Source organism: Rhodococcus sp. ACT016, from assembly GCF_050477185.1.
GTDB lineage: Bacteria > Actinomycetota > Actinomycetes > Mycobacteriales > Mycobacteriaceae > Prescottella.
Genome location: NZ_JBEAET010000001.1, coordinates 5,823,185 through 5,868,135 on the forward strand (window position 1 = coordinate 5,823,185; position 44,951 = coordinate 5,868,135).

A 44,951-nucleotide genomic window follows, 5' to 3' on the forward strand; every position below is an offset into this window, starting at 1 on the left:
GATTCGTCGCCGCGACTGGACCGGTGGATGGCGCAGTGGCTCACCGCGATGCCCGCCGAGACGCACCTGTCGATCCTCGCGCTGATCCTCGGCGGCGTCTTCGACCGCATCGACGAGCGCCTGAAGATCGGATTCGCCCACGGCGGTGGATCGTTCGCGTTCTGGCTCGGCAGGATGGAGAACGCGTGGCACCGGCGCAACGACATCATCGGCACGTCCGAGATGCCGCCGTCGCACTACCTCGGCCGGTTCTACGTGGACTCCGTGGTGTTCGACGATCGGGCTCTGCGCCTGCTGGTCGACACCGTCGGTGTCGAGCGTGTGATGGTGGGCAGCGACTACCCGTACCCGCTCGGGGAGCGCCCGGTGGGTGAGGTGGTGCGCAAGAGCGGGTTCCTGGAGGAGGCGGAGCGCCGGTTGATCCAGCGCGGCAACGCCGAGCGATTCCTCGGGATCTCCGATATTGCCTGAGGCATAGCCAAATTGAGATACCCAGCGGCCGATTCGGCATTTGTGAGTCATGTCTCACGACGGCAGAATCTTCCCCACGAGGCCGATGAGGCCGCTGGATTCTCTTGGTGAAGAACGGATCTCGACGATCCGACCGCCTCCCCCCGACACCCGATAGGTATCTGCGATGACCGACAGCACGACACGAGGTAGCGCCGCCGCCTCCGCCCCGGCCGCGCGCAGCCGTGTCGCCATGGCGACACTGGCCGGCACCACGCTCGAGTGGTACGACTTCTTCCTCTACGGAACCGCCGCTGCGCTGATCTTCAACAAGCAGTTCTTCCCCAGTCTGAGCCCCACCGCCGGAACGCTCGCCGCGTTCAGCACGTTCGCGGTCGGGTTCATCGCCCGCCCCCTCGGCGGTCTGGTGTTCGGCCACTTCGGCGACCGGATCGGCCGCAAGGCGACGCTGGTGGTCTCCCTGCTGATGATGGGTATCGGATCGACGCTGATCGGTCTCATCCCGAACTACGAGGCGATCGGCGTCTGGGCGCCGATCCTCTTGGTCGCGATGCGTGTGGTGCAGGGCATCGGGCTGGGCGGCGAGGGCGCCGGCGCGACGCTGATGTCGATGGAGCATGCCCCGGCCGGGAAGAAGAACCTCTACGCGGGCTTCCCGCAGATGGGCACCCCGGCCGGGCTCGTGCTCGCCAACGGCATCTTCCTCACGACCAGTTCGGTGATGTCCGACAGCGCGTTCACCTCGTGGGGCTGGCGTATCCCGTTCGTGCTCAGCATCGTGCTGGTGGCCATCGGACTGGTCATCCGACTGCGGGTCACCGAGTCGCCGTCCTTCACCGGGATCCTCGAGAAGAACGAGGTGTCGAAGTTCCCGCTTCGCGAGGCGCTCGACGTCGGCTTCACCCGGCTCGCGCTCACGCTCCTGGCGGTGCTCGCGAATTCTGCTGTCGCATACGCCTTCATGGTGTTCTCGCTGTCGTACGGCACGCAGCATCTCGGCTACGACAAGCAGTTCCTGATTCTCAGCGTGACGGCGGCCGCGGTGCTGTGGTTCCTGTCGATTCCGGTGTGGACCAAGGTTGCCGACAAGCACGGCCGCCGCACGATGTTCATCGCCGGCTCGGCCGCGATCCTGGCGTGGTGCGTGGTGTTCTTCCCGCTGCTCAACACCGAGAACTCGGTTGTCGCGGTGATCGCCTTCCTCGGAATGGGCCTCATCGTCCCGGTGACCCACTGCGTGCAGGGCAGCATCATCGCCGACACGTTCCCGGCGAAGGTGCGGTACTCGGGATCGTCGCTGATTCTGCAGAGCGGCGCCATCCTCGGCGGTGGACTCGCGCCGATGATCGCCACCGCGCTGCTCGACGCCACGGGATCGTCCACCGGTGTCACGTGGTACCTCGCGACCATCTGCACGATCAGCCTCTTCGGTGCCATCGCGCTGTTCCGGATGGTGCCGGACTCGTCGCGCGGACTGCAGCACGACGAGGAGGCCGCGGTCGTCCGCGCCTGAACCACGTCGGGTGAACCGGAGCCGTCCACCATTCCGGTGGGCGGCTCCGGTTCATTCCGGTTCAGGACCGGCCGGGTGCGATCTCGGCGGCGAACTCTGCCAGGAAGTCCACCAGCGCCGAGGCCGACGGGCTCAGGGTGCGCCCGGCCGACAGGGTGATCCCGACGCTGTGGCCGATCGGATCGAGCGTGATCGGCAGCGTGGTGAGCCGGGCGTCGTCGCGGGGGATCAGGCTGGGGAGGGCCGCAACCATGTCGGTCTCGAGCAGCAGCTGTCGCACCGTCAGGAACGAGGTGGCCTCCACCCGGTTCTCCGGGAGGGGCAGGCCGTTACGGGCGAAGAACTCCTCGAGCTCGCGGCGCAGTGCGGTCTCGACACCCGGCAGGATCCACGGGTACCCGGCGAGATCGCTCAGTTGCAGGTTCGGCCGGCCCGCGAGCGGGTGTCCCAGACGAGTCACGAGTTCCACCGATTCGGCGTAGAGCGTGCGTCGCACGGCCATCTCGTCGGTGGGTGAGGTGAGTCGGCCCACGATGAGATCGATTCGCCCGGATTGTAGTTCGGTCAGCAGCATTTCCGGCGTTCCCTCCCGGACCGACACGGTCAACAGGGGGCGCTCGGACTTCAACCGCGCGATGGCGCCGGGCAGCAGGACGTTCGAGCCGGCGAGATGAGTGCCCACGACCACGGTTCCGCGATCGGCGTCGGCGAGTTCGACGACGTGCCGCCCGGCCTGGGTGAGTTGCGCGATGACCGCGCGGGCGTGCGCGGTGAACGCCTCACCGAAGATCGTGGGGGTGATGCCGCGTGGACCCCGGTCGTACAGCGAGACACCGAGAATCGACTCGAGATCGTGCAGGCTGCGCGTCGCGACCGGTTGGGTGACGTGGAGTGCCGCGGCCGCCGCGACGACACTTCCCTGGCTGGTCAATGCGTCGACGAGGAGCAGATGGCGGAGCTTGAGGCGCCCGTCGAGCAGTTTGGGCATGTCCATGGAGGGGATCCTATCGACGTGCCGAATCGGCGAATACCGTAAGCGATTTGGTGGTTGCAAGGCGCAACCTTCCTGCGGTGAGGCAGGTTTCGCTCCGGGCCCTGCGGCGAAGATCAGAGCGTGGTCTCGAGGCCCGCGAACAGCCCGAGTAGCGCGGCACTCAGCGCCGAGTCGCGGTCGGCGAGGTCGAGGAAGACGTCGTAGTGGTTGCGGTTGGGAATCACGAGCAGTTCGCTCTCGGACCGGCGGCTCCACTCGTGGTGGAAGCTTCGGCTCTGCTCGAGGAAACCGACACCGTCGTGTTCGGCGACCGCGATCACCGCCCGAGGGCCCGCCTGGTCGGTCTGCAGCATCGGGCTCAGTGCACCGGCCCGCGAGACGTCGAGGCCGAGCCACTCGTTCGCGAACGAGTTCACGAGCGGCCGGATGTCGAACAGTCCGCTGATCGGCATCGCTGCCCGAACGACGTCCGGCGGTAGACCCAGCGGATCCTGCCAGCCCGGCACCATCGTCGTGGCCGTCAGGTGCCCGCCGGCCGAACTGCCTCCGACCACGATGCGATCGGGGTCCAATCCGTGGTCGGCCCCGTGGTGGTAGACCCACGCGACCGCGGCCCGCACCTGCCGGACGATCTCCTCGAGGGGCGTGTCCGGTGCGAGCCCGTAGTCGACCGAGACGGTGGCGATGCCTTCGGCGTCGAGCATGCGCGCCATGAAGGCCGTGTGGTGTCGGGACAGTGCGCGCCAGTAGCCGCCGTGGATCGCGACGTATGCCGGGCGTAGCCCGCTCCCCGTGCCCCACACGTCGAGGCGTTCGCCGCTGTGCGGGTCGTATCGCAGATCTGCGAAGCCGTCGAGGTCGCGCACGACCTTCCGCGAAAGCTGCCGGTACTCCTCGATCGTGGAGTCGAACAGTTCGGCGGAGACGGTGTTGCGGACGTTGTAGTCCGCATCGATCTGCGGGTCGGTCATCCCTCCATCCTCTGGGGCGAATCCGATGCCTGTCGAATGCGAAATCCGAGGCGAGATATGACCGTGCTGCTATGGCTCGGTGTATCGAACGACGAAGCGCCCGTCCCCGGCGTGGGGACGGGCGCTTCGGTCCGTTCGATGCTGTCGCTCGTGCGATCAGCGAGCGCGACGCGCCAGACGCTCCGAGTCGGAGATCAGGACGCTCTTGCCCTCGAGGCGCAGCCAGCCGCGGTGTGCGAAGTCGGCCAGTGCCTTGTTCACGGTCTCGCGGGACGCGCCGACGAGCTGGGCGATCTCTTCCTGCGTGAGGTCGTGCGTCACGCGGAGCGAACCGGCCTCCTGGGTGCCGAAGCGCTGTGCGAGCTGCAGCAGCGCCTTGGCGACGCGACCCGGGACGTCGGTGAAGATCAGGTCGGCAAGGTTGTTGTTGGTGCGACGCAGGCGGCGCGCGAGGACGCGCAGCAGCTGCTCGGCGATCTCCGGACGCTGGTCGATCCACGACTTGAGGGCGTCGCGATCCATGCTGACGGCGCGGACCTCGGTGACCGTGGTGGCCGTCGACGTGCGCGGACCCGGATCGAAGATCGACAGCTCGCCGAACATGTCGGACGGACCCATGATCGTCAGCAGGTTCTCGCGGCCGTCCGGCGAACGGCGGCCGAGCTTCACCTTGCCGGAGACGATGATGTACAGCCGGTCACCGGGCTCGCCCTCGTTGAAGATGACGTGCCCGCGGGGGAAATCGACGGGCTGAAGCTGCTTGACCAGCGCAGCCACCGCCGAGGGCTCGACTCCTTGGAAGATGCCGGCTCTGGCCAGAACCTCGTCCACGTGCGCTCCTTTGGAAAAAACGTTCATCAATGCAAGTTGCTGCACGTCGACTGGGTCTCATGCAACGAGTACGCGAACAAAGTCTACTTGGCATAGCTGTGTGACGAGTCACGGACACCGCGTAGAGTTCTACAACTTTGCGAAGAATCCTTCCCGGGTTTACTCACCAACGGGGCGGACGAAGTCTCGTGGGGCCGGAACGCAGGCCCGCTACCAGTGCAATCAGCTCGCGCGACGGGCACTCTCCGCGGTCGTGGTGTCGCGGTCGGCGTCGTCGGAATCAGTCGGGCCGCCCCGCTTGCGGCGACGATGGAACCGGGCGAGCGCGTGTGGGAAGCCCTCGGACGCGAGCGTTGCAACCTCGTCCTGGCTCGCCTGGTCGAGGAACTCCGCGACCTCCTGCTCGCGGACCGTCAACCGCCGAAGCCGGAACTCGACCCGCTCCATGGCCAGTGCGAACAGCATGAGCAGCACAGGAAACAGCACGACAGCCAGACCTTGCATAACGGGAAGTAAACACTGCGAAGGTCTCAGAAGCGACACAGTCCGGAATCCGATCGGCACGCCAGTACGTAGAGTTGTCGAGGTGCACGCGACCTCAGAAGACGACCCGAAATCGGGCGCGGTGCCCGCGGCCACGGGCGAGTCCCGACTCGCCCTCGTGCGTCGGGCCCGGCGGATGAACCGCCGTTTGAAAGAGGCGTTTCCGCACGTCTACTGCGAGCTCGACTTCACCACGCCGCTCGAGCTGACCGTGGCGACGATCCTGTCGGCCCAGTGCACGGATGTGCGGGTCAACCAGGTAACTCCCGCGTTGTTCGAGCGCTACCGCGACGCCCGCGCCTACGCCGAAGCCGACCGGACCGAGCTCGAGGAGTACATCCGGACGACCGGTTTCTATCGCAACAATGCGAATTCGATCATCGGTCTCGGACAGTCGCTCCTGGAGCGCTACGACGGCGAAGTTCCGAACAAATTGAAAGACCTCGTGACGCTTCCCGGCATCGGCCGCAAGACGGCGAACGTCGTCCTCGGTAACGCGTTCGGCGTGCCCGGAATCACAGTCGATACGCACTTCGGTCGCCTCGTCCGGCGCTGGAAGTGGACCGAGGAGACCGACCCGGTCAAGGTCGAGCACGCCGTCGGGGCGCTCATCGAGCGCAAGGAGTGGACCGACCTGTCGCACCGCGTGATCTTCCACGGTCGTCGGGTCTGCCACGCACGCAAGCCCGCGTGCGGGGTGTGCGTGCTGGCGAAGGACTGCCCGTCGTACGGCACCGGGCCCACCGACAAGGTCGCGGCGGCCGCGTTGGTCAAGGGACCCGAGACCGACCATCTTCTCGAGCTGGCAGGTATGTGAGCGGTATGCGTGTTTCCAGTGCAGCGCGGTGGAGTTTGGCCGCGCTCGTCGTGGTGGTGGCGCTGATCGTCGCGATCTGGCCGCGCGGCGGCAAGGACACCGCCGACGTCTCCGACTACCCGGGCGGGAACCGCTCGACGTCGCAGCAGGAGCGCCGCGGTGCCGACACCCCCGAGGCCCTCGCGCCGCTGCGCGCCGACGCCGCTCTCGCGCCGTGCCCCGCACCGACCGGCCCGGCGCCCGACGGCTCCGTATTGAAGGGCATCACGCTCGAGTGTCTCGGCGACGGCAGTCGCGTCGACGTCGGGGCGGCGGTCGCCGGCAAGCCGGTGCTGCTCAACATCTGGGCCTACTGGTGCGGGCCGTGCCGTGAGGAACTGCCGTACCTGCAGCAATACGCGGATCGTGTCGGGGACGCGGTTACCGTCATGACGGTGCACACCGATTCCAACGAGGCCAACGGGCTCGCCCGCCTCGCCGAGTACGACGTCCACCTGCCCGGAGTCCAGGACGGTTCCGCCCGGGTACAGGCCGCCGTCGGCTCGCCGGCCGTGCTGCCGGTCTCGGTGCTGATCCGCCCGGACGGCACGGTCGCGAAGATCCTTCCGCAGCAGTTCCGCAGCGTCGACGAGATCGCCGACGCGGTCCAGCAGTACCTCGGCGTCGCCGCATGAGCTTCCATCTGCAGCGCCCGCTGAACCCTGACGCCGCACCCGAATGGCTCAGCGCGGTGACGCGCACGCTCCCCGCCGACCCCAACCGCGTCAATCCGGTGCTGAACCGGCGGTCCCCGACGGGGGCCGCGGTGCGTCCGGCCGCGGTCCTCGTGCTCTTCGGCGGATCCGCCGAGTCCGATCCGCTCGCCATCGGGGGACTGCCCGCCGACGCCGACGTCCTGCTGACCCAGCGGGCGTCGACGATGCGTCAGCACAGCGGCCAGGTCGCCTTCCCCGGCGGGGCCGCGGATCCCGACGACGACGGACCCGTCGACACCGCTCTCCGCGAGGCGGAGGAGGAGACCAGTCTGGTACGGGCCGGCGTCCAGCCGCTCGCGATGCTGCCCGAGATCTTCATTCCGCCGTCGGGGTTCGACGTCACACCCGTGCTCGCGTACTGGCGCGATCCCAGCCCCGTCGGTGTCGTCGACGCCGCCGAGGCCGAGCGGGTCGCGCGGGTGCCGGTACGGGAACTGATCGACCCGGACAACCGCTTCCAGGTTCGACACCGGGCCGGCTATCAGGGACCCGCCTTCGAGGTCGACGGGATGCTGGTGTGGGGCTTCACCGCGGGTGTACTCGCGGGGCTACTGGCCGTGTCCGGGTGGGAACTCGAATGGGACCACCAGGACGTCCGCGACCTCGACGTAACCCTCACCCGCGTCGCGACCGGTGTGGAGAACGACGACATCACCACCGAATCGGGACATCACCGTCCGTTGCGAGGAATGGGGGAGCGTTGAGCGGATCCGGATGGATCGATCTGGCCGTGATTCTCGTGGCGCTGTTGGCGGCGTCGTCGGGGTGGCGGCACGGCGCGGTCGCGTCGGCGCTCGCGTTCCTCGGTGTCGTGCTCGGCGCCGTCGCGGGCATCCTCATCGCACCGCACGTGCTCGTCCACGTCGACGAGGGCCGGATGCGGGTGCTGGCCGGCATCGCGCTGATCGTGGTGCTGGTGGTCGTCGGCGAGGTCGCGGGCATGGTGCTGGGCCGTGCGGCCCGCAGTGTCATGCACAGCCCGGTGGCCCGCGGTGTCGACAGCTTCGTCGGCGCCGGTCTGCAGCTCGTCGCCGTCCTGGTCGCCGCATGGCTGCTGGCGATCCCGCTGACATCGTCGACGCAGGCCAACGTCGCGACCGCGGTGCGCGGATCCAAGGTGCTCAGCACCGTCGACGACGTCGCCCCCAATTGGCTGCGCGAGGTGCCCAGCGAATTCTCGGCGCTGCTCGACACGTCGGGCCTGCCCGACGTCATCGGACCGTTCGGGCGCACCCCGATCACGAACGTCGAGCCGCCCGATCCGAGTGTGCTCGCCAGCCCCGTCGCCCAGCAGCTGCAGTCCAGCGTGCTGCGGATCCGCGGGGCCGCACCGAGCTGCCAGAAGGCGCTCGAGGGCTCCGGCTTCGTCGTGGGACCCGAGCGCGTCATGACCAACGCGCACGTCGTCGCGGGCACGGCCTCCGTCAGCGTCGACACCGCCGCCGGGCCGCTCGACGCGCGCGTCGTCGTGTTCGATCCGGCCGTCGACGTCGCGATCCTCGACGTGCCCGGCCTGACCGCCGCGCCGCTGTCGTTCGCGCCCGACAAGGCTCGCACCGGTGACGACGCGATCGTCCTCGGCTACCCGGGTGGCGGACCGTACACCGCCAGCGCCGCCCGTGTCCGCGAGGTCCTCGACCTCCGCGGCCCCGACATCTACCGGTCCGGCACCGTCGAGCGCGAGGTGTACACGGTCCGCGGGTCGATCCGGCAGGGCAACTCGGGTGGTCCGCTCGTCGACACGCAGGGCCGCGTCCTCGGGGTGGTGTTCGGCGCCGCCGTCGACGACAGCGACACCGGTTTCGTGCTCACCGCCGACGAGGTGTCCAGGCAGCTCGAGCAGGCGAACGGGTCGACCGCCACCGTCGGCACCGGGGTGTGCATCGTCTGATGCCCGGCGCTGCCCGGGTCAGCGCGATGCGAGCGCGAACCGGGTCAGCGCCTCGGTGACCTCGGCGGGCGACTCCTGGTGCGCGAAGTGTCCGGCACCGGCGACCCGGTGCAGCTGCTGCCCGGGCGCGTGCACGGTCGAGCGTTCGACCGTGGCGGCCAGCACGTACGGGTCGAGGTCGCCGTGGATCTGCAGTACCGGGATGTCCACGCGCTGATCCATCGCGGTCATGAACCGGCGGCCATCCGGACGGAACTGGCTGCGGAACGCCCACCGCTGGTACTCCAGCGCCGAGTGCGCGACGCGCGGGATCTGCATCGCCGAGCGCAGTCGCCGGACCACCTCGGGGAACTCGTCGGACTGCGGCCACGCCGGCCCGGAACGGGCCCGCAGCAGGCGCTCGACCTCGGCGGCGTCGTCGCGGACGAGCCGCCGCTCCGGTCGCCACGGCACCTGGTAGTCCAGGAACGTCGGCAGCAGTGCGGCCCGCTGCCGGCGGTCACGCAGCACGGCCTGCTTGAGCGCGATCGGGTGCGGCGAGCTGACCAGCCCGATGGACTTCACCAGCCGGGGATGCAGCAGCGCCGTCGCCCAGCACACGAGGCCGCCGTCGGCGTGCCCGATCAGGGTGGCGTTGGAGTGGCCCATCGCGCGGATCAGGCCGGCGATGTCACCGGCGAGCGTCCAACCGTCGTAGCCGCGGGGCGGGGTGTCGGTGTCGCCGTACCCGCGCAGGTCGACGGCGACGGCACGGAAGCCTGCGTCGGCGAGGGCGGTCAACTGGTGTCGCCACGACCACCAGATGTCGGCGAAGCCGTGCAGGAGAACGACGAGCGGGGCGTCGGGGCGCGACGGGCCCGCCTCCGCGATGTGGATGCGGATGCCGTTCGCGTGGATGTCACGATGCGTCCACGGTCCGTCGAAACGGACCGTGGACGGGTCTGGCTGTGTCACTTGTGTGGTCAAGGCTCGTGGGGGTTACGGCTGGATCAGCCGGCGGTGCCCGTTCCGGTGCCCAGCGGCGAGGCGGCGTCCGGACGCTGACCCGGCAGCACGGTCGCGGCCTGCTTGAGCGAATCGATCGTCTTGTTCGGTGCGCGGAGCTTGCGGACCCGCAGGTAGCCGAGCAGCGCGAGCACTCCGGTGACGACGAGCATCAGCACGAAGACGATCAGGAACGACGCCCAACGATCGAGCCACACGCTCAGCAGTTCGGCGAGGAAGAAAAAGAAGAAGAAGGCACTGAACACCAGCACGGACAGCGCGAGGATGAAGAACATGCTGCCCTGCAGGCCCTTCTTCACCTCGCTGGTGACCTCGGCCTTCGCGAGTTCGACCTCGGCGCGGAACAGCGTCGAGACCTGGGCGGTCGCATCCCGGACCAGGGTGCCGATCGACGCGTGCTGCGGATCGTGGAGGTCGGTGAGGGGAATGGAGGAGACCGTCGTCGGAACCCCGTCGCCGGTGACTCGGCCGCCGTTTCCCGTGACTCCGTTGCCGTTGGTGAAGCTCACTTCTCGACCCCTCCAGGTTCTTCTGACGCGCTGGTAGCCGACTCGTGAGTGGTTCTCACGTGTCGGTGGCAGCGGCGCGGGCCTGATGGACCCGTCCGCGTCGCAACAGTAACGCCGATCCGATCAGTGACGCAGCCAACGATGTCAAGAGCACCGCGGCTTTAGCAATGTCCGCTTCGCTGCCGTCGCCGATACCCGCGAGCGCAAGATCGGCCACCAGAAGGCTAACGGTGAACCCGATCGCACCGAGCACCGACAGGGCGAACATGTCGCGGAAGCCGAGCAACCGCGGCTTGCTGGCGATGCCGAAGCGGACCGCGAGCCACGAGACTCCGAAGATGCCGACGGTCTTACCGACGAGCAACCCGAGGATGATCGCGAGCGAGATCCTGTTGGTGAACAACTCGCTCAGCACGTGCCCGTTGATCGGGACACCCGACGCGAAGAGCGCGAACACGGGCACACATACGGCCGCCGACCACGGCTGCAGACGGTGCTCGAGACGGGTGGCCGGCGAATACTCCTCGCCCGGGTCGGTGCGGGCACGGGTGAGCAGTCCCAACGCGACACCCGCGAGCGTCGCGTGGATGCCGGCCTGGTGGACGCTGTACCAGGTCAGCAGCGCCAGCGGGACGTACAGAAGAGGTGTCGTGATCCGGCGGCGCTGCGCGTACCAGTAGGCGACCAGGCAGGCGACCGCGGTCAGGATCCACAGCATCGCAATGGACCCGGTGAACAGCACGACGATGAGGATGATCGCGAGCAGGTCGTCGACGACGGCGAGGCTCAGCAGGAAGACGCGGGCGCTCGCGGGGATCCGTGACCCGGTGAGGGCCAGCACCCCCAGCGCGAACGCGATGTCGGTGGCGACGGGGATGGCCCAGCCGCGGTCCATGCCGGGTGTGCCGGCGCCGACGACGGCCGCGATGATCGCGGGCAGGAGGACACCGCCGCACGCCGCGATGATCGGCAGCAGGGCCTTCTTCCGGTCGGCGAGTTCGCCGACGACGAGTTCGCGCTTGAGTTCGAGACCGGCCACGAAGAAGAAGATGGCGAGCAGTCCGTCCTGCGCCCACATTCCGAGACTGAGGTTCAGGTGCAGCGCGCTCGGGCCGACCTGCCAGTCGCGGAGCGCGGTGTAGGAGTTCGCGAGGGGAGAGTTTGCCCACAGCACGGCGACCGCCGCGGCGATGAGGAGGATCGAACCGCCGACCGTCTCGGTGCGGAGATAGCGGGCCAATTCGGAGCGTGTGGCGGGAATCAAGTAGCGCCTTTCACCTGGTATTTCGTCGCGTACGGCAAGTTCACGCCGACCAGACTTCCCGGCACACCTCGAACGATCTTAACGCGTTCTTTGCGACCGTTCAGTCGGAAACTCTCGGTTGCTTCGCAATCTGGCGAAGTGTTGAATTCCTACGGTTTGGGATGAATTTCCACTGAGTGGAACACGTCGGGAACGCGGATCCGGTCGTCCGAATACCGGGATCCGCAGGGATCTGTGCAGGAGCATTGTGAGCAAGGGTGTCGAGTCCGTCGCGCGCGGGCAGGGCGAGTTATCGACGGTCGACTCGACCGACACGGTGGCGGGGGTGCCTCGCAGCCGCATCGTCGTCGCCAGCATGGTCGGTACCTCGATCGAGTTCTACGACTTCTACATCTATGCCACCGCTGCGGTATCGGTCTTCCCGCACCTGTTCTTCCCCAAGGGCAACGACACGACGGCCCTGCTGGCGTCGTTCGCGACGTTCGGTCTGGCGTTCGTCGCCCGCCCGGTCGGCTCGATCGTCTTCGGTCATTTCGGTGACCGCATCGGCCGTAAGGCCACCCTTGTCGGTTCGTTGCTCACGATGGGCATCGCGACGTTCCTCATCGGACTGTTGCCGACCTATCACGCGGTGGGGCTGTGGGCGCCGGCACTGCTGGCGCTGATGCGTTTCTGCCAGGGTCTCGGGCTCGGGGGCGAGTGGTCCGGCGCGGCGCTGCTGGCGACGGAGACCGCGAAGAGCGGCAAGCGGGCGTGGGCGGCGATGTGGCCGCAGTTGGGCGCACCGATCGGCTTCTTCTTCGCGAACGGCCTGTTCCTGCTGATCACGCTCACACTCGGCTACACGAGCAGTTCGTCCCCGGATCTCGACAGCGCGTTCCTCACGTGGGGATGGCGCATCCCGTTCCTGCTGAGTGCCGTCATGGTGATGATCGGCCTGTACGTGCGGCTCAAGCTCGAGGAGACGCCGGTGTTCGCCCGCGCCGTCGCGAACGGCGAGAAGGTCAAGACCCCGCTCAAGCAGGTGTTCAAGACCAGTTGGCGTCAGCTGATCATCGGCACCTTCGTGATGCTGGCGACGTACACGCTCTTCTACATCATGACGACGTGGATCCTCAGCTACGGAACGGGCAAGACCGCCGCGGACGGCGGCCACGGTGCCGGGTTCCAGTACCGCGACTTCCTCGTGCTGCAGCTGGTGGCGGTGCTCTTCTTCGCGGCCGCGATTCCGGTTGCGGGCTGGCTCGCCGATCGGTACGGCCGCCGAATCACCCTGCTCGTCGTCACGGGCGTCATGATGGTGTTCGGGCTGACGTTCGGTCTGATCCTCGACCCCGAGGGCATGGGCGACGCCCGGATGCTGACGTTCCTGATCATCGGCATGATCCTGATGGGTCTGACGTTCGGCCCGATGAGCGCGGTGCTGCCGGAACTGTTCCCCACCAACGTCCGCTACACCGGGTCGGGAATCGCTTACAACACGTCGAGCATCCTCGGCGCGGCGGTGGCGCCGTTCATCGCGACGTGGCTGGCCGAGAACTACGGCGTCGGGTGGGTCGGTGTGTACCTGCTGATCGCGTCGGCGCTGACGTTCGTCTCGCTGCTGATCATGCGGGAGACGAAGGACGAGTCGCTCGACGACGTCTGACGGTCGATCGATCCCGGGACCTCGCAGCGGTCATTGCGTTGCGGGTCACGGGTGGTGACAGACGAGTGGCCCGGGACATCATGTCCCGGGCCACTCGTCCGAGTCGAGGTTGGTCGGATCAACCGTCACCGCCTGCCGCATCGAGGCGGGTGTGCGCTCCTATCCGCAGACGAACAGCGGATAGGGTTCGCCGGGGATCATGCGGTCGTAGCTGACGCGGACCTTGCCGGGCTCGGGCACGACCCCCTCGATCCACGCGTAGGTCCAGGGTCCTTCGTCGAGTGCGACGATGGCGATCGTGTACGGGGCGAAGTCGGTGCACGTGCGGCTGGGGGAGATCTCCAGGACGGTGTACGACACGATCGTCCCGGTGCCCGACGACGGCGTCCGGCTGATCTCGATGCCGTGGCACGACGAGCACGTGGCCGCGTCGTGGGCGAGCAGTTCGCCGCAGTCGTCGCAGCGGCCGATTGTGAAGACGTCCACGTCCGTGATGGTTGAGCGATGATCGTGCATGGGAGACCTCGACTTCGTGAAGCTTGGGTTGTCCGGTTCCCACAGTTCCAACCGGGGCGCAATCCCACGACGGCAGAACTACCCGGGGACATACCTGTTTCCGGACGGGGTACGTACCTGGAGCCCGAAAGGCCAGGTCAGACGGCATCGGTATCGGATTGCCGGCCCTGCTCGACCACCCAGGCCGCGATCTGGGTCCGTGAGTTGAACCCGAGTTTCGCCAGGACATGCTCGACGTGGCCCTGCACGGTGCGCTGCGAGATGACCAGTTGGTCGGCGATCGCCTTGTTGGTCAGACCCTGCGCCACCAGGTCGGCGACCTCCTGCTCACGCGGGGTGAGGTCGGTCGCGGATCGATCGGGGGACGCCTCCTGGGGGAGTTCGTCGTCGATCGCGAATGTCACGGTCTCGTCGAGTGCCAGTCCCGCGCCCTGACGCTCGGTGGCGTCGAACGACCGGTCGCCGAGGGCGCGCCTGACGCGGTCCTCGGTGTCGTCGTGGTTCTCGCGGAATGCCGGGATCACGATGCCCCGGTTGCCGACCGACTCCCACAGTGCGCGGACCGCTCCCAGCAGCACCGCGCTGCGCTGGTACTCGGCCTTCGCGGCCGCGATCCACGCCAGTGCTTCGACGCAGATCGCGGCGCCGAGGAGATCGTCGACCGCGCCGCTCAGCCGGAGCGCCCGCTCGAACAACGGGCGTGCCTGATCCGGATCGTGGTTCCAGATGGCCAGGCCGCGCGAGCACAGGGCGTACGAACGATAGAGCGATTCCCCGTGGGCTTCCGTGATGGCAAGGACTTCGTCGGTGTACTCGCCTGCCTTGGCCGGCTCGCCCAGCGCCACGCACGTCATCGCGAGACCGAGCAGCGTGGTGATACGGCGGAGCAGGTCCTCGCCGTCTCGTACCTGGTCGAGAACGCCGTCCAGCACCATGAGTGCCTCCGGCAGGTCGCCGGCATAGATCGCGAGGTGGCCGGCCGCGTGCGCGACGACGATGTCGGTGTCCCGATCGCCGAGTTGGTCGGCGATGTCGTAGGCCTGCGTGATCAGCGCCCTACCGGTCTCGATGTCGCCCTGGTTCGCCGCCAGCAGGGTCGCCGCTGCCAGTGCCTTCGCGCGCAGCGGGGTGAGCTCGCCGTCCGGTGCGGCGAGTACTCGGTCGATCCAGAGCCGGCCTTCGGTGAGCAGTCCGCGGGAGATCCAGAACAGGAACAGCCCGTTGACGATGCGTAACCCGTTCGCGGCTTCGCCGGGCTCGGTGGTGCAGTACACGAGAGCGTCGCGCAGATTGGCCCGCTCACGTCCGATCCGTGCGATCCTCTCGGGCTGGTTCGGTCCGATCCATTCCGCCTCGGCGCGGGTGACCAGCGCCTGGTACCAGTCCCGGTGCAGCCTGCGGAGTTCGCGGTCCTCGTCCGCTTCACGGAGGCGCTCGAGCCCGTAGTCCCGCAGGATTTCGAGCAGCCGGTACCGGATGACCCCTTCGTTTTCCTCGCGGATCAGGATCGACTTGTCGACCAGCGAGGTGACCAGGTCGAGCAGGCCGAGCGGGGTCAGGTCGTCGCCGGCGATCGCCTCGGCCGCGTCGAGTTCGAATCCGTGCGCGAACACCGACAGGCGGCGCCACAGCTCCTGCTCGGTCGTGGTGCACAGATCGTTGCTCCAGTCGATGCTCATCTGCAGGGTCTGCTGGCGGCTCGGGGCGCCGCGCATACCGCCGGTGAGCAGGCGGAACCGATCGGTGAGCCGGGCCGCCACCTGGTCGACCGACAGCGCGCGCAGCCGCGCTGCGGCGAGCTCGATCGCGAGGGGGAGGCCGTCGAGTTCGGAGCAGATCTCGATGATCGCCGCCCGGTTGTCCTCGGTGAGCTCGAAGCCCGGGACGGCGGCGGCGGCGCGTTCGATGAACAGATTCACCGCCTCGTACTGCGTCAGTGACTTCACGGTCGTCGAACGATCGGGAACGGGGAAGGTGAGCGGGGGCACTCGCAGCACCGTCTCTCCGCCGATCGCGAGGGGCTCGCGGCTGGTGGCCAGGATCCGCAGATCCGGGCTCGTGCGCAGCAGGGTTTCCACGAGCTTGGAGACGTGATCGATGACGTGCTCGCAGTTGTCGAGGATGAGCAGCGCGTTTCGCGGACCCAGGTAGTCGGTGAGGATCTGCGTGGTCGGGACGGAGGCTTGTTCACGCAGGCCCAGCGTCGCGGCCACGGTCTCGGCGACCAGTTGCTGATCGCGTCGCTCACCGAACTCGACCAGCCAGACGCCGTCGTCGAACGCCCGTTGGGATTCGGCCGCCACCCGCAGTGCGAGGCGGGTCTTGCCGACGCCGCCGATCCCGGTCAGGGTCACCAGGCGCGAGCCGGCGAGCAGTCGTCTCGTCTCGGTCACCTCCCGGCGCCGACCGACGAAACTGGTCAGATCGAGAGGCAGGTTGCCGACCTTGCCTCGCCTCGCGGACGCCATCCGTGACCTTCTTTCGGTCCCCCCGGTCACGGTACGCCTGCGGGTCGGTTAGCGGGTTGACCTCGTGTTATGGCACCGAGGTGCGCAAGAAGGCAGCCGGTTCAGGAGGTCGACAGCGGATCCGCCGATGCGGGAGAGCGGTCGGCGACCGCCACCGACGGTGCCCGTCGTCGATCCTCGACGACGCGCAGCGCGGTCGCGCCGATGGTGATCCAGAACGAGGCGACGAGCGCGCCTCCGATCACATCGGTGAGCCAGTGAACGCCGAGGTACACGCGGGTGGCCGCGACGACGACAGTGGCGCAACCGGCGAGAAGCGCGAGCAGGGTCCGCACCCGAGGCGACAGCCCGACCGCCGCGATCACGACGATCATGCCGAGCAGGGTCGCGGTTCCGGTGACATGACCCGACGGGAACGAATGATCGGTTTCCACGATGCGCTGGAGCGACGCAGACGGCCGGTCTCTCCCGATCAGCGCCTTGAGTGCGGCGCTCGACACGGCCGCAGCGCCGACGGTGCCGATCAGCGCCACCGCCGGCACCAGCGAGCGGGACCTCCACGCGAACAGTGCCGCCACCGCGACCGCCAGCACCACCGTGGCCGCGGGGCTACCCAGGTCCGTGACCGCCATCGCGGCACCGTCCAGCGTGGCGGTGCGGTGGGCGACGAACCACGATGTGAGGGCCGCGTCCCGACCGGTCAGCCAACCGCCGTCGTGCACCTGAACCGCGAGCACGGCCATCGCGACGACGAGCCCACCCGCCCGCAGGGCCGCGGAGAGGTAAACGCGGCGACCGGCCAGCGCGACCCCGGCGACGAACACCACCGCGGCGATACCGAGGACGCCGAGCGCCACTTCCGCCGAGCCGGGTTCCGTGGCGATCTCGGCGGTGGTGTCGGCGGTCACGGTGTGCGCGAGGTCGAGAATTCGAGACATTCCCCGAGGGTTCCAAGACGGTGCTGTGCAAACACTGAGAGCGGGTGGTCCCTTCCGTCGCTCTCTGCTCTACTGAACCCTGCGGCCGACCAGATCGATGGAGGACCGGTGCGGATTCTGCTGGTGGAGGACGAGGTGCGCCTCGCCGAGACGGTTCGGCGCGGTCTGGCCGCGGAGGGGTTCGTCGTCGAGCTCGCGCACGACGGGTTGGACGGATTCGATGCGGCGGTCGGCGGCGACTTCGACGTCGTGGTCCTCGACATCATGCTGCCGGGCAAGAACGGCTACGACGTCGTCCGCGAACTCCGTCAGCAGGGCGTCTGGACCCCCGTGTTGATGCTCTCGGCGAAGGACGGCGAATACGATCTGGCCGACGCGTTCGATCTGGGGGCGGACGACTACCTCGTCAAACCGTTCTCGTTGGTCGTGCTCACCGCCAGGCTCCGCGCGTTGGTGCGGCGCGGTGCACCGGTCCGCCCGACCGTGCTGACTGCGGGCGGGCTCGAGCTGGACCCGGCGCGACGGCGGGTGAGTCGGGGCGGAGCGATGCTCTCCCTGACGCCGCGGGAGTACAGCGTCCTCGAGTACCTGATGCGCAACGCCGGGTCGGTGGTATCGAAGCTCGAGATCCTGCAATCGGTGTGGGACAGCCACTACGAGGGGGACGACAACATCGTCGAGGTCTACATCGGGTACCTCAGGCGAAAGGTGGACGCGCCGTTCGGCACTCGCTCGATCACCACTGTTCGTGGGGTCGGCTACTGTCTGGAGTCCGACGCCTGATCGCCGGTGTCGGCGGGCAACGTCACGACGAATCGCGCACCGCCGCCCTCGGGTTCGACGAGGTCTACTGTTCCGCCGTGTGCGGCGATGATCTCCGCGACGATGGCCAGGCCGAGTCCCGTCCCGCCTCCTTCACGGGTTCGGGGGGTGTCCAGGCGAACGAAGCGCTCGAAGATCCGGGCCCGTTGCGCAGCAGGCACACCGGGGCCGTCGTCCTGGACGGCGATCACCGCCGCGCCGTCGTGGAGTCCACATTCGAGGCGAATCTCGTTGTGGGCATGACGGACTGCGTTGTCCACCAGATTGCGGACCGCGCGCGCGAGTTGTCGCGGATCGCCGTGCACGCGGGCCGGCATGATCTCGGTTCGCACTCGCACGCCGGGTACTGCCCGGCATCGGGCGGACTCCGCGAGGAGGATGTCGTCCACGTCCACGTCGGTCGCGGTGCCTGCCAGTTCCTGCTCGTCGGCGCGCGCGAGCATCAGGAGGTCGTCGAGAAGGTCGCGCATCCGGCGTGCCTCCGGGAGGAGGGTTTCGTCGATCAGTGTCTCGTCGATCAACTCGGGCTTGGTGTGGGCCAGTTCGAGTGCGGCGGTGATCGTCGCGAGTGGACTGCGAAGCTCGTGTGATGCGTCGCTGACGAAGCGCCGCTGCGTAGTGCTGCCGTGCTCGAGCCGGGCCAGCATGTCGTTCATCGTCTCGGCCAGACGTGCGATCTCGTCGCCCGTTCGCGGCACGGGCACTCGCTCGTCGAGCCGCCCGGTCGAGATCGACGCCACCCGGGAGCGGATCCGTTCGACCGGCGCGAGCGCCCCGCCGACGAAGCGGTAGGTGGCGAACGCGACGAGCGCCACGACCAGCGGTCCACCGACGGCCAAGAGGAGGCCGACGGTGACGATCACACGCTCGACGGGTTCGCGGTCCGCGCCGACCAAGACGGTGAGCGGTTCGGACGGCGGACCCGCGCCCCGTGCAACGAGCCAGTAGTCGCCGCCGCGGTGGTCCTCCACCCGCCCGAGCGACACTTCCTCGCCCGGACCCAGGGTCGGTGTCGCCAACGGGGACGGTGGGGCGCCGGTCGATTCAGCGACGACCGAGTGGTCTGCACCGACCACCTGGATCACTCCGATCTGGTCGTCCGTCGCGAGCAGACCCGGATCGAGGGCCGCGGGCGATACGTTCTGCAACTGCATGGCGATCTGTTGTGCGCGGACGTCGGCCGCGTCCCGGGCCGACTGTTCCAGGGCCCGGTAGAGCACGAACACCATCGCCCCGCCGGCGATCACGAGGCAGACGATCACGACCAGTGCCGCGGCCGTGGCGGAACGGGCACGCACGTTCCAGCGACGCGGGTCCAGCGGAATGGCCTTCCGTCTCATCTTCTCTTCCCGAACTCCTCACGGTGCGCCGATCGCTCCGGGCAGTGACGACGGTACGGGTGTACGTGGCCGAGCGCGATCCCGACTCAGCCGGTTCACAGCATTGTGATGCCGATGTGGCAGCGTCGTGTCACTCGTCCAGCTGGGCAGTCAATGTCGCTGTGGCCATGGCGATCACGTTGGCCTTGAAGGTGTCGAGAGGGACCGGCATACGCCGGCGTCCGGCCATGTCCCGGGCGCGCACGGCGAGCATCGCGGAGACCAGGATCAGGGTCCCCTGGATGCGTTCGTCGACCAGGCGGGGCGGAAGGTGATCGATGCCGTCGCGCATGGTCCCGATGGTCCGGGCGAGGCTCGGGTACTTCTCGACGCCGTCGAGCTGGTCGGGCGTCAGTTCGTACATCGTCTGGCCGAGGATCCGCAGGTAGCGGCGCCCCGATTCCTCCGCGAGGAGTTCGGCGAGCGGGAGGACCGCGAGTTCGACCGCGTCGCGGGGGGTGGTCGGCCCGGGGTCCGGCCAGTCGGCGAGCAGTCGCGCCCGCCGCTCCTCGATCCGCTGGAGGTGCTTCTCGAGAATGGCCTGGAGTACGCCTTCGCGGGATCCGAAGTGGTAGCGCAACGCCGACGGATTGCGTTGTCCTGCACCTTGAACGATGTCTCCGACAAGTGTGGCCTCCACACCCTTGGTGGCGAACAGTTCCTCGGCGACCTCGAGGAGTTTCTGTTTCGTCGAAATCGTCTCCTGACTCATCCGCCTAGTGTAACTTCCCGGTCTACTACTAATAAGGAGTATTAAATGAACCTGGTCGAAGCGAGACGGTTCCGGGGGTTGCGGGCAGCTGTGGTGGTGGCCGCCGCGCTGTCGACGACGGTCGGCGGTGCCGGCACTGCCGGTGCCACAGGAAGTCTCGGGTCGGGCAGCCTCGGATTCGGAAGCCTGGACGGCGGGGGAGCGTTGCCGTACGCGGACACCGGGTGGGTCACGCTCCACGGTGATCCGGCCAATCGCAAGCAGCAACTGGGGGTGACGCCGGCCGCCGAGTACACGCGCTGGACCGCGCTCGAGGGCGCGGCCGTTCTGACCACCCCGGTGCTGCTTCCGAACGGCAACCTCGCGGTGACCACCGGAAAGGCCGAGGGGAACGCGAACCTGCACGTGCTCGACAGGCTCGGCAACACGGTCTGGGAATCGCCGGGATGGCGTGGACAGGACGGTGTCGACTCCGCGGCCATCATGTCCTCGCCGATCGTCGACACGGACGGAAACCTCTACATCAGTGACGCCGACCAGTTCTGGTCGTACACGAGCGGCGGTGATCTGCGATGGGTGATCGACCTGCCGGCCGCCCCGACACCCAATCCCTTCGCTGCCGGATCGCGCCCGATCAACCCGTTCGTCACCGCCGTGTTCACGAAGGACGGCGCGGTGCTGGGCACGACGGCCTTCGGTCAGGTCGTTGTCGTCGATCGCGCGACGGGCGAACTGCGAGCACCGATCCTGCAGTTGCCGGGCACGCTGGCGAAGCGGCACACCGCGACGGCGATGTCCCCGAGCATGTGGTCGGACGGGATCATGGATCCGGCCGTCAGGGATCCGATCTTCCAGATCATCATGGGCGGAATCGTGCAGAGCGCCAACACGCCTGCCGTCTACGCGACGTCGGGTCGTGTCTTCGTGGCTGCCACCGACACCGAGCCGGACAAGGGGGCGCTGTACGGGCTGGACGTGACACCGCCGCGGGGTGGGAAGCCGGGGTCCGTGTCGATCGCGTTCGCGGCGCAGATGGGCCCGGGCAGCGGCTCCAGCCCCGTTCTGTCCCCGGACGGTCGCACGGTCTACACATGTGACGACGAGGGCCTGCTCTACGCGTTCGACACCACGACGGGAGCACTGAAGTGGAGTGCGCCGTCCAACGCCGCCGCGGCTGCCGTCGCGGTGGATGCCGCCGGAGCCGTCTACGTCCTCACCAACCCCGGTGTCGCGTCGGCGTTCAGTGCGGACGGTGAAAAGCTCTGGGACGCAAACCTTGCGGCGGTCACCAGTGCGGCACTGCCCGTCAGTGACGCGTACGGTGCGCCGATCGTCCGGGGCAACGGCAATCCGACCGTCGTCGACGGCGCCGTGCTGATCGAGGTCTACTACGGGTACGACGTCCCGGTGCAGGGGTACCCGGTCTCGGTTCCGGTGAGGACGGCCATCGTCGAACTCGACCCGACGACGGGGGTGGGGCGCCGCAACGTCGCCTTCGCCAGTGACACCACGGAGGGACTGCTCGCCGTGGCACCCGACGGCCGGATGTTCTCGACGCTCGGGGCGATGACGTCGACCGCGATCGCGCCGCTCGCGCCGATGGTGAATCCGAATCTGCCCGAAGGCCTCTCGGTGATGAGCCTGCGTGGTGGGCTGGAAGGGTTCATCCCTGTCTCCTGACGTGCGGACCGGAAACGACGAACGGGTGCCGCCCGGACCGGAAGGTCCGGGCGGCACCCGTTCGGTCGGGTCCTACTTGCCGCGGATCGCGTCGAACACCTTGGGGTCGACGAGGGTCGAGGTGTCGCCCAGGTCGCGGCCCTCGGCGACGTCGCGCAGCAGGCGGCGCATGATCTTGCCGGAGCGGGTCTTCGGCAGTTCCGGCACGACGGTGATCTGCCGGGGCTTGGCGATGGGGGAGATCTCGGTGGAGACCTGCGCGCGCAGTTCCGCGATGAGCGCCTCGCCTGTGTTGTCGGCGCCTTCGCGCAGGATCACGAACGCGACGATGCCCTGCCCGGTGGTCTCGTCCGCGGCGCCGACGACGGCGGCCTCGGCGATCGACGGATGCCCGACGAGCGCGGACTCGACCTCGGAGGTGGAGATGCGGTGGCCGGAGACGTTCATGACGTCGTCGACGCGGCCGAGGACCCACAGCGCGCCGTCCTCGTCGTACTTGGCGCCGTCACCGGCGAAATAGCATGTGGGACCGTGGTAGTGCGCCCACCTCGACCAATAGGTCTCGCGGAAACGTTCCATGTCGCCCCAGATGCCGCGCAGCATCGCCGGCCACGGCTGGTCGAGGACCAGGTAGCCGCTGCCGCCGGCACCGAGTTCGTGGGCGTCGTCGTCGACGATCTTCGCGGAGATGCCGGGCAGCGGCGCCATCGCGGAGCCGGGCTTGGTGGCGGTGACGCCGGGCAGCGGCGAGATCATGATCGCGCCGGTCTCGGTCTGCCACCACGTGTCGACGATCGGGGCGGTGCCGGCGCCGATGACGTCGCGGAACCAGCGCCACGCCTCTGGGTTGATGGGCTCGCCCACCGAGCCGAGCAGCCGGATCGACGACAGGTCGTGCGCGTCGGGGATCTCGCGGCCCCACTTCATGAACGTGCGCACCAGCGTCGGCGCGGTGTAGTAGATCGTGACGCCGTACTTCTCGATGATCTGGAAGTGGCGGTGCTCGTCCGGCGAGTTGGGGGTGCCCTCGTAGACGACCTGCGTGACGCCGTTGCTCAGCGGGCCGTAGACGATGTAGCTGTGCCCGGTGACCCAGCCGATGTCGGCGGTGCACCAGTACACGTCGCGGCCGGCCTTGTGGTCGAACACGTTGTGGTGGGTGTACGACGCCTGGGTCAGGTAGCCGCCGGAGGTGTGGATGATGCCCTTGGGCTTACCGGTGGTGCCGGAGGTGTAAAGGATGAACAGCGGGTGCTCGGCGTCGAACGCCTGCGCCTCGTGCACGGGCGACGCCTTCTCGACGGTCTCGTGCCACCACAGGTCCCGCCCGGCGGCGATGTCGACGTCGATGCCGGTCCGCTTGACCACCAGCACGTTCCGAACAGAACGAGCACCGGCATCCGCACAATCGCCGGCATCGCCGGCCAACGCCTCGTCGACCGCGGGCTTGATCGGGGCGGCCTGGCCGCGGCGCCACTGCCCGTCGACGGTGACGACCAGCTTGGCCTCCGCGTCGTCGATGCGCGAGCGCAGCGCCGTCGCCGAGAACCCGGCGAACACGACCGAATGGGTCAGGCCCAGGCGGGCGCACGCGAGCATCGTCACGATCGCCTCGGGGATCATCGGCATGTAGATCGCGACACGGTCGCCGGCGACGAGGCCGAGTTCGGTGAAAGTGTTTGCCGCGCGGCTCACTTCGGCGAGCAGGTCGTTGTAGGTGATGTCGCGGCTGTCGCCGGGCTCACCCTCGAAGTGGATCGCGACGCGGTCGCCGTTGCCGGCGATCACGTGCCGGTCGACGCAGTTGTACGCGACGTTGAGGCTGCCACCGACGAACCACTTCGCGACGGGCGCGTCCGACCAGTCGAGGACCTGCGTCCACTCGGTCGCCCAGTCCAGGCGCCGCGCCTGGGTGTCCCAGAAGGCGAGCCGATCGCCGTCGGCCTCGGCCTGCAACTCGGGGCCGGCGTTCGCCGCGGCCGCGAACTCCGCGCTGGGCGGGTACACCTCGGGGGCGTCAGTAGCACTGCTCGTCATCTCGGCTTGCCTTCTTTCATCGAAATCGACGGTTGTCGCACGTGTGAGGGTAGTCACAGGTGATCGGCGTCGCAGGATTCCCTCCCGCGGAGCGGTCGCCGCCTGCGGTGATCGGTCGATTTCGCGCGACGGGCGGTCGGCGCGGTGCCGGGCGGGCCGCTTCGTTGCGATCGGGCCTCGAACGAGTGCCGATCCGGTCGGTGCTCGCTCGACCAGCCCGCGCGGACCCTCACCGCTGGCTATCGTCGCAGCACCAACCGTGCGTGCCTCGCCGGCGGGAGGAGTGCCTTGCGTATCGCGCGCGCCGCCGCGGCGGCGCTGGTGATGGGACTGGTCGCGTCGGTGCTCGCAGCGTGCACCGGCGGGACGACGTCGGGCACAGGCATCGTGTACGCGTGGAGCGGCGAACCGCAGAACCCGCTGATTCCGACCGATACGAGCGAGAACACCGGCGGCCGCGTGCTCGACGCCCTCTTCGCCGGCCTCGTCTCCTATACCGCCGACGGCGCCACCGAGAACGAGGTGGCGGAGTCGATCGAGACCGCCGACGGGCAGCACTACACGGTGACGCTCGAGAGCGGTTGGACGTTCACCGACGGCACCTCCGTCACGGCGCGGTCGTTCGTCGACGCCTGGAACTACGGTGCGCTGTCGACCAACGCGCAACTGCAGTCGTCGTTCTTCGATCCGATCGAGGGGTACGACGAGGTCGCGGCGGCGAACCCGACGGTGCAGACGATGTCGGGGTTACGGGTGCTCGACGACCGCACGTTCACGATCACACTGAAACAACCGGAGTCGGCCTTCCCGCGACGGCTCGGATTCGCCGCGTACTACCCAGTGCCGCAGTCGGCGTACGCGGACATGGCGGCTTTCGGGCAGCACCCGATCGGCAACGGTCCGTACCGGTTCGCGAACGATGATGCGTGGCAACACAATGTGCGGATCGATCTGGTCACGAATCCCGGCTACCGGGGCAATCGGGTGGCGCGGAACGAGGGCCTGGCGTTCGTGCTCTACAGCAACCTCGACACCGCCTACACCGACCTGCTGTCGAACAATCTCGACGTTCTCGACGGTGTTCCGGCCAGTGCGCTCGACACGTACGAGCAGGATCTGTCGGGGCGCACCGTCAATCAGCCGTCGGCCACGATCGAGACCTTCACCATCCCGGAGCGGTTGCCGCACTTCGGTGGTGCCGAGGGGGTGCTGCGCCGGCAGGCGATCTCTCAGGCGATCGACCGGGGGCGGATCACCGACCGCCTGTTCGCGAGCACCCGAACCCCGGCCCGGGATTTCACGAGCCCGGCGATCGAAGGCTGGACGCCGGATCTGCCCGGGGCCGAGCGCCTCGACTTCGTGCCCGATCGCGCCCGGGCCCTGTGGGCGCAGGCCGACGCCATCGCTCCCTGGTCCGGGTCGTTCCAGATCGCCTACAACTCCGATGGCGGACACCAGGACTGGGTGGACGCGGTGTGCAACAGCATCCGCAACACGCTCGGTATCGACGCGCACGGTGCGCCGTATCCGACGTTCGCGCAACTGCGGACCGAGGTGACCGAACGGACGATCGGGACGGCATTCCGGTCCGGTTGGCAGGCCGACTACCCGCAGCAGTACGGATTTCTGGCCCAGAACTATCAGACGGGAGGTAGCGCCAACGACGGCGAGTACTCGAACCCCGAATTCGACCGCCTGCTGCGGGCGTCGGCGGGCGCAACGGATCCGGTCGAGTCGCAGACGTTGATCGATCGCGCACAGGAGGTCCTGCTGCGCGACCTGCCGGCGGTACCGAACTGGAACCGGAACGCCACCGGGGGCTGGTCCGAGTACGTCACGAACGTCCGGATCGGCTGGGACGGCGTGCCGGTGTACTACCTGATCGAGAAGAAGTAGATCATGCTCCGATACACCGGCCGCCGCGTGCTGCAGATGATTCCGGTCTTCCTCGGGGCGACGTTCCTGATCTACGCGCTCGTGTTCCTGCTGCCCGGCGACCCGGTCGCGGCGCTCGCCGGCGACCGGGCCCTCACCCCGGCCGTCACCGAGCAGTTGCGGGCCCGCTACCACCTGGACCAGCCGTTCCTGGTGCAGTACCTCGAGTACCTGAAGGGGATCGTCACGCTGGACTTCGGGACGTCCTACTCGGGACGTCCGGTCGGAGAGGTTCTGGCGCAGGCCTTTCCGATCACGCTGAAGCTCGCGGTCATGGCCGTCGCGATCGAGACCGTGTTCGGGGTGGGTGCGGGACTGATCGCGGGCCTGCGGAAGGGCGGGATATTCGACTCCACCGTGCTGATTCTGAGCCTGGTGCTGATCGCGGTGCCGGTGTTCGTACTCGGGTTCCTGGCCCAATTCTTCATCGCCATCCGGTGGGGGCTGGCGCCGCCCACCGTCGGCGCCGACACCAGCTTCTCCCGGATGTTGTTGCCGGCGTGCGTGCTCGCCGCGGTGTCGTTCGCCTACGTGCTGCGGCTCACCCGCACCTCGGTCGCCGCGACCCTGACCGCCGATCACGTACGTACCGCGACCGCGAAGGGGCTGTCGCGGCCGCGGGTCGTCGGCGTCCACGTGCTGCGCAACTCGCTCATTCCGGTCGTCACGTTCCTCGGGGTCGACCTGGCGGCGCTGATGGGCGGCGCGGTCGTCACCGAGGGCATCTTCAACATCAACGGCGTGGGCGGCACGATCTATCAGGCCGTCATCCGGGGCGAGGCACCCACCGTCGTCTCCTTCGTCAGCGTGCTGGTGGTCGTCTACCTGATCGCGAACCTGCTCGTCGACCTGCTGTACGCGGTCCTCGATCCCCGGATCCGGTATGTCTGACGTGGCACGGGCGCAGGGCATGTGGGCGTCGACATGGCGGCGGCTGCGTCGCCGGCCGATGTTCCTGCTCGCGTGCCTGATCCTGCTGGTGGTGGCGGCGGTGACCTTGTTCCCGTCGCTGTTCACCGACCTGGATCCGCGCTACTGCGACATCGCCGACAGCCTCGCGCCGCCGCGGTCGGGGCACTGGTTCGGGTTCGACCGTCAGGGCTGCGACGTCTACGCGCGGACCGTGTACGGGGCGCGGCCGTCGGTCACGGTGGGGGTGTGCGTGACCACCGCGGCGTTGGTCATCGGGGTGATGTTCGGTGCGCTTGCCGGATACTACGGCCGCTGGGCCGATTCGCTGCTCTCCCGCGTCACCGATATCTTCTTCGGCATTCCCCTGATCCTCGCCGCCATCGTGCTGATGCAACTGTTCGCGCAGCGCACCATCTGGACGGTGGTGGCGGTGCTGGCCCTGTTCGGCTGGCCACAGATGGCGAGAATCGCACGCGGAGCAGTCATCTCGGCCAAATCCAACGACTACGTCCTCGCCGCCCGGGCCGTCGGGATGTCGCATCCTTCGATCCTGCTGCGGCACGTGCTGCCGAACTCGCTGGCGCCCATCATCGTCGTGGCCACGATGTCGCTCGGCACGTTCATCGTCGCGGAGGCGACGCTGTCGTTCCTCGGGATCGGGTTGCCGCCCACCACCGTCTCGTGGGGCGGCGACATCAGCACGGCGCAGGTCACGTTGCGGCGCGGTTCGACGATCCTGTTCTACCCGGCCGGCGCGCTCGCGATCACCGTCCTGGGCTTCGTGCTTCTCGGCGACGCCCTGCGCGACGCGCTCGACCCGACCACCGCGAGGCGGCTATGACGGACCCGGTGCTCGCCGTCGAGGGCCTCGACGTCTCGTTCGGGTCGGGGTCCTCGCAGGTGCACGCCGTGCGCGGGGTGGACCTGACGGTGTTCCCGGGCAGGACGGTCGCGGTCGTCGGCGAATCCGGTTCCGGCAAATCGACGCTCGCGCATGCGATCATCGGGTTGCTGCCGGGATCCGGCCGGATCACCGGAGGCCGGATCGTGTTCGCGGGCACGGATCTCGTGGGTGCGTCGGAGCGCGAGTACGTCCGGATTCGCGGCAGCGGCATCGGGTTCGTGCCACAGGACCCGGCGACCAACCTCAATCCGGTCTGGAAGGTCGGCTTCCAGGTCCGGGAGGCACTGGAGGCCAACGGGATCGCGAAGGGGCGCGCAGCGCGCACGCGCGCCGACGAACTGCTCACGGAGGCAGGCCTCGACGACGCGGCGGCGCGGTCCGGGCACTATCCGCACGAGTTCTCGGGCGGTATGCGGCAGCGGGTCCTCATCGCCATCGGCCTCGCGGCACGCCCCCGGTTGCTGATCGCGGACGAGCCGACGTCGGCGCTCGACGTGACGGTGCAGCAGCGGGTCCTCGACCATCTCGCCGGGCTCACCGGCGAACTGGGCACCGCGGTCCTGCTCGTCACGCACGACTTGGGCGTCGCGGCCGAACGTGCCGAGCACGTCGTCGTCATGCACCAGGGGAGGGTTGTCGAATCCGGCCCGGCCGAAAAGATTCTCACCGACCCCGAGGACGCCTACACGCGACGGCTGGTGGCCGCCGCGCCGTCGCTCTCCATGACGCGGCCGCGCGGGCGTGCCGAACCGGCGGCGCCGCCACTGCTGGTGGTCGACGGCCTGCGGAAGGTGTTCCGCCGGCGCGCGGCGAAACTCGGACGGCACACCGAGGTCACCGCCGTCGACGACGTTTCGTTCACCGTCGCGCGCGGCACGACGACCGCGATCGTCGGCGAGTCCGGCTCGGGCAAGTCGACCGTCGCCCGCATGGTGCTCGGTCTGCTGCCGCCGGACGCCGGATCGGTGGTGTTCGACGGGGCCGATGTCGCGTCACTGGGCCGGGGAGAGCGGCAGTTCCGTCGCCGCGTCCAGCCCGTCTTCCAGGACCCGTACGGCAGCCTGGATCCGACGTACTCGGTGCAGCGGATCGTCGACGAGCCGCTGCGGGTGCACCGAATCGGTGGCCGACGCGAGCGTGCCGCACGGGTGGGTGAACTGCTCGACCGTGTCGCCCTGGCGTCCGACATCGCGCACCGGTTCCCCGCGGAACTGTCCGGTGGGCAACGGCAGCGGGTCGCGATCGCGCGGGCGTTGGCGCTCGGACCGGACCTGGTCGTGTGCGACGAGGCGGTGTCGGCGCTCGACGTCGTCGTGCAGGACCAGATCCTGCGACTGCTCGACGACCTGCAGCGCGACCTGGGGCTGACATACGTGTTCATCAGCCACGACCTGGCTGTGGTCCGCCGGATCGCGGACCGGGTGGTGGTGATGCACGGTGGCCGGGTGGTCGAGGCGGCCTACGCGGAGGAGGTCTTCGAGCGCCCCCGTCACGAGTACACGAGACGCCTGCTCGACGCGATCCCGCGCGGCCGGCGGCGCTGACGGGTCACGGGGCCACCGGGCCGGCGTCGGGCAGCGGGTAGCGTCTGGGCCGTGAGTGTTCCCGTGACGGATCCCCTGCGGCCGCTGTTGGACCTGCCCGGTGTGGTCGAGTCGGCAGATCGCGCGCGCGACGCGCTCGGCGAGGTGCATCGGCACAAGACGAACCGTCGGGGCTGGCCGCAGACGGCCACGGAGGCATCCGTGCGCGCGGCCCGCGCGTCCGCCGCCATCGACGGCGGTTCGATGGAACTACCGACTCCGGGCACGGTGGGCGATCCGGTGCTGTCGGGTGCGCTGCGCGTCGCGCAGGCCCTGGACGGGGAGTCGCTGACCGTCATCCTCCCGACCTGGCAGCGTGCGCCGCTCCAGGCACTCGCGCGCCTGCATCTGCTCGCCGCGGCCGACCTCGTAACCGATCAGGAGACACTGGGGCGGCCGCGCACCGAGTCGGGTGTCGGGGAACGCCTCGACATGCTTGCGCAGCTGATCACGGGTGGGACGAAGGCGCCCGCCCCGGTGCTCGCCGCCGTCGTGCACGGCGAACTGCTCGCGCTGCGGCCCTTCGGCGTGGCCGACGGGATCGTGGCCCGCGCCGCGTCGAGACTGGTCGCCACTTCGACCGGCCTCGATCCGCACAACCTCGGGGTGCCCGAGGTCAGTTGGATGCGCCGGGTCCCGGCGTATCGGGCCGGGATCGAGGGATTCGCGTCGGGAACGCCCGAGGGCGTAGGTAGTTGGGTGATTCTGTGTTGCGGTGCGCTCGAGGCGGGCGCCCGCGAGGCGATGTCGATCGCCGATGCCGCCGCGGGCTGACCAGGATCTACCTGGCGCAGACATGCGTAGCGGGTGGAGTCACCGACCTCGGTCGGATTCGCCACCCGCTAGCACGGACTGCCGGGTTACCAAGCGTGCAAGGTGGGTTGTGTGTCAACGGCCTCGGCGTAGGCTCGGTCGGTGGCGGGTCGTCCCTGCAACCTGTGCGGGGTCCTTGCCGTCAGGCGTCCGAGTCGCGCAAGCCCACAACGCTTCTGCCCTTATAGTGGCTTGTGCTCCGCGTGGGTACCTGGTGCCCGTGCTCGGAAGTCCGTGCGGGGAATCGGGCCTTCTCTTCCGGTCCGATCCTGGCCTTCCGGCCTTCCGTAACTCCTTTGTACCCCGTGCTCCAAACCACTTCAAGTGGCAATTTTCCTTTGTGGCAGACGCGGGTTCAGCGCTTTCGGCGTCGGATGCCGTACGTGAACGCCCCGGCGACGGCCGCGCCTGACAGCACCGCCGCGGCCGTGGCGACCGTAGTTCGCGACGGCGTCTGCAGTCGCGCGCGCAGCGACACGGGGTTGGAGAAAGACAATACGGGCCAACCATTTTCGCCGGCGGCACGACGCAATGCGCGATCCGGGTTGACGGCAGTGGGGTGGCCGACCGCCTGCAGCATCGGTAGATCGGTGACCGAATCCGAATACGCGTAGCACTGCGACAGGTCGTACCCGTGGGTCTTCGCCAGCTCGTGCATGGCCTCGACCTTGCCGTCGCCGTAGCAGTAGAACTCGAGTTCGCCGGTGTACCGGCCGTCCTCGACCACCATGCGGGTCGCGGTGCTGTACGTGGCGCCGAGGGCGGCCGCGATGGGCGTCACCACCTCCTCGCCGGACGCCGAGACGATCACGACGTCGTGGCCGCGTGCCTTGTGATCGGCGATGAGATCGGCCGCCTCGGCGTACACCAGCGGATCGACGATGTCGTGCAGCGTCTCGGCGACGATGCTGCGGATCTGCTCGACGTCCCAGCCGGCTGTCATGTTCGTCAGATGGGCGCGCATCCGCTCCATCTGGTCGTGGTCGGCGCCGGAGAGGAGGAAGAGGAACTGCGCGTAGCTCCCCTGCAGGACGGACCGGCGGGTGATGAGTCCTTGCGCGAAGAACGGCTTGCTGAAGGCGAGCGCGCTCGACTTGGCGATGACGGTCTTGTCCAGATCGAAGAACGCGGCCACACGGCCGCGTTGGGTGAGTGCGCTCGGGAGGGCGGTCACGTGGCCAAGAATAGGGGAGGAATGGGGTGTTTCGGTCCGCGTCGCCGGTCACCGCGCGTCGTGCGCGCCGAATTCCGGACTTTCCAGGCAGGTCGCGGACGATAAGTGAACTTGCAAATAGTCCAGGATCTGGGTGTAGTATTGCTTCTACCTGGACGCGATCCAGGCGTGTTCAGCCCGACCCCCCGGGGCTGAACTCTGACGACCCCCGCCTCCTCCCCCCCTGGCGGGGGTCGTCCCCTTTTCTGCCCCATGTCTCGGGCCGATTCTTCGCAACGACCACTGTCGGCGACGACCCCCACTTACGCTCGTCTGCCAGGCGATTCGACGTCCGCCGCTCGCGATCCCCGCTCGTGCACGACTCTCGGTCGAATCAAAAAAATGCACGTCAGTACCAGAATTCATCCACAGGGTTCGATTCTGTGCACATTCCCTCGGTGACGGGTTTCGGGTGCGCCCCGCAGGACGCACGCTGTGCACATGGACATCGATCGCCTCGGGCCGGCCGCGCCCGGTCGTCCCCACGTGCTGGGGATGGTGACCGGACGGGCGCTCGCGCAGTGCCTGCGGTCGGTCGCCGCCGTCACTGATCAAACATTCGTTGAGGCCGCGGCGCCGGTCGGTCGGATCGACTGGAAGTCGGCGGATCTGGTCGTCGTGGATGCCGGGGCCGCGCTCGAGTGTGCGGCACGACTGCCGCGCAGAGACCGGGTGGTTCTGGTCAGCGACGGCGCGCCGACGCTCGCCGACTGGCAGGCGGCGACCGCGGTGGGAGCGGACCGGGTCCTCGGGATCCCGGACGACGAGGCGGTGCTCGTGTCCGTCTTCGCGGAGCGCGGCACCCGCACCGTGGCCGACGGCGCCGTCGTCGCGGTGATCGGCGGATCCGGCGGTGCGGGCGCGTCGAGCCTCGCGACCGCGGTGGCTCTCGAGTCGGGGCGGCCGGATGCGGGCGGTGGGCCTGCCCCGTGGACGCTGCTGGTGGACGCCGACCCGCTCGGCGGTGGGTTGGACCTGCTTCTCGGGATCGAGGGCGATCCGGGCCTGCGCTGGTCGGGTCTGGCGGTGGAGGACGGTCGGGTGTCGGCCGATGCTCTGCGTGCGGCGCTGCCGTCACGTGGGAACGCGGTCAGTGTGCTCGCGTGCGGACGTGGTCGCAGCTCCTCCGATGGGCCCACCCCGGCGGCGGCCGCCGCCGTCGTCGAGGCCGGTCGCGGGGCCGGCGGTCTGGTGGTCTGCGACGTACCGCGGCACCCGTCCGCGGTGGCCGACTGCATCCTCGACGCCGCGGACCTCGTCGCGGTGGTGGTACCCGCCACCGTCCGGGGAGGGCTGGCGGCGGAGCGGGTCCTGGCCCGAGTGGCCGAGCGAAATCCCCACCAGGGAATCGTGATTCGCGGTCCCGCGCCCGGGGGCCTGCGGGGAAGAGATTTGGCAGACAGACTGGGTGTGCCGCTGCTGGCGGCGATGCGACCGGAATCCCGGCTCGACGCGATGCTCGAGCGGGGCGGGCTCGATCTGGGCAGGCGGTCACCGCTGGTGGCCGGCGCCCGGGCCGTACTCGACGTTCTCGCGGCTCGGCCTCGGCGCGGACGGCGGGTCGCATGAGCGCGATCGCGTCTCCCGAACTCCTCGAGCGCGTGCGGGAGCGCCTGGCCCTCGCGGAGAGCGACCTCACGCCGGCGACGGTCGCGGCGGCAATCCGCGCCGAGTCGGGTGGTGTCCTGGGCGATACGGATCTGCTCGCCGCCCTACGGATCCTGCAGACCGAACTCACCGGCGCCGGTCCGCTCGAAGAACTGCTCGAGGTGCCCGGTGTCGCCGACGTTCTCGTCACCGCGCCGGACGAGGTGTGGATCGACCGCGGCGCGGGTCTCGAACGGACGTCGGTGTCATTCTCCGACGAGGCCGCGGTCCGGCGACTCGCGCAGCGGCTGGCGCTGTCGGCGGGGCGCCGACTGGACGACGCGCAACCGTGGGTGGACGGCCGACTCGAGCGAATCGACAACGGTGACTTCGGCGTTCGTCTGCACGCGGTTCTCGCCCCTGTGGCGCAGGGCGGGACGTGCGTGTCGCTGCGGGTGCTGCGGCCGGCGACGCAGGGACTCGACGAGCTCGCCGCCGGCGGGGCCGTGAGCCCGGATGCCCGCGGCTTGCTCGAAGAGATCGTGCGGGCGCGGCTGGCGTTCCTCGTCACCGGCGGCACCGGCGCCGGCAAGACCACCATGCTCGCGGCGATGCTCGGCCGGGTCGAACCGACCGAACGGATCGTGTGCGTCGAGGACGCCGCCGAGCTGGCGCCGTCTCATCCGCACGTCGTGCGTCTGGTGGCGCGCGCACCGAACGTCGAGGGGGTCGGCGAGGTGACCGTGCGTGACCTGGTTCGCCAGTCGTTGCGGATGCGCCCGGATCGCATCGTGGTCGGCGAGGTACGCGGGGCCGAGGTGGTGGACCTGCTCACCGCCCTCAACACCGGCCACGACGGCGGCGCGGGCACGGTCCACGCCAATTCGCCGGGTGAGGTCCCGGCCCGTCTCGAGGCGCTCGCCGCGCTGGGCGGGATGGATCGGCGGGCGCTGCACAGCCAGTTGGCGGCCGCGGTCCAGGCGGTCCTGCACGTGCGCCGGGACTCGTCGGGCGCCCGCGGACTCGTGGAAATCGGTGTGCTGGAGCGGGATCCGTCGGGTGATGTGCGCGTGACGGCCGCTTGGGCCAGAGAGTCCGGCGCCGGTCCCGCCGCCGGGGAGCTACGCCGGTTGCTCGACGCGAGGACCGTGCGATGACGGCGGTCCTGCTCTGCCTGTCCACCGCGATCCTGCTGGTACCCGCGCGCGGCGGGCGTAGCCGCCTGCGGGCGACGATGACCGCCCAGCCCGCGTCGAGCGGGCTGGGCGCGAGGCTGCAGGACCTGGTGCGACGGCGCGAGCTGTCCCCGTTCGATTTCGCGTTGCTCGCGTGCGTGCCACTCGTGGTGATCGGGATGGTCGGTCCGGCGGTCGCCGCGGCCATCGCGGCGCTCACGGCAGGCCGACGTCACCGCCGGCGGCGGACCTCGGCTTCTCGGGACCGAGAGCGGCGCGGAGTGTTGTCCGGACTCGACGTCGTGATCGGTGAACTCCGGGTGGGTGCACACCCGGCGGTCGCGTGTGAGACCGCCGCGTCCGAGTGCGACGGAGCCGCAGCCGAGGCGTTCCGATGCGCGGCCGCCCGGGCGCGCCTCGGTGGCTCGGCGGCGAGCGGTCTCGCGGCGAACGAGGGTGTCGTCGCCGACGACCTGCACCGAATCGCGCGTGCCTGGGCGGTGGCCGAGACACACGGCCTCGCCCTCGCCGAGCTACTGCAGGCCGCGCGTTCGGACCTGCTGGGCCGCAGCAGGTTCCGTACCCGAGCGGAAGCTGGTCTGGCCGGCGCGCGCGCAACCGCGGCCGTCTTGGCGGGCCTGCCGATCCTGGGCGTCGGCCTGGGGCAACTCATGGGTGCCGCGCCGATCCGGATCCTGTTCGGCGGTGGCCTCGGCTCGGTGCTGCTGGTCGTCGGCACCGTGCTGGTCGCGGCGGGACTGCTGTGGACCGACCGGATCGTCGACCGGGTGGTGGCGTGATGTGGGCATCGTTGGCGGCGGTGGCGGCTGCCGTTTTGGTGGCCCCGGACGGAACCGCGGTGCGGCGACGGCTGCGGGTTGCCGTACCCGTCGACGACGACCCGCCGGACGCCCCCGACGGATCCGCCGCCTCGGATCCGATGGCCGTCGCGGGAACCTTCGACCTGCTGGCCGCGTGCCTCGAAGCGGGGCTACCGGCCGCGGCCGCTGCCGCGGCGGTCGCGCCGTCCGCGCCGGAGCCGCTGTCGGAGTCGTTGCGCCGCACCGCAGATCTGCTGGTGCTCGGCGCCGACCCCGCGACGGCGTGGGATGTCGTGGCCGTCGAACCGGCGACCGAGGCGCTCGCGCGGATGGCCCGTCGATCGGCGCGCTCCGGGGCCGCGCTGTCCAGCGCGATCGGAGAACTGGCGGCGCAGCAGCGCGCCGACGCCGAGGACCGCGCGGTCGCGGCGGCCGAGCGGGCCGGCGTCCTCATCAGCGGCCCGCTGGGCCTGTGCTTCCTGCCCGCATTCGTCTGCCTGGGGATCGTCCCGGTGGTGATCGGGCTTGCCGGTCGGGTGCTCCAAGGAGGGCTCCTGTGACCGGGAGGGGGAACGTCGGCGCGGAACGGCCGCGCCGGAATTCAATGGAGGGGGAAAACGATGTGGTCGAAGAAGTTTCACGAGTTCCAGGCTCGGATCGTGCTCGCCGCGACCGACGACGACGGGATGTCGACCGCCGAGTACGCGATCGGGACCATCGCCGCCGCGGCGTTCGGGGCGTTGCTCTACACGGTCGTGACCGGGGATTCGATCGTCTCCGCGCTCACCGGGATCATCGACAAGGCGTTGAAGACGTCGGTGTGAGCGCGCGGGCCGGGCTCCACCGCGACGACGGTGCGGTCACGGTGGAGGCGGCGATTGCGATCGCGTCCATCGTGACCGTCGTGGTGCTGTGCGTCGGTGCGATCGCGGCGGTGTCCACGCAGGTGCGGTGCATCGACGCCGCACGCGAGGCGGCCCGGCTGGCGGCCCGCGGCGACCGCGATGCGGTCGTGGTCGCCGGCCGGGTCGCACCCGGCGGCGCGGACGTCACGCTGCGGGCGGACGGCGCGTTCGTCGTCGCGACGGTCCGCGCCGGTGTGCCGTTGCTGCCGATGGTCGAACTGTCCGCCGAGGCGGTCGCCGCCCGCGAACCCGAGTCGGGCGACGGATGACGCGGCTCGTTCGGGACGAGTCCGGTGGTGCGACGGTGCTCGCGTGTTTCGCGCTGATCGGGCTCGTCGCGGTGACGGCAGTCCTGGTTCAGGTGGGTGGGGCCGTCGCGGCCCGGCACCGGGCACAGGGCGCGGCCGATCTGGCCGCGTTGGCGGCCGCTCAGGCGCTCGTCGGAGGTGACGAATCGGCGTGCGCCGCAGCGGTGTCGGTTGCGCGGCGGATGCGGGCCGAGGTGAGCGAGTGCACCGTCGACGGGTGGGATGCCGTGGTGTCGACGGCGGTGGCCGGACCGGCGCTCGTTCCGGGGCCCGCGCGGGCGATCGCGCGGGCCGGGCCCGTCGAATGACCCCGTCAGGCGGACGGATCCGGGTCCACCGCGGCGAGCACCGCCGACAGGACCCGGATCGCTCCGTCCTTGTCCAAGGGGTGATTGCCGTTGCCGCACTTGGGGGAGTGCACACACGACGGGCATCCGGCGACACACTCGCACGAGTCGATCGCCGAGCGCGTCGCGCCGAGCCAGCGCGCCAATTCGGCGTGCCCGCGGTCGGCGAACCCGGCGCCGCCGGGGTGTCCGTCGTAGACGAACACCGTGGGGAGCCCGGTGTCCGGGTGCAGCGCGGTCGACACCCCGCCGATGTCGCCGCGGTCGCACGTCGCGACCAGCGGCAGCAGCCCGATCGCCGCGTGCTCGGCGGCGTGCAGCGCGCCGGGGACGCGGTCGGCCCCGATGCCGGCCTCCTCGAGCAGTTCCGGGGTGACCGTGTACATCACGGCCCGCGTGTGCAGGGTCTGGGCCGGCATGTCGAGTTCCACCGAGTCGAGGACCTCGCCCGACGCCAGCCGGCGCAGGTAGCCGACCACCTGGTGGGTCACCTCGACCTGCACCAGCGCGACGCCCACGTCGCCGTACGGCTTGTGCTCGGCGATCTCGCCGATCGCGATGTCGGTGATCTCCCGCGCGGAGGTGGTCCACTCCGGTTCCTCCGCGTGCACCAGCGCGATGCCGTCGTCGAGATCGAGATGGTCGACGACGAACGACTCGCCCTGGTGGATGTGAACGGCGCCCGGGTGCACCGTCGCGGGCGCGCGCCCCGCGTCGACGGTCCCCAGGAGCCGACCCGACTCGCCGTCGACGATCGCGACCTGGCCGCCGATGCCGCCACGGATGTCGAGGGCGGCGTGCGGATCGATGTCGGAGGTCACGAACCAGCCGTGCGCGCGCCGCCGGATCAGGCCTTGCTCCGCAAGGTCCGAGAGCACGTCCGTCGCCCCCAGATCGGCGACCTCGCGGTCGGACAGCGGCATCTCCAGCGCGGCGCACAACAATTGTGGACCCAGCACGTAGGGGTTGGTGGGGTCGGTGACGGTGGCCTCGATCGGGCGGTCGAGCAGCGCGGACGGGTGGTGCATGAGATACGTGTCGAGCGGGTCGTCCCGGGCGACCAGAACGACGAGCGAGCCCTCGCCCCGTCGTCCCGAGCGTCCCGCCTGCTGCCAGAACGATGCGACTGTTCCCGGGAAGCCGGCGACCACGACGGCGTCGAGTCCCGCGATGTCGACCCCGAGTTCGAGGGCGTTCGTCGTCGCGGCCCCGAGCAGCCGCCCGTCTGCGAGCGCCGCCTCGAGGTCGCGGCGGTCGCCGGCGAGATAGCCGGCGCGGTAGGCCGCGACCCGGTCGACCAGATCGGGATCGACCTCCGAGAGGATGCGGCGGGCGCCGATCGCGGTCAGTTCCGCGCCGCGGCGCGAGCGTACGAACGTCAGGGTCCGCGCACCCTCGACCAGCAGATCCGCCATGATCCGCGCGGCCTCCGATCCGGCGGCCCTGCGAACCGGTGCGCCGTTCTCCCCGGTCACCGACTCGAGCAGCGGCGGCTCCCAGAGCGCGATCGTGCGCGGGCCGTGCGGCGATCCGTCCTCGGTGACCTGTGCGCACGGCGCGCCGATCAGCCGGGACGCGGCGGCTCCGGGGTCGGCGGTCGTCGCGCTTGCCAGTACGAAAATCGGATCCGCTCCGTAGCGAGTGGCGAGCCGGCGCAGCCGGCGCAGCACCAGCGCCACATTCGATCCGAAAACCCCGCGATAGGAGTGGCACTCGTCGACCACGACGTATCGCAAGTGGCGCAGCAGGTGCGCCCACCGTTGGTGCGAGCGCAGGATCCCGATGTGCAGCATGTCGGGGTTGGTGAAGATCCACCGCGAGTTCGCGCGAGCCCATTGCCGGATCTCGGTCGGGGTGTCGCCGTCGAATCCGCACGGGTGGATCGACGCGAGTTCCGGCTGCGACTCGGTGAGGGCGATCGCGGACCGCAGCTGATCGGCGCCGAGCGCCTTGGTGGGGGACAGGTACAGCGCTGTGCCGCGGGACTCGCCCCCGAGGTCCGTCAAGATCGGGAGTTGGTACGCCAGTGACTTGCCCGACGCCGTCCCCGTCGCCACGACGACGTGTTCTCCCGCCGCGGCGATCGACGCCGCCTCGGCCTGGTGGCTCCATGGGCGGGGGATCCCGGCCTCCTCGAGAGCGCGCACCGCGGCCGGACCGGCCCACTCGGGCCACTCGGCGAACCGGGACATCCGGGGTGGAAGATCGGCGGCGAACATGAGGGGTCGTTCACCGGTCGGGGTGCCGGCCAGAACGCGCTCGAGAAGGGTACGTCCGAAGGAGTCGTCGCCGATTTCGCCCGGCTGTCGGGAGTGGGGCGAGGGATTCACGGGCGCCTCTTCCGGAATTGTCTCGATCAAGCATCCGAGGCGTGTCACATGCGTCGGACCTGCGGTTTTGATCCTATCCGTGGTGCCCGATGGTCAGTAGTCGGGGGTGTACTCGACCGTAACTGGAGTGGCACTGCGTGCAAGATCATCTATTTGCATTTTTTGTTCGTCTTTCGACTGTTGCAGTCGCGTCGGACGTGGTTGACTATGACCTGGTCGCAGCTTCTGTGTTCGTTTAAACGCCCGCAGGATCGATGTTGCGAGCGCGGTGCTTATGCGTTCCTGAGGGGGAATCGAGAAAGTACAGCGGTCGGAACCGGCCCGGTGGACCGGAAGTGCTGTCCATCGAATCCGGTGTAAGAAAGAGAAGGAAAAGCATGGCACAGGGCACTGTGAAGTGGTTCAACGCGGAAAAGGGCTTCGGCTTCATCGCTCCCGAGGACGGCTCCGCTGACGTCTTCGTCCACTACTCGGAGATCCAGGGCAGCGGCTTCCGCACCCTGGAGGAGAACCAGCGCGTTGAGTTCGAGGTCGGCCAGGGCACCAAGGGCCCGCAGGCCACCGGCGTTCGCGCTATCTGATCTGTTCACCAACTGAACAAACTCAAGGCCGGTCCATCGACCGTTGCCTGACTCGTCCCCTGCTTCCGGCAACGGTGGTGGGGGACGAGTTCGTTGTGGCCCCTGTCGGACGACCAGTATCGATCCGTCCGCGCCGCGGATACGCGATCGCACCGAATGACGCCCGGTAGTGGCCTACTGTCCAACTGTGGCTCAGCTTTCCTTCTTTTCTGCCGAATCGGTGCCGCCCGCGGTGACCGACCTCGGTGGGCTGTTGGCGGCGCAGGGACAGGTGGTCACCTCCAAAGAGGGGACACGCATCTCGGTCGTGGTCGACAGTCGGTGGCGGGCGGAGGCCATCGCCGAGTTGATGCGCGAGGCCGACCTGGAGGCGGAGGTCGGCAGGTCCGAGGAGGGGAACCCGCTCGTCCGGACCGCGGCCGTCCCACAGTTGACGGATCTCGCGGCGCGGTGGACGCGCGGCGCGGTCAAGGCGGTCCCCGAAGGCTGGATCCCGGGCGCGCGCGAACAGCGTGCATGGGTACTCGCGTCCGGTCGGGTCGAGGCGGATGGCCAGCGGTACGTTCTCGGGCTCGATCCGCACGCTCCGGACACCCATGTGGTGCTCGCACAGTCACTCATGCGGGCCGGCGTGGCTCCCACGATCGTCGGCATTCGAGGGTCGTCTCCGGGATTGCGGATTTCGGGTCGCCGACGCCTCATGCACCTTGCGGAGAACATCGGTCGACCACCGGACGATCCGGACGCGCGGCGCAACTGGCCGCACAATTGAGCGAATGAGGAGGGACGGTTATGCGCACCCGCCGTCCTGGTGTGACACCCTGTAACTGACCGGACCCGGTATAACGGGGGCGGAGACGAGATTCGCATCAGGTGCGCAGCAGCACTGATCGAGCAGGAAAGGTGCGGACAGACTGGTGGCATCACGGGATAAGAGCACGGCGGACGGAGCATCTGCCACGCGCCGCCTCGTCATTGTCGAGTCACCGACGAAGGCCAAGAAGATCGCGCCCTACCTCGGCAAGAACTATGTCGTGGAGGCATCGGTCGGCCACATCCGTGACCTGCCGCGCGGCGCCGCCGACGTCCCTGCCAAGTACAAGGGTGAGCCGTGGGCCCGCCTCGGTGTGAACGTCGACCACGACTTCGAGCCGCTGTACGTCGTCAGCCCCGAGAAGAAGTCCAAGGTCACCGAGCTCAAGAGCCTGCTCAAGGACGCCGACGAGCTCTACCTCGCCACCGACCCCGACCGCGAGGGCGAGGCCATCGCGTGGCACCTGCTCGAGACGCTCAAGCCGAAGATCCCGGTTCGCCGGATGGTCTTCCACGAGATCACCGAGCCCGCGATCCGCGCCGCCGCCGAGGACACCCGCGACCTCGACAACGACCTGGTCGACGCGCAGGAGACCCGCCGCATCCTCGACCGCCTCTACGGCTACGAGGTCAGTCCGGTGCTGTGGAAGAAGGTCATGCCGAAGCTGTCGGCGGGCCGCGTGCAGTCGGTCGCGACGCGCGTGATCGTCCAGCGCGAGCGCGAGCGGATGGCGTTCCGCTCGGCGGAGTACTGGGACATCTCGGCCACGCTCGACGCCGGCGCCGACGCCAGCCCTCGCGCCTTCGGTGCGCGCCTGGTCTCGGTCGACGGTTCCCGCGTCGCGGCCGGACGTGACTTCGGGCCCGACGGCAAGCTCAAGTCCACCGGCGTCACGGTGATCGACGAGGCGTACGCCCGTCGGCTCGCCGAGGCCCTCGAGGGTGTCGACCTGGTCGTCTCCTCGGCCGAGGACAAGCCGTACACGCGGAAGCCGTACGCGCCGTTCATGACGTCGACGCTGCAGCAGGAGGCCGCGCGCAAGCTGCGCTTCTCGTCGGAGCGGACCATGCGCGTCGCGCAGCGTCTGTACGAGAACGGCTACATCACCTACATGCGAACCGACTCGACGACGCTGTCGCAGTCGGCCATCGCCGCTGCCCGTGCGCAGGCGACGGAACTGTACGGCGCCGAGTACGTCCACGCCACCCCGCGCCAGTACACCCGCAAGGTCAAGAACGCGCAGGAGGCACATGAGGCGATCCGTCCCGCCGGCGACGTCTTCCAGACGCCGGGCCAGCTGCATTCGCGCCTCGAGAACGACGAGTACCGCCTGTACGAGCTGATCTGGCAGCGCACCGTCGCCTCCCAGATGGCCGACGCCCGCGGAACCACCCTGACGCTGCGGATCACCGGCACCGCCGGAACCGGCGAGGAGTGCACGTTCTCCGCATCCGGCCGCACCATCACGTTCCCCGGCTTCCTCAAGGCGTACGTCGAGAGCGTCGACGAGGAGGCCGGCGGTCAGTCCGACGACGCCGAGTCGCGCCTCCCGGTGCTGACGCAGGGCCAGGCGGTGACCGCGACCAAGCTCGATCCGGACGGCCACGCGACCAACCCGCCGGCCCGCTACACCGAGGCCAGCCTCATCAAGGCCCTCGAAGAGCTCGGCATCGGCCGACCGTCGACGTACTCGTCGATCATCAAGACCATCCTCGACCGCGGTTACGTCTACAAGCGCGGTAGCGCGCTGGTCCCGTCGTGGGTTGCGTTCGCCGTCATCGGCCTGCTCGAGTCACACTTCGGCCGGCTGGTCGACTTCGACTTCACCGCCGCGATGGAGGATGACCTCGACGAGATCGCCGGCGGTCGCGAGCAGCGCGGCAACTGGCTGTCGGGCTTCTACTTCGGCGACGCGCAGGCGACCGACGACTCGATCGCGGCGGCCGGTGGCCTGAAGAAGATGGTCGGCGAGAACCTCGAGGGCATCGATGCCCGCGAGATCAACTCGATCCGCCTGTTCGACGACTCCGAGGGCCGCGAGGTTCGCGTCCGGGTCGGCCGCTTCGGCCCCTACCTGGAGCGGATGGTTGCAGATCCCTCGGAAGGGGCCGCTCCGGACGCGCTCGTTTCCCAGCGCGCGAACCTGCCCGACGACCTGCCGCCGGACGAGCTCACGCCCGAATACGCGGAGAAGCTGTTCGCTACGCCGCAGGAGGGTCGCAAGCTGGGCGTCGACCCGCTGACCGGTCACGAGATCGTCGCGAAGGAAGGCCGCTTCGGCCCGTACGTCACCGAGATCCTGGCCGAGCCGGTACCCGCGCCCGAGCCGGACATCGTGCCGGTTGAGGCGGATGCCGACGGCACCGTCAAGACGAAGGCCGCCAAGAAGGCTCCCGCGAAGAAGGCCGCGAAGAAGGCTGCCGGCCCCAAGCCGCGCACCAGTTCACTGCTGAAGTCGATGGATCTGGCGACCGTCACCCTCGATGACGCGCTCAAGTTGTTGTCGCTGCCGCGCGTCGTCGGCATCGACCCGGAGTCGAAGGAAGAGATCACCGCGCAGAACGGCCGGTACGGGCCGTACCTGAAGAAGGGCACCGATTCTCGTTCGCTGGAGAACGAGGAGCAGATGTTCACGGTGACGCTCGAGGACGCCCTCAAGATCTACGCCGAGCCCAAGCGACGCGGACGTCAGGCGTCGGCGGCGGCCCCGCTTCGCGAGCTCGGCAACGACTCGGCGACCGGTAAGCCGATGGTGATCAAGGACGGACGCTTCGGTCCGTACGTCACCGACGGCGAGACCAACGCGAGTCTGCGCAAGGGCGACGAGGTCGAGACCATCACCGACGAGCGCGCCTCCGAGTTGTTGGCCGACCGTCGTGCCCGCGGACCGGTGAAGAAGAAGGCCGCGGCCAAGAAGGCACCGGCCAAGAAGGCGGCGGCGAAGAAGACGGCTGCCAAGAAGGCACCGGCCAAGAAGGCCGCCGCTAAGAAGACGACGGCCGAGAAGCCGTGACGTCGGTTGTCGGCGGGGCCGTCGGCGCGGCTCGGTAGGGTCGGCTCGTGGCGGGTGTATTCGATCGGCTGGTCGGTCAGGAGCATGTCGAGGCCGAGCTGACGGCTGCTGCCACTGCCGCCCGCGGCGGTGACGCCGGATCCCGGATGACGCACTCGTGGCTGTTCACCGGGCCGCCCGGATCCGGGCGTTCCGTTGCCGCGGTGTGCTTCGCCGCGGCACTGCAGTGCACGTCCGACGGCGATCCCGGCTGCGGCGAGTGTCAGGCCTGTACGACCACGATGGCCGGCACCCACGGCGACGTCCGCCGCATCGTGCCCGAAGGACTGAGCATCAGCGTCAGCGAGATGCGTGCCATCGTGCAGACGGCGTCCCGGCGTCCCAGCACGGGCCGCTGGCAGATCGTGGTCGTCGAGGACGCCGACCGTCTCACCGAGGGCGCGGCCAACGCGCTGCTCAAGGTTGTCGAGGAGCCGCCGGACCGCACGGTCTTCCTGCTGTGTGCACCGTCGGTCGATCCGCAGGACATCTCCGTGACGCTGCGCTCGCGGTGCCGGCACATCCCGTTGGTGACGCCGTCGGTCGACGCCATCGCCCAGGTACTGCGTGAACGCGACCATCTGGATGCCGATACCGCGCAGTGGGCGGCATCGGTCTGCGGTGGACACGTCGGACGGGCCCGCCGGTTGGCGAGTGACGAGGACGCCCGGGCCCGGCGCAAGCGCGCGCTGTCGCTCGCGAACGCGGCGATGCGCCCGGGCACCGCCTACGCAGCAGCGGAGGAACTGGTCCAGGCCGCCGATCTCGAGGCCAAGGAGCTCACGGCGGAGCGGGACGAGCGCGAGACAGAGGAATTGCGGACCGCGCTCGGAGCAGGCGGCACCGGAAAGGGAGCGGCGGGAGCACTGCGCGGCTCGGCCGGCGTCCTCAAGGATCTCGAACGTCGCCAGAAGTCCCGTGCCACCCGCACGGGTCGGGATGCACTGGACAGGGCGCTGATGGATCTTGCCGGTCTGTACCGGGATGCACTGGCCTATTCGTTCGGATCCACGGCGACGTCGAACCACCCGGACATGGCGGAGCGGGCCGCCGACCTCGCGACCGGCACGTCGCGCGAGGGCCTGTTGCGCTGTATCGAGGCGATCCTCGACTGCCGCGAGGCGCTGGATATGAACGTCAAGCCCAAGTTCGCGGTCGACGCCCTCGTCGCTCGTCTGGGTGCCGAGTACAGGTAGTCCGGGCTCGACCGGTGCCCGATTTGCATTAGGGGCGGGGGTTCGGGCTAGACTCGCGTGCGCCGAAAGGCACGCTGCCTTAGCTCAGTCGGTAGAGCATTTCACTCGTAATGAAAAGGTCGCGAGTTCGATTCTCGCAGGCAGCTCTGGGAGACCCCAGGTGGACACAGTCCACCTGGGGTCTTTCTCGTTTCGGGGCGAGCGACGTCCGTGGTGCTCCGGGACAATGGGTAGGGAGAGCGGTTCCGGCGGTAGGAGGTGGTCGCCGTGTGGATGCAGATCTTCTGGTTGATCCTCGCGGTCGGCGCATTGGTGACGCTGATCCCGGTGGCGAGGCAGGTGTTCAAGCGCTCCGGTGACGACTGAGTTCCCCGAACCCTCGACAAGGTCGGTTCGAAGCGGCCATGCTCTGAAGGTGAGCGATTCACTCAAGTCCCGCGTGAGGGAGAAGCTCCTGCGGCAGCTCGCCGAGAACGGCGGGCACCCGGTCGAGGAGTTCGAGGGGGACGATCCGCGCCTCGTCGCGATCGACAGTGATCTCGCGGCCCTCGATGAGGTCACCGATGACGACCCCTTGGTCGAGGAGTTGGCCGCCAAGTACTGGGTTCCTTAGACGTTGCGCGCCGGCTGGGCACCGGCTGACGTCCGTTTGTGTGGTGTTTTCGCGCCGTTCAGCGCCTTGACCTGGCGATTTGGTGTTCTGCGAATGCT

General features: G+C 69.0%; 41 protein-coding genes and 1 tRNA gene (1 of these 42 cut by a window edge). 27 read left to right on the top strand and 15 right to left on the bottom strand.

The window, feature by feature from the left end; translation table 11 throughout:
- A protein-coding gene (locus ACQ5DX_RS26665) for an amidohydrolase family protein (RefSeq protein ID WP_430335465.1) crosses the window boundary here: on the top strand, positions 1–471 show its 3' portion. Its footprint begins 534 nt before the window's first position; 471 of the gene's 1,005 nt are visible here — the last part of the coding sequence; its start codon lies beyond the left edge, outside the window; it ends in the stop codon at positions 469–471.
- Positions 472–637: 166 nt separating this feature from the next.
- On the top strand, positions 638–1,984 hold the full coding sequence (locus ACQ5DX_RS26670; RefSeq protein WP_430335466.1) for an MFS transporter: 1,347 nt from the start codon (positions 638–640) through the stop codon (positions 1,982–1,984).
- A 61-nt stretch (positions 1,985–2,045) separates the two neighbouring features.
- Here ACQ5DX_RS26670 and ACQ5DX_RS26675 read toward each other — a convergent pair whose 3' ends face one another.
- From ACQ5DX_RS26675 to ACQ5DX_RS26690, 4 genes are all read right to left on the bottom strand, one after another.
- A complete protein-coding gene (locus tag ACQ5DX_RS26675; protein WP_430335467.1) occupies positions 2,046–2,978 on the bottom strand; it encodes a LysR substrate-binding domain-containing protein in 933 nt (310 codons plus the stop codon).
- 113 nt (positions 2,979–3,091) lie between these two features.
- On the bottom strand, positions 3,092–3,949 hold the full coding sequence (locus ACQ5DX_RS26680; RefSeq protein ID WP_430335468.1) for an alpha/beta hydrolase: 858 nt from the start codon (positions 3,947–3,949) through the stop codon (positions 3,092–3,094).
- Positions 3,950–4,105: 156 nt separating this feature from the next.
- The gene (locus ACQ5DX_RS26685) at positions 4,106–4,780 is read right to left on the bottom strand and encodes a Crp/Fnr family transcriptional regulator (protein WP_005515884.1); all 675 of its coding nucleotides are present in this window, start codon (positions 4,778–4,780) and stop codon (positions 4,106–4,108) included.
- A 222-nt stretch (positions 4,781–5,002) separates the two neighbouring features.
- The gene (locus tag ACQ5DX_RS26690) at positions 5,003–5,284 is read right to left on the bottom strand and encodes a hypothetical protein (RefSeq protein WP_430335469.1); all 282 of its coding nucleotides are present in this window, start codon (positions 5,282–5,284) and stop codon (positions 5,003–5,005) included.
- 175 nt (positions 5,285–5,459) lie between these two features.
- On the opposite strand from ACQ5DX_RS26690, the gene nth reads away from it, so the two are divergent.
- The 4 genes from nth to marP are packed head-to-tail and all read left to right on the top strand — an operon-like array spanning position 5,460 to position 8,786.
- A complete protein-coding gene (gene nth / locus ACQ5DX_RS26695) occupies positions 5,460–6,140 on the top strand; it encodes an endonuclease III (RefSeq protein ID WP_430335811.1) in 681 nt (226 codons plus the stop codon).
- A 5-nt stretch (positions 6,141–6,145) separates the two neighbouring features.
- Entirely contained in the window at positions 6,146–6,814 is a 669-nt protein-coding gene (locus ACQ5DX_RS26700; protein ID WP_430335470.1) for a TlpA family protein disulfide reductase, read from the top strand.
- Positions 6,811–7,599, top strand: coding sequence for an NUDIX hydrolase (locus tag ACQ5DX_RS26705; protein WP_430335471.1), 789 nt, complete (start codon positions 6,811–6,813; stop codon positions 7,597–7,599). Before ACQ5DX_RS26700 ends, ACQ5DX_RS26705 begins: the two co-directional genes overlap by 4 nt.
- A complete protein-coding gene (marP, locus tag ACQ5DX_RS26710) occupies positions 7,596–8,786 on the top strand; it encodes an acid resistance serine protease MarP (protein ID WP_430335472.1) in 1,191 nt (396 codons plus the stop codon). Before ACQ5DX_RS26705 ends, marP begins: the two co-directional genes overlap by 4 nt.
- Before the next feature lie 18 nt (positions 8,787–8,804).
- On the opposite strand, the gene ACQ5DX_RS26715 is transcribed toward marP, so the two are convergent.
- From ACQ5DX_RS26715 to nhaA, 3 genes are read right to left on the bottom strand one after another with little or no spacing between them, the layout of a single operon-like run.
- The gene (locus ACQ5DX_RS26715; RefSeq protein WP_430335473.1) at positions 8,805–9,740 is read right to left on the bottom strand and encodes an alpha/beta fold hydrolase; all 936 of its coding nucleotides are present in this window, start codon (positions 9,738–9,740) and stop codon (positions 8,805–8,807) included.
- 35 nt (positions 9,741–9,775) lie between these two features.
- On the bottom strand, positions 9,776–10,300 hold the full coding sequence (locus ACQ5DX_RS26720) for a phage holin family protein (protein WP_430335474.1): 525 nt from the start codon (positions 10,298–10,300) through the stop codon (positions 9,776–9,778).
- A 55-nt stretch (positions 10,301–10,355) separates the two neighbouring features.
- Positions 10,356–11,564, bottom strand: a complete 1,209-nt coding sequence (nhaA, locus tag ACQ5DX_RS26725; protein ID WP_430335475.1) for a Na+/H+ antiporter NhaA — start codon at positions 11,562–11,564, stop codon at positions 10,356–10,358.
- A gap of 316 nt (positions 11,565–11,880) precedes the next feature.
- Between nhaA and ACQ5DX_RS26730 the strand changes: the two genes are divergently transcribed.
- Entirely contained in the window at positions 11,881–13,212 is a 1,332-nt protein-coding gene (locus tag ACQ5DX_RS26730) for an MFS transporter (protein WP_430335812.1), read from the top strand.
- A 159-nt stretch (positions 13,213–13,371) separates the two neighbouring features.
- On the opposite strand, the gene ACQ5DX_RS26735 is transcribed toward ACQ5DX_RS26730, so the two are convergent.
- The 3 genes from ACQ5DX_RS26735 to ACQ5DX_RS26745 all read right to left on the bottom strand — a co-directional run bounded on the left by ACQ5DX_RS26735 (position 13,372) and on the right by ACQ5DX_RS26745 (position 17,134).
- On the bottom strand, positions 13,372–13,698 hold the full coding sequence (locus ACQ5DX_RS26735) for a Zn-ribbon domain-containing OB-fold protein (RefSeq protein WP_430335476.1): 327 nt from the start codon (positions 13,696–13,698) through the stop codon (positions 13,372–13,374).
- A 167-nt stretch (positions 13,699–13,865) separates the two neighbouring features.
- Positions 13,866–16,196 carry an ATP-binding protein gene (locus tag ACQ5DX_RS26740; RefSeq protein WP_430335477.1) on the bottom strand — a complete coding sequence of 777 codons (2,331 nt, stop codon included), beginning with the start codon at positions 16,194–16,196 and terminating at the stop codon, positions 13,866–13,868.
- A 101-nt stretch (positions 16,197–16,297) separates the two neighbouring features.
- Complete coding sequence (locus ACQ5DX_RS26745; RefSeq protein ID WP_430335478.1) at positions 16,298–17,134, bottom strand: phosphatase PAP2 family protein; 837 nt, start codon at positions 17,132–17,134, stop codon at positions 16,298–16,300.
- A gap of 108 nt (positions 17,135–17,242) precedes the next feature.
- Between ACQ5DX_RS26745 and ACQ5DX_RS26750 the strand changes: the two genes are divergently transcribed.
- Positions 17,243–17,917, top strand: coding sequence for a response regulator transcription factor (locus ACQ5DX_RS26750; RefSeq protein ID WP_430335479.1), 675 nt, complete (start codon positions 17,243–17,245; stop codon positions 17,915–17,917).
- Here the strand turns inward: ACQ5DX_RS26750 and ACQ5DX_RS26755 are convergent.
- The gene (locus tag ACQ5DX_RS26755; RefSeq protein ID WP_430335480.1) at positions 17,893–19,296 is read right to left on the bottom strand and encodes a sensor histidine kinase; all 1,404 of its coding nucleotides are present in this window, start codon (positions 19,294–19,296) and stop codon (positions 17,893–17,895) included. The genes ACQ5DX_RS26750 and ACQ5DX_RS26755 overlap by 25 nt on opposite strands.
- A 130-nt stretch (positions 19,297–19,426) precedes the next feature.
- Positions 19,427–20,047, bottom strand: coding sequence for a TetR/AcrR family transcriptional regulator (locus tag ACQ5DX_RS26760; RefSeq protein ID WP_430335481.1), 621 nt, complete (start codon positions 20,045–20,047; stop codon positions 19,427–19,429).
- 45 nt (positions 20,048–20,092) lie between these two features.
- On the opposite strand from ACQ5DX_RS26760, the gene ACQ5DX_RS26765 reads away from it, so the two are divergent.
- The gene (locus ACQ5DX_RS26765) at positions 20,093–21,727 is read left to right on the top strand and encodes a PQQ-binding-like beta-propeller repeat protein (RefSeq protein ID WP_430335482.1); all 1,635 of its coding nucleotides are present in this window, start codon (positions 20,093–20,095) and stop codon (positions 21,725–21,727) included.
- A 72-nt stretch (positions 21,728–21,799) separates the two neighbouring features.
- Here ACQ5DX_RS26765 and acs read toward each other — a convergent pair whose 3' ends face one another.
- Positions 21,800–23,764: an acetate--CoA ligase gene (gene acs, locus ACQ5DX_RS26770; RefSeq protein ID WP_430335483.1), complete on the bottom strand. Its 1,965-nt coding sequence runs from the start codon at positions 23,762–23,764 to the stop codon at positions 21,800–21,802.
- A 324-nt stretch (positions 23,765–24,088) separates the two neighbouring features.
- Between acs and ACQ5DX_RS26775 the strand changes: the two genes are divergently transcribed.
- From ACQ5DX_RS26775 to ACQ5DX_RS26795, 5 genes are all read left to right on the top strand, one after another.
- On the top strand, positions 24,089–25,660 hold the full coding sequence (locus tag ACQ5DX_RS26775; RefSeq protein WP_430335813.1) for a peptide ABC transporter substrate-binding protein: 1,572 nt from the start codon (positions 24,089–24,091) through the stop codon (positions 25,658–25,660).
- Positions 25,661–25,663: 3 nt separating this feature from the next.
- A complete protein-coding gene (locus tag ACQ5DX_RS26780; RefSeq protein ID WP_430335484.1) occupies positions 25,664–26,590 on the top strand; it encodes an ABC transporter permease in 927 nt (308 codons plus the stop codon).
- On the top strand, positions 26,583–27,452 hold the full coding sequence (locus ACQ5DX_RS26785; protein ID WP_430335485.1) for an ABC transporter permease: 870 nt from the start codon (positions 26,583–26,585) through the stop codon (positions 27,450–27,452). The genes ACQ5DX_RS26780 and ACQ5DX_RS26785 overlap by 8 nt, the downstream gene beginning before the upstream one ends.
- Complete coding sequence (locus ACQ5DX_RS26790) at positions 27,449–29,059, top strand: dipeptide ABC transporter ATP-binding protein (protein ID WP_430335486.1); 1,611 nt, start codon at positions 27,449–27,451, stop codon at positions 29,057–29,059. The genes ACQ5DX_RS26785 and ACQ5DX_RS26790 overlap by 4 nt, the downstream gene beginning before the upstream one ends.
- A gap of 63 nt (positions 29,060–29,122) precedes the next feature.
- Positions 29,123–29,872, top strand: a complete 750-nt coding sequence (locus tag ACQ5DX_RS26795; RefSeq protein ID WP_430335814.1) for an oxidoreductase — start codon at positions 29,123–29,125, stop codon at positions 29,870–29,872.
- Between the two features lie 394 nt (positions 29,873–30,266).
- Here ACQ5DX_RS26795 and ACQ5DX_RS26800 read toward each other — a convergent pair whose 3' ends face one another.
- Positions 30,267–31,085 (bottom strand): HAD family hydrolase, encoded by an 819-nt coding sequence (locus tag ACQ5DX_RS26800; protein WP_430335487.1) that lies wholly within the window; start codon positions 31,083–31,085, stop codon positions 30,267–30,269.
- A 480-nt stretch (positions 31,086–31,565) separates the two neighbouring features.
- On the opposite strand from ACQ5DX_RS26800, the gene ssd reads away from it, so the two are divergent.
- From ssd to ACQ5DX_RS26835, 7 genes are read left to right on the top strand one after another with little or no spacing between them, the layout of a single operon-like run.
- Positions 31,566–32,693: a septum site-determining protein Ssd gene (gene ssd, locus ACQ5DX_RS26805; RefSeq protein ID WP_430335488.1), complete on the top strand. Its 1,128-nt coding sequence runs from the start codon at positions 31,566–31,568 to the stop codon at positions 32,691–32,693.
- Positions 32,690–33,868, top strand: coding sequence for a TadA family conjugal transfer-associated ATPase (locus ACQ5DX_RS26810; protein ID WP_430335489.1), 1,179 nt, complete (start codon positions 32,690–32,692; stop codon positions 33,866–33,868). Before ssd ends, ACQ5DX_RS26810 begins: the two co-directional genes overlap by 4 nt.
- Positions 33,865–34,686, top strand: coding sequence for a type II secretion system F family protein (locus ACQ5DX_RS26815; protein ID WP_430335490.1), 822 nt, complete (start codon positions 33,865–33,867; stop codon positions 34,684–34,686). The genes ACQ5DX_RS26810 and ACQ5DX_RS26815 overlap by 4 nt, the downstream gene beginning before the upstream one ends.
- On the top strand, positions 34,686–35,267 hold the full coding sequence (locus tag ACQ5DX_RS26820; RefSeq protein WP_430335491.1) for a type II secretion system F family protein: 582 nt from the start codon (positions 34,686–34,688) through the stop codon (positions 35,265–35,267). Before ACQ5DX_RS26815 ends, ACQ5DX_RS26820 begins: the two co-directional genes overlap by 1 nt.
- Before the next feature lie 60 nt (positions 35,268–35,327).
- On the top strand, positions 35,328–35,531 hold the full coding sequence (locus ACQ5DX_RS26825) for a DUF4244 domain-containing protein (RefSeq protein ID WP_430335492.1): 204 nt from the start codon (positions 35,328–35,330) through the stop codon (positions 35,529–35,531).
- Positions 35,528–35,881, top strand: a complete 354-nt coding sequence (locus tag ACQ5DX_RS26830) for a TadE family type IV pilus minor pilin (protein WP_430335493.1) — start codon at positions 35,528–35,530, stop codon at positions 35,879–35,881. Before ACQ5DX_RS26825 ends, ACQ5DX_RS26830 begins: the two co-directional genes overlap by 4 nt.
- Positions 35,878–36,228: an Rv3654c family TadE-like protein gene (locus ACQ5DX_RS26835; protein WP_430335494.1), complete on the top strand. Its 351-nt coding sequence runs from the start codon at positions 35,878–35,880 to the stop codon at positions 36,226–36,228. Before ACQ5DX_RS26830 ends, ACQ5DX_RS26835 begins: the two co-directional genes overlap by 4 nt.
- A gap of 5 nt (positions 36,229–36,233) precedes the next feature.
- On the opposite strand, the gene ACQ5DX_RS26840 is transcribed toward ACQ5DX_RS26835, so the two are convergent.
- Positions 36,234–38,597 carry a DEAD/DEAH box helicase gene (locus ACQ5DX_RS26840; protein ID WP_430335495.1) on the bottom strand — a complete coding sequence of 788 codons (2,364 nt, stop codon included), beginning with the start codon at positions 38,595–38,597 and terminating at the stop codon, positions 36,234–36,236.
- 377 nt (positions 38,598–38,974) lie between these two features.
- Between ACQ5DX_RS26840 and ACQ5DX_RS26845 the strand changes: the two genes are divergently transcribed.
- The 6 genes from ACQ5DX_RS26845 to ACQ5DX_RS26870 all read left to right on the top strand — a co-directional run bounded on the left by ACQ5DX_RS26845 (position 38,975) and on the right by ACQ5DX_RS26870 (position 44,853).
- Complete coding sequence (locus ACQ5DX_RS26845; RefSeq protein ID WP_005515803.1) at positions 38,975–39,178, top strand: cold-shock protein; 204 nt, start codon at positions 38,975–38,977, stop codon at positions 39,176–39,178.
- A 187-nt stretch (positions 39,179–39,365) separates the two neighbouring features.
- Complete coding sequence (locus ACQ5DX_RS26850) at positions 39,366–39,950, top strand: hypothetical protein (RefSeq protein WP_430335496.1); 585 nt, start codon at positions 39,366–39,368, stop codon at positions 39,948–39,950.
- Between the two features lie 145 nt (positions 39,951–40,095).
- On the top strand, positions 40,096–43,005 hold the full coding sequence (gene topA, locus ACQ5DX_RS26855) for a type I DNA topoisomerase (RefSeq protein ID WP_430335497.1): 2,910 nt from the start codon (positions 40,096–40,098) through the stop codon (positions 43,003–43,005).
- A gap of 47 nt (positions 43,006–43,052) precedes the next feature.
- On the top strand, positions 43,053–44,240 hold the full coding sequence (locus tag ACQ5DX_RS26860) for a DNA polymerase III subunit delta' (protein WP_430335498.1): 1,188 nt from the start codon (positions 43,053–43,055) through the stop codon (positions 44,238–44,240).
- 73 nt (positions 44,241–44,313) lie between these two features.
- Positions 44,314–44,386, top strand: a tRNA-Thr gene (locus ACQ5DX_RS26865).
- A 269-nt stretch (positions 44,387–44,655) separates the two neighbouring features.
- Complete coding sequence (locus ACQ5DX_RS26870; protein ID WP_430335499.1) at positions 44,656–44,853, top strand: hypothetical protein; 198 nt, start codon at positions 44,656–44,658, stop codon at positions 44,851–44,853.
- Positions 44,854–44,951: the final 98 nt, after the last annotated feature.

Excerpts from the sequence above, each read along its gene's own strand:
- ACQ5DX_RS26740 (WP_430335477.1), bottom strand. The coding sequence starts at position 16,196 with ATGGCGTCCGCGAGGCGAGGCAAGGTCGGCAACCTGCCTCTCGATCTG.
- ACQ5DX_RS26680 (WP_430335468.1), bottom strand. The coding sequence starts at position 3,949 with ATGACCGACCCGCAGATCGATGCGGACTACAACGTCCGCAACACCGTC.
- ACQ5DX_RS26755 (WP_430335480.1), bottom strand. The coding sequence starts at position 19,296 with ATGAGACGGAAGGCCATTCCGCTGGACCCGCGTCGCTGGAACGTGCGT.
- ACQ5DX_RS26835 (WP_430335494.1), top strand. The coding sequence starts at position 35,878 with ATGACGCGGCTCGTTCGGGACGAGTCCGGTGGTGCGACGGTGCTCGCG.
- ACQ5DX_RS26825 (WP_430335492.1), top strand. The coding sequence starts at position 35,328 with ATGTGGTCGAAGAAGTTTCACGAGTTCCAGGCTCGGATCGTGCTCGCC.
- ssd (WP_430335488.1), top strand. The coding sequence starts at position 31,566 with ATGGACATCGATCGCCTCGGGCCGGCCGCGCCCGGTCGTCCCCACGTG.
- ACQ5DX_RS26790 (WP_430335486.1), top strand. The coding sequence starts at position 27,449 with ATGACGGACCCGGTGCTCGCCGTCGAGGGCCTCGACGTCTCGTTCGGG.
- ACQ5DX_RS26815 (WP_430335490.1), top strand. The coding sequence starts at position 33,865 with ATGACGGCGGTCCTGCTCTGCCTGTCCACCGCGATCCTGCTGGTACCC.
- ACQ5DX_RS26760 (WP_430335481.1), bottom strand. The coding sequence starts at position 20,047 with ATGAGTCAGGAGACGATTTCGACGAAACAGAAACTCCTCGAGGTCGCC.
- acs (WP_430335483.1), bottom strand. The coding sequence starts at position 23,764 with ATGACGAGCAGTGCTACTGACGCCCCCGAGGTGTACCCGCCCAGCGCG.
- nth (WP_430335811.1), top strand. The coding sequence starts at position 5,460 with ATGAACCGCCGTTTGAAAGAGGCGTTTCCGCACGTCTACTGCGAGCTC.
- ACQ5DX_RS26765 (WP_430335482.1), top strand. The coding sequence starts at position 20,093 with ATGAACCTGGTCGAAGCGAGACGGTTCCGGGGGTTGCGGGCAGCTGTG.
- ACQ5DX_RS26700 (WP_430335470.1), top strand. The coding sequence starts at position 6,146 with ATGCGTGTTTCCAGTGCAGCGCGGTGGAGTTTGGCCGCGCTCGTCGTG.
- ACQ5DX_RS26670 (WP_430335466.1), top strand. The coding sequence starts at position 638 with ATGACCGACAGCACGACACGAGGTAGCGCCGCCGCCTCCGCCCCGGCC.
- ACQ5DX_RS26780 (WP_430335484.1), top strand. The coding sequence starts at position 25,664 with ATGCTCCGATACACCGGCCGCCGCGTGCTGCAGATGATTCCGGTCTTC.
- ACQ5DX_RS26705 (WP_430335471.1), top strand. The coding sequence starts at position 6,811 with ATGAGCTTCCATCTGCAGCGCCCGCTGAACCCTGACGCCGCACCCGAA.
- ACQ5DX_RS26820 (WP_430335491.1), top strand. The coding sequence starts at position 34,686 with ATGTGGGCATCGTTGGCGGCGGTGGCGGCTGCCGTTTTGGTGGCCCCG.
- ACQ5DX_RS26810 (WP_430335489.1), top strand. The coding sequence starts at position 32,690 with ATGAGCGCGATCGCGTCTCCCGAACTCCTCGAGCGCGTGCGGGAGCGC.
- ACQ5DX_RS26775 (WP_430335813.1), top strand. The coding sequence starts at position 24,089 with ATGGGACTGGTCGCGTCGGTGCTCGCAGCGTGCACCGGCGGGACGACG.
- ACQ5DX_RS26785 (WP_430335485.1), top strand. The coding sequence starts at position 26,583 with ATGTCTGACGTGGCACGGGCGCAGGGCATGTGGGCGTCGACATGGCGG.
- ACQ5DX_RS26675 (WP_430335467.1), bottom strand. The coding sequence starts at position 2,978 with ATGGACATGCCCAAACTGCTCGACGGGCGCCTCAAGCTCCGCCATCTG.
- ACQ5DX_RS26845 (WP_005515803.1), top strand. The coding sequence starts at position 38,975 with ATGGCACAGGGCACTGTGAAGTGGTTCAACGCGGAAAAGGGCTTCGGC.
- ACQ5DX_RS26690 (WP_430335469.1), bottom strand. The coding sequence starts at position 5,284 with ATGCAAGGTCTGGCTGTCGTGCTGTTTCCTGTGCTGCTCATGCTGTTC.
- ACQ5DX_RS26745 (WP_430335478.1), bottom strand. The coding sequence starts at position 17,134 with ATGTCTCGAATTCTCGACCTCGCGCACACCGTGACCGCCGACACCACC.